Below are 57,671 nucleotides of genomic sequence, written 5' to 3'. Positions count from 1 at the left end.
TTTGATGATCAGATATTGGCCCGCAAGACCAACCAGCGTCATACCAATTGCTATCGTCCATTGAAACAAATCCAACTCCTGCCAGAACACGAACACCAAGGGCGTCGCTACAATGAGAGCCGAAAAATGCGTCTGAAAGGTCAGAGCAATCGGCGGTACGCGGCGCACCCCGCTTGAGCCCTTCTTGATGGCGATAACATATCCAGCCATCGCCGCACCCGAGACGAGAGCCAGCAGGCTACCCATTTCCAGTGCATGATGCGTTGGCCGAATAATGATCAAAGTGGCTGCAAAACCGATTAGCAGTGCAATCCATCGGGTAAAGCGCATCATTTCCTTCAGAAGCAGGCGCGAAAACAAGGTCACAAATAGCGGTTGAACAAAGCTAATCGCCACCGCATCCGCGATTGAGAGAAATTTCAGGGAACTAAAGAAGCAGACACCAGCAAGAATGCTGAAGAAGCCCAATGCGAAAGCATTCCGCCAGCCCTGCGGTGGCGGAAACACCGGCTGACGGTCAATGATCATAAAAGGCATCAGAAACAATGTTCCAAGCAGCATGCGTAGGAAAACGACCTGCATGGCCGGTATCTGGTCGCTCACCAGATATTTTGCCTGAACATCAATCAACGGAACAAGCGTCATCGCCAGCACCATCATTACAATGCCGGTTCCATTTGTATCGTTATGACGTGCCATCATCACATCTGACGACATGATATTCTATGCCCCTCGCGCATATTCTGGACGAGCCGGTTTTATTTGGCTCTCGGGAATACCCCGCCTCGTCTCGCGCTTTCATTTTGCCCGGTAAAGAAGATTGCCGCTCATCACTCGAACCAGCGTGCTGCCCTGTCCTGGAAGCGATACCACGTCCCCACCACCGGCAAGAACCAGGGGTTTCCGTTATAGAAATAGAGACGCGGGAAATGGCTTCCGATTGTGCCGCGATCCGAATTTGGAGCTCCCAACATATATTCGGCCATCCGGTGACCCAAATAGGTCTGGTTGGAAATTCCACCACCATTACAGCAAGACAAATAGTAGATACCGTCTTCCATCCGTCCGCCGTGTGAGCAGAAGTCATAAGCAAAGCAGACATTACCGAGCCAACCATGGCTCAATTTCACGCCGCGCGTTTCTGGGAAAGTATGTTCCATGAAAGCACGCAATCCCGCGGCACCTTGTTCTTCGGTGGAATTACGGAACCGCGCTCTGCCCCCGAATAAGATACGCTTGCCGTCTGGAGAGCGACGGAAATAATAGAGAATATGCTTGGTATCACCCACCGCCCGGTTGTTGGGGATCAGGCGTTCCAATAGGTCGAAGGACATTTCCTCGGTAGCGATCATATAGCTCTGGACTGGAATGGTTCGCTGGCGAAGCCACTTCACTTCCGGCCCGACATAGCCGTTCAAACCCAACAGGATCTTCTCCGCCTGGATTTCCACAGGGGACTTGTTCTGGACATTATCCAGAAACGCAACATGTCCCTCGGCACTTTTGCGGGCACCCTTATAGCGCCAGCCGGTAAAAATGCGCACGCCCAGCGCCCGGGCGCGATTAGCCAAAGCGCGCACATATTTGGCCGGATGGATCGTTCCCTGATCGTGGCGAACCATCGCGCCGCGGTAAATATCCGTCTTGAGCACACTATGAATCTGCGTCTCATCAAGGATTTCGTATTTTTCTCGATCTTGCGAGGAGAGACCATCACGAAACGCGCGCAGCTTTGCCAGATCCTTGCGTGAATGGGCAGCAGCAACGCTCCCCACAAGGTTCAGGTCAATGGGCTCCGGGAGAGACCGCGCACGCTGGATCATGAACTTCATGGACGAGCCATAATCATCCATGATTTCCCGAGCGCGTTTCTCCCCAAAACGCGCAGTTGCCTGAGCAAGCGTGAACTTCGGTGCATTGCCGATCTGTCCGCCGTTGCGTGAACTGGCGCCCTCCCCGATGCGCATGGCATCGACAACCATAATATTGGTCTGCCCGGCTTCGGCCAGCGTAATGGCCGCCGAAAGGCCCGTATAACCGGAGCCAATGATCAGAACACTGCATGATGTCTTGTCGAACACCCGTTCGCCATGTTGCGGTTCGGCCGCTTCCCACCAGAAAGGCGTGGTTTTCATAATATCCCCTCCGTCATAACCGGACATTCACTGAGGCAGCTAAGAGCGCTCAAACGCGGCTGTCCAAAGCTGATCCGTCATTGGTTTGTTGTGAAATAGATTTTCTTTACTGCGCTGGTGGTCTTCCAGCTGCCGGTAAATCCCGGTTCAAGCACCACCAGATCACCCGGGCCGAAATGCCTTGGCTGATCCACGCCATCCTCAAAAAGCGTGATCTCTCCTTCGAGAATATAGAAGGTTTCAAGTGTGCTTGCGTCGCGCACGACGCGATGATGCCCTATCGTCGCCGACCAGACCCCGCTTGCTATTCGTCCGTCGAGCAGCGGCCAGGATTGAAACTCTGGTGCTCCGTCAAGTACAAGGGCGGGATTGGGATAGCTGGCTTCACCGAACCCGAGATTGCCAGTTGTTGCTGATTTGAGTTTATTCACGAGTTCATTCCCTGTTTAATTGAGCAAGATGCAGTCTTTGGCATCGAAAGCGATCTGTACGGGCGCGTTCGTCAAAAGCGCTCCGTCACGTGCGCTGCCGTAAGTTGTAATTGCCCGGCCGTTCGGCAGTGACACTGTGTAAAGCACCCGGTCACCGGAATAGGTTGATGTGGCCACAACGCCGGAAAGCACAATGTCACCGACGGTGTTTACAGTGCCGGATGATGCGCCAAGCCGGATATCTTCGGGGCGCACGACCAGTTCCGCCTTACCAATTCGATCCGTTGCCGAGTTTAGTTCTGTACCGCCAAGTTTGAATTCAGCCGTGGCGAACTGCGGTCCAGAGGCCGTATGACTGAGTGCGCCTTCAAATATGTTCGACTTCCCGATGAAGTCGGCAACGAAGCGCGATCCTGGCCTACGATAGAGTTGATGTCCGGTATCGTATTGTTCGATACGGCCATGGTTCATGACAGCAATGCCATCGGACATATGCATGGCTTCCTCCTGATCATGCGTGACATTGATGAAGGTGGTTCCAAGCCGATGGTGGATGTCTCGTAATTGATCCTGCAAGTCGATGCGCAGCTTCTTATCGAGCGCCGACATGGGCTCATCGAGCAACAGAAGATCGGGTTCGAACACCAGTGCTCGCGCAAGCGCCACGCGCTGCTGCTGACCGCCCGACAGTTCGTGGGGTTTGCGCCGGGCGAACTTCGTGAGCTGAACCAGCTCAAGCATGGCATTGACCTGACTGGAAATCTGATCACGGCTCTTGCGGCGAACTTTTAGCGGATAGGCAATGTTGTCAAAGACGCTCATATGCGGGAACAGCGCATAGCCCTGGAAGACGAGGCCAAAATTGCGCTTTTCCGGTTTGAGCGCGGTGATATCTCGTCCTTCGAGCCGAATATCGCCGCTCGACACATCTTCGAACCCGGCCAGAATTTTCAACAATGTGGTTTTCCCAGAGCCGGACGGCCCGAGCAAGGTCACAAAACTGCCTTTCGCGATGCTCAATGAGATATCGTGCAGGGCCTGCATAGTTCCGTAAAACTTGTTGATATTGCGGATGTCGATAAAAGCCATGGTAGTGCTCCGTTTTATCGGAATTTCAGTGTTTGGCCGGTTTGCCGAGTTGCTGTAACCAGTGCATCGCAGCGAGCAATGCAAAGCTGATGAGCGATAGCAGCAGCGCCACCACAACCAGCGTTGGCTGCAAGCGATCCCGCAGGCCCGAAAACAGCATGACCGGCAAGGTTGTTGATTCCGGCGAGGCCAGAAAAAGCGCCGCAACTACTTCATCAAAGGACGTCGTGAAGGCAAAAAGAGCACCAGCCATAAAGCCAGGTGCGGCAAGCGGCAGGGTAACGGTCATGAAGCGATGACGACGCGATGCCCCCAGCGAAGCCGCAGCCCGGTCAAGATCCGGATCGAGCCCGCGCAATGATGTCATCACCGAAAGAAATACCAACGGTGCGGCAAGAATGGAGTGGGCAAGCACCAACCCCATATAGCTGCCGGATAGTCCCATGCGACCGAAGGAATAGGCGAAGGCCACACCAATGACGATACTGGGAACAACCATCGGCGACACAAACAGCGCCGTTAGAACGGTTTGCAGCCAGCGGTTAAGGAGCATGACGCCGGTGGCCGCCAAACCGCCCACCAAAAGCGCAACCACCGTCGTACCGATTGCCACTTTCAAACTATTGACGAATGAGCGTACCCATTGCTCCTGCGCAAAAACTTCATGGAACCATTTCAGCGAGAAGCCTTCCATCGGATAGGTCAGGAAAGAGCTCTCATTGAAAGCCAATGGCATGATCAGCACCAGTGGAACGATCAGAAAAGCCAGTGCAAACAAAGTCGAAGTCCAGAAGATGATACGGGACATCACGCGATCCCTCCCCTGCGATTTGCAAGCCAGCGAAGCGCGCCAAAAAGCGAGACCAGCATCACGACGATAGAGAGAAGCAGCACCGAAAGCGCCGAGGCCATACCCCAGTTGAGAGCGCGTTTGACAAAGTCTGCTATGTAGAAGGATAGCATCTGGTCTTTTGGGCCGCCCGTAAGTGCCGGTGTGATATAGAAACCAAGTGCAAGGATGAACACCGTTCCCGCCGCAACGCCGACACCGCGCAAGCTCTGCGGAAAATAAACGCGCAAGAAAGATTCCACCGGACCTGCACCGAGACTGCGGGAAGCATCAACCTGCGATTTGGGGATTGTCCGCATCACATTCATCATCGGAATGATGGCAAATGGCAGCAGCACATGCGTCATGGCAACGATGACGCCGAAACGGTTGAAGATCAGCTGCAGCGGTTCCTTTATCAAACCGGTCCAGAGCAGAAATGTATTCAGAACACCCGAAGTTTGGAGCAAAATCACCCATGCGGTTGTGCGCACGAGGATAGAAGTCCAGAAACTCATCAGCACGGCGACCAGAATAAATGCCGCCATTTTGCGCGGGGCGTGCAAGGCCGCATAAGCCAGAGGATAGCTGATCAACAAGGTGACAAGAGTGACCTGAATCGCGATGGTCAGCGTTCGCCACATGATCTGAAGATATATGTCGTCGCCGCCAGTCTCGAGTCTGCCTTCCTCATTCACTTTGAGGCCGGTGGCTCGTTCGAAATGACGAAAGCTTATCCTCTCGGAATTCTGCGCTATGACCGTCCAGTATTTTTCTTCGTTCCAGCGTGGATCAAAACCTGTAAGTCCAGCGAGTTCGGGCTCTATCGTATCCGCCGCGCGGGCCGTCTTGAGGAACAGCGTTCGAAAGCCGCTTAGTTCCTGATTGAGTTCGCGAGCAACGGCCGCCTGCCGACTACCATCCATCGCCCGCATATCGGCCACAAGAGCCGCAGCCTGGGCATTTCGATCTTGACTGTCCGCGCTGCTGAAATTCACCAGACTGCTAGACAGTTCCCGATTGTCGAGACTGATCGAAATGACCGAACCTATCGGCACCAGATAGAGAAATATGTAAATGACAAGCGGCACAGCCAGGCAGACAAGTGCTGCCAGTCCGCTGCCGCCCGGCTTGCGGGACGCTGCAATCATTCTGCTTACCTTTTGGGGGCTTCTGCTCCGGCAGATTAACCGCCGGAGGCACTCAACAAGGAGTTTTTGGCAGCCGAAACTTTACTGGGTTGCCCAACGGTTCCAGCGCTCGGTCAAGTCATCCAAATGTTCCACCCAGAAAGAGTCGGAATAAAAGGCTGCATCCTTGATATTATCGGCTGCTGGCAGTTCCTTAAGCATTTCCGGCGTCAGGGATTCCGCCGCCTTGGTGTTGGATGGGCCATAGGGCATGAGAGAAGAAAACTTGGCCTGGTTCTGCGGATCATTGACGATCTTGAACAGATCGTTGATCCTATCCTTGTAAGGCGAGCCCTTGACCATCGCCCAGCCATCCATGTTCACGAGGTGGTTTTTCCAGACAAATTCGATAGGTTTGCCTTCCCGCTTGGCCATGACTGCGCGACCATTATAGCCAGTGGACATGGCGACATTGTTGGAGGCGAGCCATTCGATAGGCTGGGCGCCGGATTCCCAAAATTGCAGCAGATCCTTGATCTTGTCGAATTGCGCAAAGGCGCGATCCACGCCTTCGGGCGTTGCCAGCACTTCATAGACCTTATCCGGGGCCACACCATCGGCCATGAGTGCATATTCGAGATTCATGCTCGGACTATTACGAATGCCGCGCTTGCCGGGAAATTTTTCGCGATCGAAAAAGTCCTTCCAGTCCTGTGGGGGCTGCGGAAAGGTTTTGGAATTATAGGCATAGCCATTGCCTATCACCACATTGCCGACACCGCATTCGGTCGCAGCGCCCGGCAATAGATTGTCCTCGCCAATTGCCTTCCAGTCGAGCTGTTCCAGCAGACCCTCATCGCAGGCAAGCTGAAGTTCCGAACCGCCCATGATCAGAAAATCCCACGTGACATTGCCGGTATCGACCATGGCCTTGATTTCAGCCAGACCGCCCAGATAAGTCGTCTCGACAATGTTGACACCCAATTTTTCGGCGATGGATTTGAAATAGGCTTCACGCTGGGCGTCCTGATAATTGCCGCCCCATCCTGCAACGGTGAAATCTCTGGCCATTGCAACGGCGGAAACGGACGTCATAACAGCACAGATGGCTGCAATTTTCATAGCTCTCATGATGATTCCTCCCAAAATCCCGAGACATTGTTCCCCACGCTTGATCGGTACTGATAGGCCTATTCTTTCTTGCGATCTGTACGTGTTTTGCCAAAATTATGATCATATTAAATTTTTTGTCAAATATTTTTAATGCTATTAAATTACAGAGCATAGTTTATAATCGCTCAAGTTGAGTCTCTGCGAGGGTGGGAAATGTCGACGGAACTGAATGTCCTTGATCCGCAAAGTGATGCTGTTCAGGTTGGCGAGACATTGCGCCTCCGTCGACAGATGCGAGGCATGTCGCTGAAACAGGTGGCGGAACCAGCCGGGATATCCGTCGGCATGTTGAGCCAGGTAGAGCGAGGATTGGCAGCTCCCTCAATCAAGACCCTGAGAGCCATTTGTTCGGCAATGGATATGCCGGTCAACTGGCTGTTTCATCGTGACAGCGACTCTGAAAATCAGGCCAACGGATATATCGTGCAGCGTAATAGCAGGCGCTTCCTTACCTATAATGACGGCGCGCTGATCAAGGAATTGCTGACACCTGACACTCAACCGCAAATTCAGATGCTTCGCTTTCTGATGGAACCTGGCGCAGATTCAGGTGAGCCCTATTCCAACACGGACGGGGGCAAATGCGGACTGGTTCTACAGGGAACGCTCGGACTTGAACTCGACTCACGCCAGTTTGTCATCAATACCGGCGACAGTTTCGCGTTTCCCGCACGGGCCATGGTTCGGTTCTGGACGATAGGTGACAGTACCTGCGAGGTGATATGGGTGGTTTCGCCTGCAACGGTTTGACATAGACAAAACAGATAAAATCAAAGCGCGGTGCGTTCGCGTTGAGCGACAGGCCCGTTGTTTAAACCACCGTAGAGTTGAATGTGGGCCACCGTGGAAAACTAAATAAGGAGAAGTTCCGTCAAGGTAGGAAGCCTTGATGTTAGACGCAGTCAGTCCTCCCCAGCAGATCTCGCCGAATTGGCTCAGGGCTTCGGTCTCATGAGTCCCCTATTTATGCCGACCGCACAATGATGCTGTCGATCATGTGGCACTTCGATCCCGCTCCACCAGTTCGGCCAGAGTCTTAAAGCATTGCCTCGAAAACGTCGGTCTTGCCCCAGCGTCGCCTTGAATCAAAAAGCGATTCCGCATTCAACATTTGCCCACGAGCGCTAGATAAGCCAGAAGATGACTACGACTACCAGCGTTGGCGGTATAGCTGCGACCAGCAGGCCGAGCGGGTTGACTGTCTCGTCCTCAAAATGACCCCTGAGGATTGAAAGGCCTGCCGGATTGGGTGCATTGGCGATCACGGTTAGGCCACCGCCGGTGACGGCTCCTGCAACAAGAGCATATTTGAACTCGTCCGTCAGACCTTCGACCAATGAGCCCAGATAGGTAAGCGCCGCATTGTCGGTAACAGCTGTCAGCACCGTCGCGCCAAAATAGATAGCGTCGGAATTCATGCTCATCAACAGCGGCTGCAGCCACCATTGCTGCTGTCCACCGAGCACCACGAGACCTCCGAGGAAGAAGGCGACCAGCAATCCCTCACGCAGCATCAATCGATCCACGCCCGGCGTCAAGCTCATCTCGCGTGCTTCCTACGAGTTCCAGTCTGCAGCGGTCGGAAGCCCCTTCGACTATCCTTTGTCGAGCCGACTGGACGAAAACGATTCCATCCTCGTTTTCGACAAGGCTTTCGTACCTTGGGAAAACGTTCTCGCTTATGGCGATGTCGAACGCAGCAGCACCTTTCTTGTCCGCTCCGGCTTCATTCCGCGTTTCACGCTGCACGGCATGACCCGTCTCGCTGTGAAACTCGATTTCATCGCCGGGATGGTGCTGAAGGCGGTCGAAGCAACCGGCGTCAAGGATTTCCGTGGGGTGCAGGCACAAGTCGGCGAAATCATTGCCTGGCGACATCTGTTCTGGTCTTTGACCGAAGCGATGATCGCCAACCCTACATCGTGGGCGGGTGACACCATGCAGCCGAACACCGAAGCAGGACTTGCCTATCGTGTCCTGGCACCTCTTGCCTACCAGCGCATCAAGGAGATCATCGAAAACAATGTCGCAAGCGGTCTGATCTACGTAAACTCAAGCGCGGCTGATTGGAAAAGCGGCGAAATCCGCCCTTATCTGGATCGCTACCTGCGCGGCTCCCACGGCATTGAGGCTATCGACCGCGTCAAGCTGATGAAGCTCCTATGGGATGCTATCGGCAGCGAGTTCGGCGGGCGTCACGAGCTATACGAGCGCAACTATGCGGGTAATCATGAGGATACTCGCATCCAAACGCTCATGCATGCGCAAGCCACCGGTCTAGCCGGCAATTGGCGCGGATTCGTTGAACAATGCATGAGTGAATATGACGTGAATGGGTGGACGACCCCCGACTTCATTAACCCCGACGACATTAGCCTAATCGGTCGCGGTTAAAACACTTGTCTGGCACAAACATACAGCTGTGCCAGACATCTTGGAGGTTGTCATGACTGATGTCTCACCTGAAGCAATGCGCAAGACGCTCGGCCGGTTCTGTACTGTTGTCACCGTGATCGCGACACAATATGAAGATGGAATCCATGCCATGACGGCGAATGCCTTCATGTCTGTCTCTCTGGATCCGCCTCTCGTTCTTGTATCCATTGATAAGCGCGCCAGAATGCGAAAACATCTCGACCGGCCAGACTGCGTCTTCAGCATCTCGGTATTGGACTCAACACAGGAATCCATTGCTTGGCATTTTGCCGGCCGTCCGTTCATCGATGGTGAAAAAGCACTTGAAATCGGCGAGAATGGCTTCCCGTTCGTTGTTGGCGCCATCGCCCATGTAGGGTGCAGCCTTGAACAGGCACATGACGCTGGCGACCATATACTCTATATCGGGCGCGCCAGGTTGTGCGTTTGCTCACTAGGGGGCTGGATGGCTTTGTTGCTGAGGATGCTGCCGTTCTGCATGCTGGCCTGGTGTCGGAAGCCTATGTAACGGTCGATGACACCGGGGCCCGTCATGCGCGTGATAACTTCTATACCACCCATATTGGCGGCGAGCATTTTACCGTCTTTCGCACCACGAAAACAAAATCCCGCCTGAACTTCCTGTCGCTCTTGCGCGGCAATTACCAGGATTATGTGCTTAACGATGCTGCTTCTGATTATCTGAAGACGCGACATGGCGTGGATCCGACAGTCATCGCCAGGCTGCAAACACGCACACCTCAACGCTTTTGCAACCAGGTCCCCTTTCTGGAACACCTGGCGCAAAAAGGTGTCGACATCTTCGATAAGGACATGGTTCGGGCCGTCGCGGAAGCGGGCATCTGGGGTTCTGTTCGCCACCACGGCCTGCTGGGCAATGCCGTCATTATCTCCGACGATGCCGGCCAGTTCCGGGTTGGCAATCATGCGCTGTGCTGGGTGCATGCGGAGCGACTGCTGCAAAAGCTGATGCCGGCGACGCCACAGCACGTCCGGTGGGTGGAAAATATACGCGATCTCATTTGGAGCTTCTACAAGGCGCTCAAGGCATTCAGGCAGAAGAGCCCCTCACCAGGATCAATCAGCGCTTTCCGGCAACGGTTTGACCGCATCTTCTCTATCCGGACGGGTTGTGTGGAGCTGGACAAGCTGTTGGCACGCCTGCTACGCCGCAAGGAAGAACTGCTCAAGGTTCTCGAACGCCCGGAAATTCCGTTGCACACCAACGCGTCCGAGAGCGATCTGCGCAGCTGCGTCACCAAACGCAAGATCTCGGGTGGCACAATGAGCAAAGAGGGGCGCATTGCCCGCGATACCATGCTGGGCCTTATGAAGACCTGCAAAAAGCTTCGGCTTTCCTTCTGGCATTATCTCGGCGACCGGCTTGGTATATCCAGTCAACAAACAGCCATTCCGGAGCTTGCAGGCCTCATTATCGCCAAGGCCTGATCCCACTTACTTACGACGGCCAGGCTTTGAGAAAGGCACCACCCGACCTGCTCTTGCTGGTGCTTCATCCATAATATGACCACCTGTCACGCTCAGTAATGATGGTGAAACATTCCACTGTTTGTCGTCATCCGTGTGCACCGTCACCGTCTTGCGATTGCGACGAATAACAAAGCCTCGAACCATCGTACCATCTGGCCCTTCAAACATCACGCCACTGCCGATCTTGATCTCCTGCAGCACAGCGGCTGTCTTTTGTTGATGGAGAAACTGCAATCGTTCAACGATGTGCCGGTTCAATTCCATCAGCGTGGCTTCATCAAGACTATCAATATCGAGCTCGGTAATCGGCGTCTTCTTCATCGTGCAATCTATACGACCTTCTTGGGCAAAAGGAATTATGGTAGATTGCAACTCACCGTGCAACTGCACAACAAAATGGCACCGCCAACGGATATGCCCCGCTTACCTCCGCTTAGTAAGCGGGGCAGGTATGGTGGCAGTGCCATTTTACCGGGCAATTGCACGCAGTATCGCAATCTATCATAATCCGGTCTTTGACAGAAGATTGCTTACAATTGCATTTTGAAGAAGGCGCGGATGATAGAGCTCGATATTGATAGTTTGGATGAAGACATGTTGACGGCACTGAACCGTCGCATCGTTGAGCGATTGCAGTTTCTCCATCAACAAAAGACAGCCGCTGTGCTGCAGGAGATCAAGCTCGGCAGTGGCGTGATGTTTGAAGGGCCAGATGGTACGATGGTTCGAGGCTTTGTTATTCGTCGCAATCGCAAGACAGTGACGGTGCACACGGATGACGACAAACAGTGGAATGTTTCACCGTCGTTACTGAGCTTAACGGGCGGTCATATTATGGTAAAGCACCAACAAGAGCAGGGCAGGTGGTCCCATTCTCAAAGCCTGGCCGTCGTAAGTAAGTAGGATCAGGCTTTTGCGATAATGAGAGCTGCAAGCTCCGGGGTCGTTGGCCGTTGAGTGGGCACGCCAAGCCGGTCGCCGAGGTAGTGCCAGAAGGAAAGCCCGAGTTTCTTGCAGGTCTTCATAAGACCCAGCATGGTATCGCGGGCGATACGTCCATCCCGGCTCATGGTGCCGCCGGAGATTTTTCGTTTAGTGACGCAGCTGCGCAGATCATTCTCGGAAGCATTGGTGTGCAACGGGATTTCTGGTCGTTCGAGAACTTTCAGCAATTCCTGTTTACGACGCAGTAAGCGTGCCAGAAGCTTATCCAGATCAGTATATCCGGTGCGGATGGAAAAGATCCGATCGAACCTGACTTCAAGGGCCTGAGCTGCACGTCGGCTGGGACTTCGGGCAAAGTCTTTCAAAAGCTTGTAAAAGAGCCAGATGAGTTTGCGCAGCATTTCGACATGTTCCATCTGCTGTGGTTTTGCTGGCATCAGCTTGTGCAACAAGCGTTCAGCATGCACCCAGCACAGGGCATGGTCTCCCACCCGGAACTGCCCCGCATCGTCAGAGACAATCACCGTATTGCCCATAAGCCCGTGATATCGGATAGCTCCCCATAGACCAGCTTCGCTGACAATTCGAAGTACATCTTTGTCGAAGATATCAACGCCGTTGCTGAGCAGATGCTCAAGAAACGGCACCTGATTGGGAAAGTGCTGTGGTTTGCGGGTTCGCAAGAGCGCTATGATTGCAGGATCGGTGTTACGGGCCAGCAAATAATCAAAAGCCGCATCGTTGAGAACATAATCCCGGTAATTACCGCGTAGCAGAGCGAGAAAGTTCAGCCGTGATTTCGTCTTTGTGGTTCGAAAGACGCTAAAATGCGCGTTGCCGATATGAGTAGTATAGAAGCTATCGCGGGCATGTCGGGCACCGGTGTCGTCGACCGTCACATAGGCGGCTGACACCAGACCAGCATATAGAACTGCCGCATCTTCAGCCACAAACCCATCCATCTTCTTTGTCAGCAGACGAACAACCTGTCGTTTCGAGATGTCCACGCCGATATCGTTCAACAGCGTCGATAGTCGTTCCATCGTCACCTGGCCCTGTGCGTGCAGCATGAAACAGAGCCGCCGCAGATTAGGTCCGTAACCTCCGACGATTCCTGTAGGCAGCGGCGCAAGAATTGTTTTACCGTCCGGTGTCACCCAACATTCGCGCCGGTAATGAATAATCTCAGCGCGCAAAACCACATCCCGAACGTAACAGCTTTTGTAACCTTTAAAGCGTGATCCAGCCGGAGCATTGGCATGAAGAACAACATCACGGTCAACGCGTTCGACATCCCGTTTTGGTCCACGTGGTTTCTTTTTGCTTGGCTGTTTATCCTGCGCCTTCGCGTCTGTGGCCTTGTCCATGCCTGACGGTTTGAACGGTGGTCGTGGTGGCAGGTTTTTCAGCCGCGCAATTTCATCGCGAAGCAGTTGATTCTCGACTTTAAGCTGGGTGTTTTCCAGACGAAGCTCGGCATTCTCCTTACGGAGTGCTGCATTCTCAGCTTCCAGTCTCTCAAGCCGAGCCTCTGCATGTTCTGCTTTCTCAACCAGACCTGTGACCAGACTGCGCAACGCATTCAGTGAAAGCGTATCAGCATGCTTGGGCGAGGGAAGCGTTCTCTTCGGCATCTCAACAGAGAATCATGATTTGCCAAAATCAGGAATCCCATAGGCATGAAATATCGATGCGAAACTCGCGATATGCACAGTGTTTGATATTTCTGACTTCGACTCAAAATCAAAAGAACTGCCAACAAATATGCCCCGGTTACCTCCGCTTACCCCTAGGAGGCGAGAAAATGTCTCCGGGCATCCTATTGAAAAATATAGCCATCTAAAATCACGCTAAAGCAAAATGACAATTAGCTTTCGCTAGTCTGACGGTCTGAATCGGCTCTTTAGGAAGATTATTTTGGTGCTGCAACGGCCTGCAGGCGACGAAATAGGCAAGCACTTTTGACAATCTGGATGCTACCCTGATTTGGTTAAGAAATCTATCCCGCACCAAGTGGAAAACCACATTAGAGCGCATCCCGAAAAGTGTGAAACGGTTTTCGGAAAAGATGCGCGTAAAAACAAATGATTAGAGCGCCGATCTGATTCAATCAGATCGAAACGCGCTCTAACAGCGACAAAAATCAAATGTGTTATTGCAGACTGGCTTTCAGTCCTGAAATCCAGTCTCTCATCTCGAACCTTGAACCGCCGGCCGGATAAGATCGCTATCGCCTCCCGAAGTCTGTTCCCCTTCCTGATACACAAGCTCAAGGCCGGCGCGTTCATTTGGGGCTTGGGCCCGCCATAGCGTAATTTCATGTCGCACACTGCCGCCTTGAACGATCTAAGAAAGCTCGACATGGCTGAACACCGTTACGGAGCTTCGGGACAAGACTTCCATAAGTACAATGGTCGCCCTCCCCCGCAAGCAATGCAGCCCCCCACCATTCATGCTTCGAGACACAGGTACAGCGGATGGCCAAAAACAACCAAGTAAACCATCACCCGCAATCGCCCTAAAAATCAAAGAGACGCAGGGTCGAGATAACGAGCTATCATATGCCCGAAACCAGTCTAAGTCATTCGCGCCAGCGCATTTCCGATTGCGACACTCTGGAAAGCCGCGCATGGTTCAATTTCCCCGACCAGCAACAGAACTAAAATCGACCCCGTTCGGCTCCGATCTTATCGACCCGACATCGGAATATTGCCATCGAGGTTCGCGCCACGCAGAATCGGTTGAATTCTCTGACCGGCTGGAGAAACCGCCCTATTCCCGTGTGGAAATAGACTCTTCTCGATTGAAATTTCGCAGCCGATGATATCCTTGAATTATAGACGGCCGACTAAAACGTATAAAACATCATAAAAACAATAAGATAGAGCCATGCCGGTAGAATCGATAAAATTTTGCTTAGTTTTAATGTCCGCGCTAACTCTTTGTTAATGCGACTGCCTCTTGCGATAGAATAAGAATCGGACATAATGACGGTATTTAGGCGGTAACAGTTCCAATGCCGTCACTAGGGATCCCAAGTAATGAATATCGCAAATCCAGCAGCGGCTTTGTCGTTTGACGACATGATACTATCGCAAGGGCGCGAGATTTCTCGCAAGCTCAATCTGCTGCGTCACGAAAACTTTCCGCCGGATGCGCGCAAAAGCATGCTGCGCCAGTTTTCGATGGCCGAGGCTGCTTATTTCCTTGGTGTCTCTCCGAGCAATCTCAAGAAACTACACCTGGAAGGCAAAGGTGTCGAGCCAACCATTCTGACAGGTGGCCGCCGTGCCTATAGCGTCGAACAGATTCAAGAACTGCGCCAATGGCTTGACCAGAACGGGCGCGCCGAGGTGAAGCGCTACGTTCCGCATCGCCGCGGTAATGAAAAACTTCAGGTCATCGGCGTCGTCAACTTCAAGGGTGGTTCCGGCAAAACCACCACAGCTGCGCATCTGGCGCAACATATGGCTCTGACCGGTCATCGCGTGCTTGCAATCGATCTCGATCCGCAGGCTTCGCTTTCGGCCCTGCACGGCATCCAGCCGGAGCTGGATGAATTTCCGTCACTCTATGAGGCTATTCGTTACGACTCCGAAAAAAAGTCCATTCGCGAGGTTATTCGCCGGACGAATTTCCCCGGTCTCGATATCATTCCGGCCATGCTGGAGCTTCAGGAATATGAATATGATACGCCACTCGCCATGCAGAATGGCGGTGAGGGCAAAACGTTCTGGAACCGTATCGCGCAGGCTCTCTCCGATGTGGATAGTGACTATGATGTGGTCGTCATCGATTGCCCTCCTCAGCTTGGCTATCTGACACTAACGGCACTCTCTGCTGCAACTTCCGTCCTGATTACTGTTCACCCGCAGATGCTCGACCTCATGTCGATGTCGCAGTTCCTCCTGATGCTTGGCGACATTCTGAAGACCGTTCGTCAGGCAGGTGGCGCGGTGCAGCTCGACTGGTTCCGCTATCTGATCACCCGTTACGAGCCGACCGACGTTCCCCAGGCACAGATGGTCGGTTTCATGCAGAGCATGCTCGCCTCACATATGCTGAAGCATCAGATGCTGAAATCAACCGCGATTTCGGATGCTGGCCTGACCAAGCAGACGCTTTACGAGGTTGAGCGTTCATCGATGAATCGCGGCACCTATGATCGCGCCATGGAAGCCATGGAAGCGGTCAACGCCGAAATTCGCGGCCTCATTCACGAGGCATGGGGGCGTTAGACTGCCGTCTAAAGCGGCGAATATTGAATAAAATCAGGTCTCTGACCGGTTTGAGGACATGAGAATGGCAAGAAAGAACATATTTGAAAGCGTTATGCGGGACGAACCGGCTGCCGAACAGGCTTCGCAACCGGTTGAAAACGTATCGCGCCGGTTCGGTGCCGCCAAGTCTCTGTCCGCTTCGATAGACGAACTCGCGAAACAGGCTGCCCAAAACCTCGACGGGGAAGCCATCGTCGAGCTTGATCCCGCCAATCTGGACGTTTCCTTCGTAGCGGACCGCCTGCCTGAAACGAATGACGAAGAATACCAGGAACTTCTGGAAGCCATCCGCGAGCGCGGACAGGACAGCCCTATTCTCGTGCGTCCGCATCCCGAGACCAGCGGCCGCTATATGATCGTTTTCGGTCATCGCCGCGCGCGAGTGGCCGGGGAACTGGGTATCAAGGTTAGGGCGGTCATCAAGCCCCTCGCCGATCTGGAACATATATTGAGCCAGGGTCAGGAAAACTCCGCCCGAGCTAATCTGAGCTTCATTGAACGTGTTTTCTTTGCGGCGCGCCTCGAAACGCTCGGCTTTGAACGTGAGGCCATTCAGGCAGCACTGACGGTCGATTATCAAACCCTGTCGAAGATGCTGACCATTCCGAAGGCCATACCGGAGCATATTCTTCTCGCCATCGGCGCAGCGAAGGGCATTGGGCGTGACCGTTGGCTGGAACTGCGCAAGCTGATCGAAATCCCCGGTAAAAAGGATGCCGCAGAAGAGTTGCTGGCAACATCGGCATTCGAAAATGCATCATCCGTTGATCGCTTTGAGCAGCTTTACGGCTATCTGAAGGGCAGCAAGCAGAAGAAGCCCGTCACCAAGGCGGCTCAGCGGCCCGGAAACAGCTGGACGGCTTCAGACAAGTCGGTCAGTGCCATTATCAAACAGAATGGCAAATCGGCTACATTGGCGCTTAGTGCTGCCAACGGGCCTCGTTTTGCCGATTGGCTTTCTCGCAACCTGGATGAGCTCTATGCGTCATTCCAAAGTGAGGAGAAGTAAGTAAGCGTAACGAACGATGGCAGTTGCCGTGGTTCGATTGTGTAGCGTTCAATAGTAAGTGTGTTTGCGTCGAAACTGTTCAGGAAGAGGAACGAGACAGCAAAAGAAAAAGGCCCCCAAACGTCGCCGTGTGGAAGCCCTTCTCATTGGTTTAGCAGCTAGAGAATCGCAAATCCACGAATCACTGTCAAGTGTAATTAGCGTCATTTCGGCGGGTGGATTTCTTTTGCCTTGTGGAAGGTGAAAGAAAATGGAGATTCAATTGGCCTCGACGCCGTTTGGCAGTCGAAGGATGACGCTTGCCTTGTTGGCAAGTCAACAGAACACACAGCAGATCGCACCGGGAACGGTTGCCGATAAATGGCAACTGCATCGCTGGCTGTGTGAAGCAAAGACGCATTTCAATCTGAATGATCGTTCTCTGGCGGTTCTTTCGGCGCTTTTATCATTCTATCCGGAAGCGGAACTGAATGCGCAGAGCAGCCTGATTGTGTTCCCGTCCAATAAGCAACTGGCATTACGTGCCCATGGCATGGCAGACGCAACCTTGCGCCGTCATCTGGCAGCGCTGGTCGATGCCGGTTTCATCCTTCGACAGGACAGCCCGAATGGCAAGCGCTATGCGCGTCGTGCCAAGGGTGGAGACGTGCAGATTGCATTCGGCTTTTCACTGACACCGCTCTTGGCCCGTGCCTGTGAACTGGAAACAGCTGCAGAGCAGGTGAGGGCCCAAAAGACAGCGTTACGTGAAATGCGCGAACGCCTGACCTTGCTGCGCCGTGATATCACCAAGCTTGTTGAATTCGCCGCTCAGGAGAATCTTGCCGGTAACTGGCAGGACATCCATCATCGTTTCCGCCTGATCGTTGACAGCATTCCGCGTCGTGCAGAGCATCGAGAACTGGTAGCGCTGGTCGAATCCTTGCTGCGCATTCGTGCGGAAATCGATAACGCATTGAAACTTCATGAAAATGTTAAAAAATTGCACGCCAATGAATCTCAAAATGAGCGGCAGCAAATTGAATCGAATCCAGATTCCCATTTTGAAATGGCAACGCCTGATTTTATCGACCAGCGCCTAAAAGACATCACCAGCGCTCCAGTTGAGCCAACGGTTTCGCTCGACATGGTGCTTCGTTCCTGTCCAGAGATCACGGCCTATGCCCTTTCATCCATCCGACATTGGCACGATTTGGCCAATACGGCAGAGAAAGTACGCTCCTTCCTCGGGATCGATGGAAAGCTCTATGATCTCGCAAAGAAAACGCTGGGAACACATAATGCATCCATCGTGATCGCTTATATCCTGCAGCGCTATGAGCAGATTCAGTCCGCTGGTGGCTATTTGCGAATTCTGACGGAAAAGGCTGCCAATGGCTCATTCTCGATCAGACCAATGCTTATGGCAGCGCTGAATGGGCAAAATCGTTAACCATAAAGCTCAATCAGACTGACAAAACCAAAGAGCCATTTAGATTTCGTATCGTTCATGAAGCCCAAGGAGATCAACTGATCCTGCATCAACAGCAAAATGAACAGGGAAGCCAGAGAAGTAAGCGGGGCAGGTATGGTGGCAGTGCCATTTTACCGGGCAATTGCACGCAGTATCGCAATCTATCATAATCCGGTCTTTGACAGAAGATTGCTTACAATTGCATTTTGAAGAAGGCGCGGATGATAGAGCTCGATATTGATAGTTTGGATGAAGACATGTTGACGGCACTGAACCGTCGCATCGTTGAGCGATTGCAGTTTCTCCATCAACAAAAGACAGCCGCTGTGCTGCAGGAGATCAAGCTCGGCAGTGGCGTGATGTTTGAAGGGCCAGATGGTACGATGGTTCGAGGCTTTGTTATTCGTCGCAATCGCAAGACAGTGACGGTGCACACGGATGACGACAAACAGTGGAATGTTTCACCGTCGTTACTGAGCTTAACGGGCGGTCATATTATGGTAAAGCACCAACAAGAGCAGGGCAGGTGGTCCCATTCTCAAAGCCTGGCCGTCGTAAGTAAGTAGGATCAGGCTTTTGCGATAATGAGAGCTGCAAGCTCCGGGGTCGTTGGCCGTTGAGTGGGCACGCCAAGCCGGTCGCCGAGGTAGTGCCAGAAGGAAAGCCCGAGTTTCTTGCAGGTCTTCATAAGACCCAGCATGGTATCGCGGGCGATACGTCCATCCCGGCTCATGGTGCCGCCGGAGATTTTTCGTTTAGTGACGCAGCTGCGCAGATCATTCTCGGAAGCATTGGTGTGCAACGGGATTTCTGGTCGTTCGAGAACTTTCAGCAATTCCTGTTTACGACGCAGTAAGCGTGCCAGAAGCTTATCCAGATCAGTATATCCGGTGCGGATGGAAAAGATCCGATCGAACCTGACTTCAAGGGCCTGAGCTGCACGTCGGCTGGGACTTCGGGCAAAGTCTTTCAAAAGCTTGTAAAAGAGCCAGATGAGTTTGCGCAGCATTTCGACATGTTCCATCTGCTGTGGTTTTGCTGGCATCAGCTTGTGCAACAAGCGTTCAGCATGCACCCAGCACAGGGCATGGTCTCCCACCCGGAACTGCCCCGCATCGTCAGAGACAATCACCGTATTGCCCATAAGCCCGTGATATCGGATAGCTCCCCATAGACCAGCTTCGCTGACAATTCGAAGTACATCTTTGTCGAAGATATCAACGCCGTTGCTGAGCAGATGCTCAAGAAACGGCACCTGATTGGGAAAGTGCTGTGGTTTGCGGGTTCGCAAGAGCGCTATGATTGCAGGATCGGTGTTACGGGCCAGCAAATAATCAAAAGCCGCATCGTTGAGAACATAATCCCGGTAATTACCGCGTAGCAGAGCGAGAAAGTTCAGCCGTGATTTCGTCTTTGTGGTTCGAAAGACGCTAAAATGCGCGTTGCCGATATGAGTAGTATAGAAGCTATCGCGGGCATGTCGGGCACCGGTGTCGTCGACCGTCACATAGGCGGCTGACACCAGACCAGCATATAGAACTGCCGCATCTTCAGCCACAAACCCATCCATCTTCTTTGTCAGCAGACGAACAACCTGTCGTTTCGAGATGTCCACGCCGATATCGTTCAACAGCGTCGATAGTCGTTCCATCGTCACCTGGCCCTGTGCGTGCAGCATGAAACAGAGCCGCCGCAGATTAGGTCCGTAACCTCCGACGATTCCTGTAGGCAGCGGCGCAAGAATTGTTTTACCGTCCGGTGTCACCCAACATTCGCGCCGGTAATGAATAATCTCAGCGCGCAAAACCACATCCCGAACGTAACAGCTTTTGTAACCTTTAAAGCGTGATCCAGCCGGAGCATTGGCATGAAGAACAACATCACGGTCAACGCGTTCGACATCCCGTTTTGGTCCACGTGGTTTCTTTTTGCTTGGCTGTTTATCCTGCGCCTTCGCGTCTGTGGCCTTGTCCATGCCTGACGGTTTGAACGGTGGTCGTGGTGGCAGGTTTTTCAGCCGCGCAATTTCATCGCGAAGCAGTTGATTCTCGACTTTAAGCTGGGTGTTTTCCAGACGAAGCTCGGCATTCTCCTTACGGAGTGCTGCATTCTCAGCTTCCAGTCTCTCAAGCCGAGCCTCTGCATGTTCTGCTTTCTCAACCAGACCTGTGACCAGACTGCGCAACGCATTCAGTGAAAGCGTATCAGCATGCTTGGGCGAGGGAAGCGTTCTCTTCGGCATCTCAACAGAGAATCATGATTTGCCAAAATCAGGAATCCCATAGGCATGAAATATCGATGCGAAACTCGCGATATGCACAGTGTTTGATATTTCTGACTTCGACTCAAAATCAAAAGAACTGCCAACAAATATGCCCCGGTTACCCAGAGAACTGTGGCCTAAGCGGATTGTTTGGCAGCGTCTTTCAGCGGTGTGATCGATTAAATAATCACTGAACTTGGCGCTTCATAACGGCAATTGACGCCAGGGCTATAAGGCGAATGCCGGAACAGCTTACGAAGGATTGACGCTTTTAAGCTTGATGTAGTCAGCAGGCTTAAAATCAGTCCGGTGTCTGAAAGCGACGGCGACGTGAACGGCGGCGAGGGCGCAATGCAGTCAGGTCTTGTGTTTGATCGACCTTATGACGCGGGGGAGGCGAAAGAAGGCGCATGATAAAAAGGATGCAGCACCCGATGGTGAATATCCAGAATATCTCATCGGTGAGATCGTTAATCATGTCCCAATCCAGAGCAAACCGCTTGTCCGTTTCCGTGACGCGCGAAACAATATTCGCAGATAGATACCGTCTTGTGAAACCGTGGCCAAGTCACGAAGGCGTGCTTTATAGCCGCGCCGGTCCCATTCCAACATCCCAGTCCTATGGGCAGTCTTGTGGATGGCTGGAAGGCGCTGGTCGCGAACTCCGCAGCGATCTGCGATAGGTTGGTCATGCTGCCTTTTACGATCCATTGTTCCGGCCCGGTGCTCGCGGCTGAATTTCCAGACCGGCAAAACATTCTGAACTGGTCACTGACACGTCCGGGTTTCGTCTCGGCGCAGTCCGTCGCCTGGCTGGAAGTGCGCAATGACGATCTGACGCTGGATGTCGATCCGGCAGTCTTATTGCAGGAAAGACTGGCACAGGCCGGTTATGGCGAAGCGGTGCAGATGATGACCTCGCGTAGCGTGCAAAAGCATCATGTCGCAACGCGGCGCTCCGGCGAAGCACATGCCGCCTGCCTAGCCACTGTCGGCCTGTCGAATGCGGGGAGGGTTGGTGAACTCTCGCAGTTGAAGATGCCAGCCGGAACCATCAATCTTCTGGTTCACATCAACAGGCCCTTGTCGGTCGCCGCCCATATAGAGGCGATGTCGATTGCAGCCGAAGCCCGCACCGCTGCCATTATCGAACTTGGCCTCACTGTCGGCGGCAGAGCTGCAACGGGCACCGGAACGGATTGCATCGCCGTTTCAACTCCACATGGGCAGACTGGAGAGGCGCCATCATATGCTGGCTTGCATACGGATATCGGGGCCGCCCTCGGTGGTGCGGTTTATGACGCAGTGTCCGAAGGCGGCAGGCTCTGGATGAAAGAGCAGGGCTTCTGATCTTTCAGATTTCTGCGGCCGCCCCTTTCGGCTTCAGACGCAGGATAAGCGGCACCAGAACAAGGGCGACAATCGGGAAGACCAGCCAGTTGATGGTTTCCCAGCCTGAAGAATGCAGCAGCGAGCCTGCAAAGAACGAAGCGCAGGCCACGGTGCCGAACATGATGAAATCATTGGCGCCCTGTGCCTTGCCGCGTTCCGCCGGTGTGTGGCAGTCGGTCACCATGGCGGTCGCGCCGATAAAGCCGAAATTCCAGCCGATGCCGAGGAAGATCAGCGCACCCCAGAAATGGCCGACATCAAAGCCGCCCAATGCAATGATGGCGGAGAATGCGATCAAAACCAGACCGAGCGCGGTTATCTTTTCCTTGCCGAAACGGGTGATGAGCTTTCCGGTGAAGAAGCTTGGCGCGAACATGGCGAGCACATGCCACTGGATGCCAAGGGCTGCATGATCAACGGAATGGCCATGGCCGACCATGGCGATGGGCGCAGCCGTCATCACGAAAGTCATCAGCGCATAGGAACAGACACCGGCAGCCACCGAAAGAATGAAGCGCGGCGAACGGAGAATTTCGCCAAGCGGGCGGCCTGTATCATGGATAGCGTTCGGATCTTTCCGGATTTTCGGTGCGCGCAGCATGAAAAGGACGGGGAGGGCGAGGAGCCCCAGAACCGCCTGGCTGAGGAAACTGCCTGCAAACATCGCACCCGGAATGGTATCGCGTGTCCAGATGACGAGCTGAGGCCCGACGATTGCCGCAACGAGCCCACCCACCATGACCCATGAGATGGCGCGCGCCTTCATGTCGCCGGTTGCCGCATCGGTGGCCGCAAAACGATAGCTCTGAACATAGGCGGCGTAGAAACCGGCTGTCAGCGTGCCCAGACAGAAGATGACGAAGGAGGAGGCAAAAATACCTGCGGCTGCGATCACACCTGCCGAGGCGCCGACAAGCGCGCCCAGCATATAGGCATTGCGGCGTCCGAATTGGCGCATGAAGAAAGCGGCAGGCAGCGTGCCGAGCGCAAGGCCGAGATTGAACAGGCTGACGGGAAGCGTAACGAGCGCCGGATCGGAAGACAGTTTCTGGCCCACCAGACCACCAAGCGAAATCACGATGGGCGGGCTGGAAGCACCCAATGCCTGTGCAATCGTCAAGATAATAATATTGCGCCGTGCGGCCGTCATGTCGGTCATCGCCAACCCCTCAATGGAAGAAACCGGGGTGGTTTTATCGGAAAGCGCATTTGCCAGCAAAATTATTCTATGGACCGGGTAAAAAATTCCCGGCAGGTTTCCGCAGTGGCTAGACCTAATGCAAGTGTAGTGACAATGTCGTCCGGCTGTCATCAAGTGCTTCTAATTTGCAACTCCACTGTTCGATAGGAGCCAGCAATGTCAGAGAATCTTTCCCAGCAAAGTCTGTTTAAGACCAGCCAGTTGGAAGAAGCAGATGCCGACCCGCGCAATCCGTCCGATAACCCAACCATGGGCGAAATAATCAGCCGCCGCTTTTCCCGCCGTGGCTTTCTGCGCGGATCCCTCGCTGTCTCGGCTATTGCGGCAACGGTCAGCCCGCTCGCCCTCATGAGTGCCGGTGATGCGCGCGCCGCATCCGGTTCGGCCTTTTCCTTCAAGGAGGTCGAGGCCGGTGTGGATGCCCATCATCATGTCGCGGAAGGCTATGATGCTGATGTGCTTTTGCGCTGGGGCGACAGGCTTTTCGCCGATGCGCCGGAATTCGATCCGACCAAACAGTCAGCCGAGGCGCAGGCGCGCCAGTTCGGCTACAACAACGATTATGTCGGCTATATCGCCATTGAGGGTTCGCCCGAACATGGCTTCCTTGTGGTCAATCACGAATATACCAATCCGCACCTGATGTTCCCTGGCCTCGTCAAGATCGTCGACGGCAAGGTGGAGCAGGCTCCGCTCTCGAAGGAACAGGTGGATATCGAAATGGCTGCCCATGGCGGCACGATTGTCGAAATCCGCAAGCAGGGCGGCAAGTGGCAGCCGGTGCTCGACGGTGCAAACAACCGCCGCATCACCTCCAATACCGAGATGGCGCTGAGCGGTCCCGTGGCCGGTCATGATCGCGTCAAGACCAATGCCGATCCATCCGGCACCAAGGTTTTCGGCACTGTCAACAATTGCGCAGGCGGCGTCACGCCGTGGGGCACCTACATCATGGCCGAGGAAAACATCCATGGCTATTTCATCGGCGAATTGCCGGAAGGTCATGCGGAGACAGCCAATTACAAACGCATGGGCATTCCGGAAGGCGCTTATGAATGGGGACGTTTCTACGACCGTTTCGACGTTTCCAAGGAACCGAATGAACCGAACCGCTTCGGCTGGATTGTCGAGGTCGATGTGTCCGATCCGAACTCCGTGCCGAAGAAGCGAACCGCGCTTGGCCGTTTCAAGCATGAAGGGGCGGAATCCATCGTCAACAAGGATGGGCGTGTGGTCTTCTATCTGGGTGACGACGAACGCTTCGACTATGTCTACAAGTTCGTGACGGCGGGCAAATTCAACCCGGATGATCGCGCTGCCAATATGAACCTGCTGGATGAAGGCACGCTTCACGTGGCCAAATTCCATGAGGATGGCAAGGTGGAGTGGATGCCGCTGGTGTTTGGCCAAGGGCCGCTGACCGAGCAGAACGGCTTCAAAAGTCAGGCCGACGTGCTGATCGAAACCCGCCGCGCGGGCGATCTTCTCGGCGCCACCAAGATGGACCGCCCGGAAGACGTGCAGCCGAGCCCGGTCAATGGCCGTGTTTATGTCATGCTCACCAACAACACGAAGCGCAAGGACGATCAGGTGGATGCCGCCAATCCGCGCGCCAAGAACGCCTTCGGCCATATCATCGAGATCGAGGAAGACGGGCAGGATTTTGCCGCCACGACGGGCAAGTGGGAAGTGCTGCTGAAATGCGGCGATCCAAGCGTGGCCGAAGTTGGTGCCAGCTTCTCCACCGATACGACGCGCAATGGCTGGTTCGGCATGCCGGACAACGCTGCCGTCGACAGCGCTGGTCGGCTTTGGGTCGCAACCGATGGCAACAGCAACAAGGATACAGGCCGCACCGACGGGCTTTGGGCAGTTGACACCGAGGGCGATGCGCGCGCGACCTCGAAACTGTTCTACCGCGTGCCAGTGGGGGCAGAGATGTGCGGTCCGCTGTTTGCACCCGATGATGAGACGGCTTTTGTTGCCGTACAGCATCCGGGCGACGGCGGCGAGGATTGGGACGGTCATGGCCGTCCGTCCTATTACGAGGACCTATCCACCCGCTGGCCGGACTTCAAGGACGATATGCCGGTGCGGCCTGCCGTGGTGGCAATCACGAAACAGGGCGGCGGCAAGATCGCTGTCTGACACAGCATGTCTCCCGAAGTTGGAAACCGGTTTCGGGTAAAGACATGCGTAAGACAAATAAATTGCGTACGGCCCCCAGTGAAAGCTGGGGACCTTCGTCAAAGCTTCATGGAAGCGTCAAGCCAGCGATACAAAGCCAGCCTAATTCCGTTCCTGTATTTGAATTCCAACGGGGACTTATCATGATATCGCGTCTCGTCGCCTCGACCATGCTTGCCGGTGCCGTCGCATTGGCGTTTCCAGCCTCCGCTGAAGAAAAAGCTTTTCCGGCCACGCTGAAGGCTCATGCCATCCTGCCTAGCAACACGATCATCGCTGCGCCGGATGATGCGGCTGAACATCTGAAGACATCGGGCAAGTTTACCACCGCCGACCGCAAGCGCGCTGAAGGCATAGGCACTGTTGAAGGCAAGGACGGCGTGCGCAAGAGCGGCCTTTCAGTGCCGTTCGACGGCCAGCCGGTACAGGGCTTTTCCGGCATCAAGACCATGGAAGACGGCAGCTTCTGGTCGCTGTCCGACAATGGTTTCGGCTCCAAGCTCAATTCGCCGGATGCCATGCTGATGCTGCACAATGTCAAGTTCGACTGGGAAAAGGGAACGGTAGAGCGCGTCAAGACCGTCTTCCTCAGCGATCCGGACAGGAAGGCTCCGTTCCCCATCGTCATGGAAGGCGCGGAAAAGCGCTATCTGACCGGCGCCGACTTCGACGTGGAATCCATCCAGCCGGTGGCGGACGGCTTCTGGGTTGGGGAGGAATTCGGCCCCTTCCTGCTGAAATTCGACACGGACGGCAAGCTGACCGACGTCATCCCGACTTTCGTCGGCGAGACGGAAGTGGTGTCACCGGACAATCCGAAACTTGCTTTGCCTGCCAATCCGAGCCTCAAACTGCCGTCTTACAATCTGAAGCGCTCCGGCGGCTTCGAGGGGCTTGCCATGTCTAAGGACGGCTCGAAGCTTTATGGTCTTCTGGAAGGTCCGCTTTTCGTCGATGGTGCGCCAGAAAAGACCGAAAGCGGCAAGACGGGCTTGCGCGTCATCGAGTTCAATGTCGCCGACAAGAAGTGGACGGGCCGCTCCTGGCTCTATCCGCTGGCCGAGGGTGGTGAAGCCATCGGCGACTTCAATATGCTGGATGAAACCACGGCGCTGGTCATCGAGCGCGACAATGGCGTCGGCACGGCGGACAAGGCTTGCGCCGATCCGAAGAAGCCGCAGGCCGATTGTTTCGATGTGCCGTCGAAGGTGAAGCGCATCTACAAGATCGCTTTCGACGATAGCAATGTCGGCAAGGAAGTGCGCAAGATCGGCTATATCGATCTGCTCGCTATCGCCGACCCGGAAAACAAGCGCCGTCAGGGCGGAAGAGAAGGCATTTACGACATGCCGTTTCTGACCATCGAGAATGTGGATCGGGTGGACGACACGCATATCGTGGTCGGCAATGACAACAATCTGCCGTTCTCGGCTGGCCGTTTCCTCGACAAGGTCGATGACAATGAATTCGTCCTGCTGGAAGTGGGGGAGTTCCTGAAGGCTGAATGATCCTTCTGAATGGGTCCTATGATGAAGCCGCGGAGAAATCCGCGGCTTTTTTCTCTCTGTGCATGGGGAGAAGCCCGGCGTGGAAGTTTTGTTTCGGCGCGGCTATTGTGCGGCGACAAAACGATGGAGAAAACCGTTGAAGATTTTTATTTTCGGCAGTGTGAATGTGGATGTCAGCGCCCGGATGGCCGCGCTGCCGCGTCCGGGGCAGACCGTGAATGCATCGGGCTATGGTATTGGCCTGGGTGGCAAGGGTGCCAATCAGGCGGTTGCGGTCGCCAAGCTTGGCGGCGACATTCGCTTCGTCGGCGCTGTCGGCAACGATGCTTTCGGCGAACTGGCCGTAAAGCAGATGCAGGAATTTGGCCTCAACACCGGAAGCGTGCGCGTGATTGACGGCGTCGATACGGGCATCGCGATCATTCAGGTTGAGGAAGCCGGACAGAACACGATTGCTGTTTGCGCTGGTGCCAATGCGCGCTGGTCGGCTGCCGACATTGATGCCTATGCCGCCGACATTGCCAAGGCGAAGATTACGCTGTTGCAGCGCGAAGTTCCCCATGAAGCCAATCTGGCCGTGGCAAAGGCGGCGCGTGCGGCAGGCGGCAGTGTTTTGCTTGATCCGGCGCCCGTCGGCGACGCAAGCCGCATGGCGGACCTGATTGCGCTCAGCGACATTATCTCTCCCAACGAGACTGAGGCTGCTGAAATTACCGGTATCGAACCGACCGATCTTGCTTCGGCGGAAGCTGCCGCGCGCAATCTTCTGGAGCGCGGGCCGAAGACAGTCATCGTCAAGCTCGGAAGCCGTGGTGCATTGCTGGTGACGGCGGATGAGGTGAAGCACTTCGCGCCGTTCAAGGTTCAGGTGGTGGATACGGTTGCTGCCGGTGACAGTTTCAACGGTGGTTTCGCGGTCGCCTTCTCGCAGGGCCAGTCCTTGCATGATTGCGTACGGTATGGTTCGGCAGCGGGTGCAATTGCGGTCACGAGACCGGGTGCTGGCGCGGCTGCACCGACTGCGGCTGAAGTGGCGACACTTTTGCAAAGCCAGAATTGATCCCGGCTTTGCAAATTGTGACGAAGTGAAGATCGGGGGCATTTTGCGCCAGTTTCGCTCATTTTGAGCAGAAAACTGCGCAAAAACCTCTTGTCAAACATGGCGACGAAGCCGCGATAATAAGACGCTCGCGGCTTTTTTATGGCTATTTTGTGATTTAGAGCGTTGCGAGACGTTCGGTCAGCAGGCTGAAGAAGCCGTCTGCATCCACATCCTTGATGAAAAGCGCGTTCTTCGGGCGGTCAGTTACTTCCCACCAGTCGACGACTGTTTCGCCGATGGTCAGCTCCGAGTTGATCTCGATTTCCACATTGCATTCCCGTCCGGAATAGAGTTCCGGCTTGATGAGATAGGCGATGACGTTCGGGTCGTGCAGCGGGCCGCCATCGGTGCCGTACTTGGCTTCGTCATAACGCTCGAAGAATTCGAGCCATGCCGCGACGACTTCGCCAACATGGGTGCCGATACCGCGAATGGCGGCGATGCGCTTTTCGGTGGTCAGAACTTTGTGCGTGACATCAAGCGGCATCATGGTGATCTTGATGCCGGATTTGAACACGACCGCAGCGGCGTGCGGATCAACATAGATGTTGAATTCCGCCGATGGCGTGATGTTGCCGCCCTCGAAATAGCCGCCACCCATCAGCACGATTTCCTTGACGCGCACAGCAATCTTCGGCTCGCGGATCAGGGCGGATGCGATGTTGGTCAGCGGTCCGAGCGGGCAGAGCGTGACGGTGCCGGACTCTTCCTTCATCAGCGTTTCGATAATGAAATCGACGCCATGCTGCGCCTGAAGCGGCATGGTCGGGGCGGGTAGGTCGTAACCGTCGAGACCGGTCTTGCCATGGACGTTTTCAGCCGTCACGAGCGGGCGCACCAGAGGGCGGATGGAGCCTGCGAAAACCTTGGTTTCGGGCTTCTTCGCTACTTCGCAGATCGTGCGGGCATTGATTTCCGTGCGTGCCAGCGGGCCGTTGCCTGCAACGGCGGTGATGCCGAGAATGTCGAGTTCCGGGCTTGCGAGCGCCAGAAGAATGGCGACGGCATCGTCCTGACCGGGATCGGTATCGATAATGATTTTACGGGCCATGATGAGGGGCTTTCTGCGTTAAAGCTTTTCCAGCAAAAGTGTGAAGCGGTTTTGCGTTCGGAAAAAGCGTGACAAAGATTTAAACTGCGTTGCGCGCTGCACTGACCGTCTGGTCGACAAGCGCGTCGAAGGAGATTTTCGCCGGGCGGCGCATATAGGTGACGATGTCGTCGGCCAGAAGCGGCTTCGACCACTGTTCAGCGATGATGCCGGAGCCGCGCTGGATGGCGATGACGCAAAGGATCTGCGCGGCATTGCAATCAACGTCGTGGCCGATCCCGCAGACAATTTCCAGCGTTCGATCGAAATCGCCTTCGCCGAACCACAGGGCAATCACTTGCGCCGCTGCATTCGGATAGACGTGAATCCAGTTATATTCGGCATATTCCGCGTCGCATTTCGCCCATGCGTCCTGCCAGTTGTCGGCAGAACGGCAGGCATCGAGTGTGAAAGCCAGAACCGCACCATATTCGGTTTCGGTCGGGAAAAGCGCTGCCGTCGAGACCAGCAATTCGCGCGTGTCGCTGACAGCAAAGGCGCGCGCTGCCATGACGGCGTTGAAAACTTCGCCCAGAATACCGTTTCCGGCATGGGAGATTTCCGCGTCCATATAGGCGAGGCGGGCGGCTTCGCGGGCGCGACCTGGCACGACCATGCCGCAGATGACGCCGCGCATCTGTGCACCGATCCATTCATCGAACGGATTGTCGCAAGTGCCGGTTTCAGGCGCGGTGAGGCCGCGCCGCATGTTGGAAAGTGCGATTGCCTCTGCCGACCAGCCAAGCGGGATCAGCGAGGTCCAGCGCTCGGCAATGTCGGCGCTGGTCACAGCAGAACCCTTGTCGCCGAAGGCCTCCAGAAAGGCGATCTCGAAGGTGATGTCGTCATTATAGGTGTTGGGCTCGCGCACATAATCGCGGATCGGTCCGAAAACCTCCATGATATTTTCCGCCGTATAGCCTTCGAGCGCCGTACCGGCCGCAGCTCCGACAAGCTGTGCCATCCAGGCGGCTGCGGTGCGGTCACGGAAATCATCGGACTGGACGGCATAGAGCACATCGTCAGGCCATTGAACTGTAGCGTCGAATTCGTCCCACGACCCGTAACGCACCGTCTTTTGTGACGGATGATCCGGATCAGGCCGTGCGGCGCGCATCAGGACACGCAGGCGCATGTCGATGCGATAGAGCGTCTCAAAGTCACCGCGTTCAAGTGCCGTCAGCCCATCGCGAAGAAGTTCCTCATAAGGGGCAAGAACAAAGCCCTTGTTTTCCAGCGATTGCAGAGCACCGGCCATCAGGCATTCAGGCGCTGCCGATCCCGGCACATTGCTTTCCCAGAACATCGCCATGAGGTCGTCCTGCGCCTTCATAACGGCACTTGCATCCCAAGTCTGTTCTTCTGCCGTGCGCACCACCGGTTTCGTATCGCGCAGCAGATCACGGGTCAGTTCCCAAGCCTTCATTTCACTCTCATTTCAGTATTCTGGTCAGTATTCTGATCATGCATTTCAGGAGTTTTTCAGTTGCTTTGCGCGCCGCTGACGGCGCGCTGCGTGGATCGTCAGCACGACGACCGGGACGAGATAAGGGATCATCTGCATCAGTTCGAACGGCAGTCCGAGGCTTTGAAGCGTGATGGCGAAAGATTCCGCCGCCGCAAGAACCAGGCTCGCCACAAGCGTGCCCCATGCTGTGCCCTGTCCCATGACTTCCGCCGCAATGGCGATGAAACCGCGACCGGCGGTCATGTTCTGGGCAAACCAGGTGACATAGCCGAGCGACAGATAGGCACCGGCTGCGCCGCCGAAGAGGCCGGACAGGACAAGCGCCATCATCTGCACCCGGCCCGTATGGATACCGGCAGCGCGTGCCGATTTCGGATCGACGCCGGTGGCGCGCAGATGCAGGCCGAAGCGCGTGCGCATCATCAGAAGGCTGACCGCGGGGACGGCGAGAAGGGCTGCGAAGGTCAATATATGAATATTGCCGATGAAGGGCACCGGCAGGCTGGGCAGCGCGCCGCTTTTGAGGGCACCGGACATGCCCTTGTCGCCCGTTGCAAGAAAAAGCCCGAGCGTTGTTGCTGCCGCAGCGGCAATGTTGAGCGCGATGCCGGTCATGATAAGATCGGTACCGAGCCGGTTGACCGAAAGCGACATCAGCCAGCCGAGAGCTGCACCTGTGATGAGCGCGGCCAGCAGGCCGACAGCCGGGCTTCCGGTGGCCGCACTGGCCAGAACGGCAATGAGCGCCGCCGACAGCATCATGCCTTCCATGCCGATATTGAGGACGCCTGCGCGGTCGGAAATCATCACGCCGAGTGCTGCCAGCAGCAAAGGTGTTGCCACGCGCAGGATGGTGCCGATGAAGGATGGATCGAGAGTTTGTGCGAGAACCATGCTCATGGTTGTACTCCGGCCTGCACTACCGCTTGTTCTCCTTCGCGATTGCGAAGGTTGCGGATCAGCCGCAATACGGTCGGATGATTGTGAATGACGCTTGCCGTCGCGCCTACCATGATGGCGGCGGTTACAAGCCCCACCACTTCGGTCGGGATGTTCATGTTGCGCGCCAGTAGATCGCCACCGATCTGCACGAAGCCGAGGAAGAGAGCCGAGGGAATAAGCAGGAACGGATTTTCGCGCGCGAGGATGGCGACGACGAGGCCGGTCCATCCATAGCCGGGCAGATCGAGCCAGGCAAAGCGGGCATGAAGGCCGAGCACTTCCAGCGCGCCGGCCATGCCTGCCACCAGTCCGCCGACAATCTGGGCACGCATGATGATGCGTTTCAGCGGCAGGCCGAGATGATTGGCAAAGCCCGGACTGGAACCTGCGATACGGATATTGAGACCTGAGCGCGTCCAGTAAAGCCAGATGCCGCCAGCGATACAGGCCAGAATGGCGATGATCGAACCGCTATTGAGACGCGTACCGGCAAGCAGACGGTCAAGCTTTGCATCCGGCGGAATCTTGAGCGACATCATCCCGCCCGCAGCCGGATCGCGAATGACATAGTTGAGGACGAACAGGCCGAGAAACAGGAAGGCATAGTTCAAAACGAGCGATGTCACCATTTCCGATGCGCCGAAACGCAGCCGCAACGCCGCCGGGATCGTGCAGGCGAAACTGCCAGCAACCGCGCCGCACAGAATGGCAACCGGAAGCGAGAACCAGCCGAGCGACGGAAGCAGAACGGCACCCGCCACCGCGCCGAGCGCGCCGAGGAAGAAGCCACTTTCCGCACCCAGATTGAACAGGCCGGAGCGGAAAAGAATAGTGATCGCAAGGCCGGTCAGCATGATGGGCGTCGCCGCTTCCACCACATTGCCCATATGGCGAATGCTGCCGAATGGTCCGAGGAAAAACGTCTTGAGAACGCCTGCCGGATTATCCTGCATCAGCGCCAGTGGCACCAGAAGCACGGCCATGATGACGGCGATGACCAGAACGGTCAGGAAGAATGGAATGAGATAGGAAATCAGTCTGCGCATTACGCTGCAACTCTCTGCTTGAGCATGATCTCATCCAAAAAACGCGTTACACTTTTTGGGATCATGCTCGTGTCCCCAGCATATAAGGTCCAAGCACAGCCGGTGTTATGTCTGGTCCGTTTTCCAGAACGGCAACGATGCGTCCGTTGAAGAGAACGACGATGCGGTCGCTCAGGCGCAGCAATTCATCAAGATCGGCGCTGACGAGCAGCACGGCGCAGCCACCCTGCGCCACTTCGTCGATGCGGCGGTGCAGGAAGGCTGCCGCCGAGACGTCGATGCCGCGTGTTGGCTGGTCGGCGATCAGGAATTTCGGATTGGTGGCAAGTTCGCGCGCCGCGATTAGCTTTTGCGCATTGCCGCCGGAAAGGGAATCGAGCCTTTCGGTAATTGCGCCTGCGCGCACCGAATATTGCTTTATCATTCCGTTGACACGGGCCTTGATCGCGCTCCAGCGCAGGAATGGTCCCCAGAAAATCTGCTTGTCGGCGGTAATCGATCCCGTTCCGGCTATCGCGTTTTCGGCAAGAGACAGGCCGGGTGCGCCGCCTTGCGAAAAGCGGTCGGCTGGCAGATAGCCAAGACCTTGTCTGCGCCAGCTTGCCGTGTCAGCGCGCAGCATATCCTCACCGTTGAGGCTGATCGTGCCGCTGGCCGCTTCAGCAAGACCGGAAAGCACCGATACGAGGCCGCGCTGGCCGCTGCCATCGACACCGGCGACACCGACGATTTCGCCTGCGCCGACGGTCAGGTCCACATTCTTGATGCGGTCTGCCGGATCGGCTGCTTTCGTCGTGACACCCTTCATGTCGAGAACGGTTTTCATCGCGCCATGCTTGTGGGCGCGTTGCGGAATGTCGACCGCATGGCCCATGACCATCTGCATGATGGCGTCATCCGGCACGTCGGCAAGCTTTTCCGTGCCTGCAACAGCACCGGCGCGCAATACGGTCACGCTTTCGGCCAGTTCACGCACTTCGTTCAGCTTGTGGGAAATGAAGAGGATGGTAATGCCTTCATCGCGCAGCGACTTCAGCTTGCGCATGAGTTCCTCGATCTCCGGCGGAGAGAGAACGGCGGTCGGCTCGTCGAGGATCAGGAGCCTCGTGCGGCGCGCCAGCGCTTTCAGGATTTCGACCTTCTGCTGGGCGGCGACGGAAAGCGCGCCCGTGATCGCTTCGGGATCGGCGTGCAGATCATATTGCTGCATCAGCGCTTCAACCATTTTGCGCGCCCCCGCGCGGTCGATCAGCCCGGCTTTCACCGGCTCATGGCCGAGAATGATATTTTCGGTGACCGTCAGCGTCGGCACGAGCGAGAAATGCTGGTGCACCATGCCGATGCCTTGTGCTGCGGCATCTTCCGGCGACCAGGACGCAATGTGCTGTCCATCGACGATGATTTCGCCTGCCGTGGCATTTTCGATACCGAACAGGATTTTCATGAGCGTGGATTTGCCCGCACCGTTCTCGCCGCAAATGGCGTGGATGGAGCCTGCGCGGATCGAGAACGATACGTCGCGAAGCGCCTGCGTGCCGTTCGGATAGACCTTGCTCACATCGCGGAAGGCGACGATTGGGCGGAAGGCGACGATAGCATCGCCGCCTTCAATATTTTCAGCTGGATTTTCCACGATCAGGGACGAACCTTGTTGCGGATCGCGTTGAGATCCTCGGTGCTCATGCCGAATGCGGTCGGAACCGTGATCTTGCCTTCGGAAATCTCGTCGGAAGCCTTCTTGATGGCGTCCTTCATTTCCTGCGTGGCCATGGAAGCCATGTTGCCGTCCTGCACGATGCCGACAGCGCCTTCCTTGAGGCCGAGTGCTTCAGCCTTGCCGAATGGCAGGTCTCCAGCCTTGAAGCGTTCATAGGCCTGCAGGAGGCTGACATCGACATTCTTCAGAACGGAGCTGACGACCTGCTTGGCAATCGCCGGATCGCTGTCCTTGAAGATCGCTTCCTGATCGGAATCGACGCCGAGCACATATTTGCCGGTTTCCTTGGCAGCCGAAAGCTGACCGAGGCCGGTCTGCGAAGCGACGACGAAGCCGAGCGACACGTCGGAACGATACTGCGCGAGACCGAGTTCCTTGCCCTTTGCGGCATCCATGAAGGAACCGGCATAGGAAATGGCGATCTTGGCATCAGGCATCACGGACTGCGCACCGGCAATGTAGCCGACGAGGAAGTCATTGATGACCGGAATGTCCATGCCGCCGAGAAAGCCGAGATTCTTGCCGGTATCGCCGAGCTTGCCTTCCTTCAGGAGCGAAGCCGCCAGCATGCCGCCGAGATAGGAACCTTCGTTCTGCTTGTACTGGATGGAATAGACATTGTCGTAGCCGCCTTCTTCATAAGGCACGCTCGCATCATAGAGGATGTATTTCTTGTCCGGATATTGCTGGGCAACCGAACCGACGGTTTCCGACATCTGGTAGGTGCCGCCGATGATGAGGTCCCAGTCCTGTTCCGACGCATCGAGGAACACCGGTTCCCATTTGGTCGGATCGTCGCCGATTTCGAGAATCTTGGTCTCGACGTCGTCGCCATACTTGTCCTTGATCATCTTCATGCCCTTGGCGGCGCTGTCGAAGAACGACTTGTCGCCAAGCGCGCCATTGATGATGAGCAGGATCTTGTCCTGGGCCTGTGCCGCCGTGGTGGCGAACGTGCCCATCGCCGTCGATGCGGCAAGGGCAAAGGCAAGGTGGATTATTCCCCGTCTGGTGGATTTGATCACAACAGAACTCCAATACTGTAGCGTTATAGAGATGGATTTTCTGCTTTGGATAATTTGCCTCCGCCCACAGAACCCCCATACTGACGGCGATCAAACGCTGACGGCGTGTGTGAGTCAATCGCCAAACTTTTTACCCGCTGTGGACAAAGCAAGTCTGTTGCGCCGAATGGAGCTAAAGCTTTCGTTTATTTCAACAAAGCCTGATTGGGGTGCCGCAGCGTCGGATCGAACGGATTGAGCTTTTGCGAGATGATCGCCGCTTCCTTGCGCAGAAGTTCTGTCACCGTCTCCTGACGCTTTTCGGTGAGGCGCGCGGCAAGCGTGCCGATGCTGAGTGCCGCCACAGCTTCACCGTCGCGGTTGAGGACAGGCACGCCGAGACCCGCCATGCCATCGATCATGTTGAAGTTGAAGGTCGCGGCACCTGTGTTTCGCACTTCCTCGATCATGATACGCAGATCGACCTCGTCGATGGTGGCCTTGTCCAGAATGCGGGGCATGTTGAAGCGGATGATTGCCTCGCGCTCCTCTTCCGGCAGGAATGAAAGGATTGCGAGGCTGCCCTGACCAATGCCAAGTGGGACCTTGCCGCCGATATCGCCGGTATAAGAGCGGATCGGAAACGGCCCTTCCACCCGGTCGAGGCAGACTGCATCGAAATTGCTGCGCACCAGCAGGAAAACCGTATCGTTGAACGTGGTCGAAAGCCGCAGCAGTGACGGGCGGGCAATGCTCAATATGCCGTCGCGCTGGCGTGCCTGTGCAGCCATTGCAAAAAACTCCAGCGACAGACGATAGGCTTTCTTGTCGGGAAGCTGCTCAACGAGGTTTTCCGCAATCAGCGTCTTCAGCAGGCGATGCGCCGACGGCTGGCTGAGTTCGAGGTCCCGTGCCAGATCGATCAGTCGCACACCGTCATCCGTGCTGGCGGCCAGACCTTTCAAAATATGGATGGCCTTCACCAGACTTGAGTTAAGCGCGGCGCCGGATTTCGGATTCTCAGATATATCATCCATAAAATTGCTTCCAAATTCTGCATTATGAAAGAAATATATAATTTCTTCCGGATTTGAAAATTATAATTTGCATTCATACGGATTTTTCCGCCATCTAAAACCGTCGCCAATGGGAAGGTCCGGCAAGGCATTGGAAAAGTGCCCGCACGCGGATCGGCGGTTTTGCTTGTAATCAAAGGGAACGCTGCGGCTGCGTAAGCGGCTGGACAGTCATGCGTTCAAACGGACAAGTCGGATCAGCGCTTCAATGCGCGATCAAGCCGCTCCCGCCAGCCAGCCCTATCGAAGAGGCGACGCGAGACAACATCACGGCGCTTCCGCTCCCCCGCACAATTCTGCGGAAGTCATGCCGAGAGGGAGATGCAATGAGCTTTTTGACCCTTTCCGGAATTTCCCGCCACTACGGCAAGTTCGCGGCTGTCGACAATTTCAATCTGACGATTGAAAAGGGCGAGTTCATTTCGCTTCTCGGCCCTTCTGGATGTGGCAAGACCACAACCTTGCAGATGATCGCCGGTCTGGTGCCGCCAACGGCAGGCACGATCACGCTTGATGGCCGCGAAATTACGCGCCTTGCACCAGCCAAGCGCGAATTGGGCGTCGTTTTCCAGAGCTATGCACTCTTCCCGCATATGACGGTTGCGCAGAATGTGAGCTTCGGCCTCGAAATGCGTAATGTGCCGAAGGCTGAGCGCGAAAAGCGTGTGCGCGACGTGTTGGAACTGGTGCATTTGGGCGCACTTGCGGATCGTTATCCGCGCGAGATGTCGGGCGGTCAGCGCCAGCGCGTGGCGATTGCCCGTGCGCTGGTTATCAATCCGCCGGTTCTGCTGCTCGATGAGCCGCTCTCCAATCTCGATGCGCAGCTGCGTGAAGAAATGCAATTCGAGCTGCGCCGCATCCAGCGCACCGTCGGTATCACCACCATCATGGTGACGCATGACCAGGCCGAAGCGCTTTCGATCAGCGACCGCATCGTGGTCATGGAAAAGGGTGTCATCACGCAGGTCGATGCGCCCTACAAGCTCTATGAGCATCCGCATAACCACTTCATTTCCAACTTTGTCGGCAAGTCGAACTTCCTGAAGGCGCGCGCCGAAGGCGATATGATCGCGCTGGCTGAAACGGCGATCCGCTTTCCCGCAAATGGCAAAAAGGTTTCCGGCGAGCTTTCCGTCTTTATCCGTCCTGAAAAGGTACAGCTCGTTGCAGCGAGCGAGGGGCATATCGCCGGTGAAGTGACGACGCGTTATTTCATGGGCGCGCAGTGGTTGCTCGGCGTGACGACACCAGCAGGTCAGCTTTCGGTGGCACTCCCCAATCTCGGCAACCCGCCGCCATCGGAAGGCACATCGGTTGGCCTTAGCTGGAACCATGAAGATTGCCGCATCCTCACCGCAGGGGTGAACTGAGCATGTCGGCCGTCACCTCACAGGATACATCCGCCGCGCCCAAGTGGCAGCGCGATCTGACCCCGCTTTTTCTGGTTGGGCCGTCGACGCTTCTGTTCTTTGCGCTGGTGCTGCTGCCACTCGGCCTTACTGTGCTGCTCTCATTCAACAGCTACAGCTATGACAAGGGCATCGAGAACGTCTACTCGCTTGCCAATTATATCCAGGTTCTGAAAGACCCCTATTACCTCTCGATCTTTTGGCGCACGCTGAAGCTGGCACTGATCACAACCGTCATCACGGTGCTGGTCGGAGTACCGGAAGCCTATATTCTGTCCAATATGCGCAAGCCATGGCGCTCGATCTTCCTGCTGGTCATCATCGGGCCGCTTCTGGTTTCGGTCGTGGTCCGTACATTCGGCTGGAGCATGTTGCTGGGTCGCAATGGCCTTGTGAACAGTGCGCTCGACATGGTCGGCCTGCCGACGACGCAAATCCTTTACAGCGAAACGGCCATCGTCATCGGTCTGGTGCATATCATGCTGCCATTCATGGTGATCCCGGTCTGGACTGTGCTGCAGAAACTCGATCCGTCGGTCGAAGCCGCAGCACTGACGCTCGGTGCTTCACGCCTGACGGCGCTTCGCCGCGTGGTATTTCCGCAGGCAGTCCTTGGCATCCTGTCGGGCAGCCTCATCGTGTTTGCGCTTTCGGCCAGCTCCTTTGCCATTCCGGGCCTGCTTGGTGGACGTCGTCTCAAGATGGCGGCAACCGTGGTCTATGACGAATTCCTGATCGAGCTGAACTGGCCGCTGGGTGCTGCCATCGCCATCATCGTTCTGGTCGCCAATCTCGTCATCATGATTGCCTATAATCGTCTGCTCGAAGGGCAGGCCAAGAAGAAGCTGGGATAAAGCCATGGTCAAGAACGGTCCTTTTGCCCTTTTTTTCCACACGCTGATCGTCATCTTCATGCTGGCGCCGATGGTTGTGGTGTGTCTGGTGGCTTTCACGCCGGAAAACACCTTGACCATGCCGTGGAGCGGCCCAAATGCGGGTCTGTCGCTGCGCTGGTTCACCGCCGTGTTCGCCCACAACGATTTCATGACCTCGTTCTATAACAGCGTGCAGCTTGCCTTCTTCTCGGCAACGATTTCGACGCTTCTGGCCGTGCCGTCGGGGCTGGCGATTGCGCAGTATAATTTCCGTGGTCGCGATGCGCTGAACGCGCTTTTCCTGTCGCCGCTCATCATTCCGCATCTGGTTCTGGGTGTGGCGTTCCTGCGCCTGTTCTCGCTGATGGGCTTTACCGGCTCCTTCGTCTGGCTGGTGGCTGCACATTCGATTGTCGTCACGCCCTATGCGCTGCGCCTCATCCTCGCTTCGCTTGGCAGCATGGATCGCAATGCGGAAAACGCGGCGCGCACGCTCGGTGCGGGTGAATGGACCGTGTTCCGCCGCATCACCCTGCCATTGCTTTTGCCGGGTCTGTCGGGCGGCTGGCTGCTTGCCTTCATCAATTCGTTCGACGAACTCACCATGTCGATCTTCGTCACCTCGCCATCCACGGTCACGCTTCCGGTCCGCATGTATATGTATGCCAGCGAATCCATCGATCCGATGATGGCGGCGGTTTCGGCCCTGATGATCCTCGTCGCCACCGTGACCATGATTATCATTGATCGCATGTTCGGCCTCGACCGGCTGCTGGTGGGCAAGGGCTGAACGGGCAGACCATGACGATTCCGATTTTTCCTTCGGCGGCGCAGTTCCGCAGACGGTATCGGCTGACCGAACAGCCGATCAGCTTCTCGCTTGATGGCGTTTCTTTTGAGGGACGCCGTGGCGACACCGTGCTGACCGCCATTCTCTCCGTGCAGGGAAAGCTGCGTCATACCGAATTTACCGGGGAACCGCGTGCGGGCTTCTGCCTGATCGGCGCGTGTCAGGATTGTCATGTGATGACGGTTGAAGGCCACAAGCTTCGCGCCTGCACCACGCTTCTGGAAGACGGCATGGCGTTTGTGACGGAGCCTGCAATATGAATGCGGCGCTCAATCCGGTTATTGTCGGCGCTGGTCCTGCGGGCGTTCGCGCCGCCGAAACGCTGGTCAAGGCCGGTCTCAAGCCGATCATTCTCGATGAAGGTTTTCGTTCCGGCGGCCAGATTTATCGCCGCCCGCCGCTCGATGACGGACGCAGCTATCGCAGCCGTTATGGGTCGGAAGCGCACAAGGCCGAAGCGCTGCACAAGACTTTCGACACGTTGCGCGGCGCAATTGATTATCGCCCGGAAACGCTCGTCTGGAATATTACGCGGAGTGACGGTGATCGTCTCGATCTCCTGACCAAGGGCGTGCATAGCCAGTTGCCCTATAGCCATCTCATTCTGGCGACCGGCGCGACCGACCGGGTTCTGCCGTTCAAAGGCTGGACGAAGCCCGGTGTCTATACGCTTGGTGCGTCGCAGACGGCGCTCAAGGCACAAGGCTGCACGGTTGGCGAACGCGTGGTGTTCATGGGGTCGGGGCCGCTGCTCTATCTGGTGGCCTGGCAATATCATCATGCCGGCGCCAAGGTTGCGGCGGTGCTGGATACGGCGCCTTTCGCTTCAAAATTCCATCTGGCGCATCTGGCGCTTTATGCGCCGCGCATTGTGGCGCTCGGCGCTTATTATGGCCTGCGTCTCAAGCTTGGTGGCGTGCCGATCCATTATAATGTGCGTCCGGATGAGGTTTTGGGCGAGGGCCATGTCGAAGCCATTCGCTATCGCACTGGCAAGCGTGTTCGCGAGGCTCGGTGCGATGCGCTGGCCTATGGTTTTGCGCTGCGCCCTGAAACCCAGCTTGCCGATCTCGCCGGTTGCGAATTCCGCTTTGAAGAACGTGACCGTGCATGGCTTCCTGCGGCAGACAGGCTTGGCCGTTCAAGCCGCGAAGGTGTTTATGTGGCGGGTGACGGTGCAGGCATTGCCGGTGCGGATGCTGCGGAAATTCGAGGGTCATTGGCCGCGATTGCCTTGCTGCGCGATAGAGGCCTGCCGTTTGACGAAGGCACGGAACGCGGGCTTCTCGCAAAGCTCGATCATATTTATCGCGAGCGGCTTATCGTCGAAAAAGCCTTCCCGTTCCCGCGTGACTGGTTCGACACCATCGCTGGCGATGTACCGCTTTGTCGCTGTGAAGAAATTGCGGTGGATGATGCGAAGGCAGTCATCGGCCAAGCTGATACGCGTGAGATCAACCGGCTCAAGGCGTTGACCCGCGTAGGTATGGGGCGTTGCCAGGGGCGCATGTGTACCGCTGCCGCCGCAGAACTTCTGGCCTCGATGCAGGACAAGACGCCCGCCGAAGCAGGGCGCATCCGCGCTCAGGCACCGGTCAAGCCGATCCCGCTCGGCTTTGGCGCTCCGTCCAAGGAAGGCGCTTCGTCATGACAAGACATCTTCAGGCGGATGCGGTGATTATTGGCGGCGGGATTGTTGGCGGATCGGCTGCGCTTTTCATGCGTCAGGCCGGATTGTCGGTCATCCTGCTCGACAAGGGCTTTTGCGGAGCACAGGCAAGCGGCGTCAATTATGGCGGCGTTCGCAGGCAGGGTCGCGCGCCAGAACAGCTTCCACTTGCGCAGCGTTCGCATGAATTATGGGCGCGTCTGCCGGAACTGATCGGCATCGATGGAGAATATATCCGCAGTGGACATTTGAAACTTGCCCGCACGGAAGCGCATTTCGCCAAGCTTGAAGCCTATGCTGCCCTGGTGCAGCCGCTCGGGCTCGATGTCGAGCTGATCGGCGGCAACGCGGTGCGGGAACGTTTCCCATGGCTTCCGGGCGATGTCGCGGGTGCCTCGCTTTGTGCGGAAGATGGCAATGCCAATCCGCGTCTGGTTTCGCCTGCTTTTGCCCGCGCCGCACTGGCTGCGGGTGCCACCGTACTGGAAAACACGCCGGTCATCGAAGCGCGTGAAACCGGCGACGGTTTTGCCATTCTGGCCGGTGATGGCGTCGAAATCCGTTCGCGTCTGCTGTTCAATTGCGCCGGTGCCTGGTCGGATCAGTTCGCGGCCTCGTTCGGCGAGCCGGTGCCGCTCCAGCGCATCTATCCGTCGATGGTTGTGACCGAGCCGATGCCGTTCCGCCTGCCCATGAGCCTTGGCGAAGAAGGCGGCGGTTTCTATGGCCGCCAGGTCACGCGCGGCAATTATGTGATGGGTGGCGGGCGCGGCACGCCGCTTGAAAACCCGGATTTTTCGCGGCCTTCGGTCAATGCGGCTTCCTCGGTGATGCTGCGTGCAATCGAACTGTTTCCGCATCTCCAACATGCACAGGTGATCCGCTTCTGGTCAGGAACAGAAGCTGAAATGCCGGATGATAATCCGGTAATCGGGCCAAGCCACCGTGTCAAAAATCTTTATCACGCCTTCGGATTCTGCGGTGCCGGTTTTCAGACCGGTCCGGCTGTCGGCGCCATTCTTTGCGATCTTGCCGTGCGTGGCGAGACGGAAACGCCGATCGATGCCTTCCGCATCGACCGGTTCGATATGAACTCAAACCACAAAGGGGAGTAGCATGAAATACATCACCAAAACCGCTCTATTGGCGCTCGGTCTGTCGGCAGCTTTTGCTTCCGCCGCATCGGCTGAAACCAAGACGCTCTATATCGGCATGAATGGCGGCAACATGGAGAAGGCCTATACCGAGCACGTCCTGCCGGAATTCGAAAAGGCCAACGACGTCAAGGTCGTTGTCGTGCCGGGCACCTCGGCAGATATTCTGGCCAAGGCAACCGCGCAGAAAGACAATCCGCAGATGCATGTCATGCTGCTCGACGACGGTGTCATGGTGCGCGCGATCAATGGCGGCCTGTGCCAGAAAATCTCTGACGATCCGGTTCTGGCCGACATTCAGCCGGCCGCACGTCTCAAGGATGACATGGCCATCGGCGTCGATATGGGCATGACCGGTATTGCCTATAACAAGAAGCTTTTCGACGAAAAGGGTTGGGCTGCTCCGACCTCGTGGATGGACTTTGCCGACGAAAAATATGCGAACGCCGTTGTGTTCCAGTCGGCTTCCGCCTCGACTTTCGGCCTCCATGCCTTCCTGATGTTCAACCGCATTCAAGGTGGTGACGACAAGAACCTTGAGCCGGGCTTCGAGAAGTTCCCCGACATGATCGGCAAGAACGTTCTGGAGTTCATCCCGTCTTCGGCCAAGATTTCGGAAATGGTCCAGACCGGCGAAGCAGCAATCTTCCCACTGACCCCAACCGGTGTAAACAACCTGAAGGACAAGGGCATTCCGGTGGAATATGCGCAGCCGAAGGAAGGTTCCGTCGTTCTCGCCGTGACCGAATGCGTGCTGGCAGGCAACAGCGAACCGGAACTGAGCCAGAAGCTCGCTCACTATCTGCTGTCCGCCGATGCGCAGAGCAAGGCGCTCGACCATGGCAACGTTATCCCGTCGAACCAGAAGGCAAAGGCCGGTTCGCCGGATGCGCAGGCCAAGCTCGACGCTTTCAACGGTTACATGAAGACCGCCAACACGCTCGACTGGGATGCAGTCAATGAAGGCCGCCAGCAGCTCAACAGCCGCTGGAACCGCACCATCGAAAAGTAAGATCGGCGACCCGTTCTGAAAAAGCCCGCCTTGGGAAACCGGGGCGGGCTTTTTGCTGCAAGACCGCTTACGCATCGTCCGCTGATATTGTAGCTTGCCCGCAAATCATCCGGGCAAATCGATGGATCGGGGCAAGCGTGAAAAAAGCGGCAGCATTCGCATTCCTTGGAATTCTGGTGGCGGCACCTGCACTTGCAGAAGACAACTGGAAACCCGTCGAGGAAATAAAGACCTACGCAATTGCCGGGAAAACCGGTCCCGAACTTTATGAATCCATCGGTGAGCGTGGCCCGAAGATCGGCGGTGGCAAAACCCGCGTCATCGCCCATACCAGCTATGTTTTAACCTGGGACCGGCAGTTCGACCGTTCCAACAATGCCTGCACGATCCTGTCGGCCACGCCGAAGCTGAAGATCACCTATACGCTGCCGAAGCCCTCGCAGAAACTTGCCTCCCCGGTGAAGGAACATTGGGAGACTTTCTTCGAAGGCATCCGCAAGCACGAGCTTGTGCATGGCGACCATGCCAAGGACATGACACGCGAGATCGTGCGCCGGACTGTTGGCCTGTCGGTTCCAAACGACCCGAAATGCCAGAAAATCCGCAAGGTGCTGATCAAGGAAATCACCGATATGGTGGACGTCCAGCGTGCTCAGGGCCGCGCCTTCGACAGGATAGAGATGGGCAATGGCGGCAATGTCCAGCAGCTCATTCTGGCGCTGGTGAACGGCGGCTGATTTTCTCCAATAGCCTGCGCTCAGTACAGAAATCTGCTATTTTGAACCAGATGGAACATTCCAGAAATTCATGGAATGAAAGCCTATCATGCGCCTGTTTGAACAGAAGCGATTGACTTCCTAACCAGTTAGTACATTTTAGAGGAATGGCGCAGCCGACCGATGCGATTCAGTTCTGAAGTGGGATGGACTGAGGAGGATTGGATTGCAGCTCGCGATGAGGCACAGCGGGGAGCCGGAATGGTTTTCTGACGCGCCTTTCATTGCGATGGTCGGCCCGGAATCGGTCAAGGACTGTGGGGAAAGCGAAGTTTCACCTCGGATGCACGGCGCATCCTGCCGGTGATGCCGCGTCGCTTTCACCCGAAACCGGAAAAGGGGCAGCAGTCTGCAAGCGATGCGTCTGGAGGAGGCTGGGAGGAGGCCTGGAGGAGGAACGTGAAAGCTTTAGTCGATTTTTATTTTACGGCGGCACGGTTCGCCATTGCCTGCCTTCTTGGCTGCATGGTCGTGCTTGTGTTCGGCAATGTGGTACTGCGCTACGCCTTCAATCAGGGCATAACTGTTTCAGAAGAACTGTCGCGCATCTTCTTTATCTGGCTCACCTTTCTTGGCGCGGTGGTCGCCATGCGCGACCATGCGCATCTGGGCGTGGATTCGCTGGTGCGCCGCCTGTCACCTGCGGGCGCGCGCATTGCGCTGGTTGCCGGTCATATCATGATGTTTGGCGCGACATGGCTCGTCCTTTCGGGAAGCTGGACGCAGACGCTTATCAATATTCCGACGCTGGCCCCGGCGACGGGCATGTCGATGGGCTGGTTTTACGGCGCAGGACTGGCCTTTGCCGTCCCTGCACTCCTGATCATTGCGTGGAACGGCTTCGGCATCGCAACCGGGCGGATCGACGTTGCCAAAACGCATTTCGTGACGGACAGCGAGGAGCATGTCACGCCCGTCCCGACCGATGAAGATCGTAAATAGGGCGCACCGATCATGACTTTGCTCATTTTTCTTGCCGCTCTTCTGGTTCCAATGGCGCTTGGCGTCCCGGTTGCCTTTGCGCTCATCATCAGCGGTACGGCGCTGATGATGTATATGGATTTGTTCGACGCCCAGATCGTGGCGCAGAACGTGCTGAACGGCGCCGACAGTTTTCCGCTGATGGCCGTTCCCTTTTTCCTGCTTGCCGGGGAGATCATGAATGCGGGCGGCCTGTCGCGTCGCATCGTCAATCTGGCGCTGGTCATGGTGGGGCATGTGCGCGGCGGTCTCGGTTTCGTCGCGATCTTTGCGGCCTGTGTGATTGCAAGCCTTTCGGGTTCGGCGGTCGCCGATGCGGCGGCGCTCGGCGCATTGCTGTTTCCGATGATGCGCAATGCCGGACACGAACCGGGCCGCGCTGCCGGGCTGATCGCCTCGGCATCGATCATCGCGCCTGTCATCCCACCATCCATCGGTTTCATCCTGTTTGGTGTTGTCGGCGGCGTTTCGATCACCAAGCTGTTCCTGGCGGGGATTTTCCCCGGCCTGATGATCGCCGTCGCGCTGTGCGTGACATGGTTCATCCTTGCGCGTCGCGAACAGTTTGAACTGCCGAAGAAGGCCGAACCCGGTGCACGGATGCGGGCTTTCCTCGACAGTATCTGGGCCTTGATGCTGCCGGTCATCATCATTGTCGGCCTTCGTTTCGGTGTGTTCACGCCAACGGAAGCGGGCGTGGTTGCCGCTGTCTATTCGCTGTTCGTCGCAACCGTGATCTATCGGGAATTGCCGCTTTCACGGCTCTATCCGGCCATGGTGGATGCGGCGAAGACAACCGCCGTGGTGATGTTCCTCGTTGCCAGCGCCAGCGTTTCGGCCTGGATGATTACGGTCGCCGATGTGCCGGGTGAGCTGGCTGAACTAGTGCGTCCTTTGATGGATAACCAGACGCTGCTGCTGCTTGCCATCATGCTTATGGTTGTGCTCGTCGGCATGGCAATGGACATGACCCCGACAATCCTGATCCTGACACCGGTGTTGATGCCGATCATCAAGGAGGCGGGAATCGATCCGGTCTATTTCGGCGTGCTGTTCATCATCAACAATTCCATCGGCCTCATCACCCCGCCTGTCGGCACTGTGCTGAATGTGGTGTGCGGCGTCGCGCGCCTGCCGTTCGAAAAGGTGATGACAGGTGTGCTGCCGTTCCTGATCGCGCAGTTGGTGGTGCTTTTCCTGATGGTGCTGTTCCCGCAACTGGTGACGGTGCCAATGGGTTGGTTCCATTAAGTCAAAGGCGGGCGCAGCGTGAAGCGGCCCTGAAAACATTGAACTTTTGAGTGGGAGGAAGACATGAAGAAACTATTGAAGACGATGGCACTGGGAATGGTGCTGCCCCTGGCCCTGATGACCACCACGGCCATGGCTGAAATCCGTTCGCAGACGATCAAGTTTGCTGCCGCCAACAGCAAGGGCCACCCGCAGGTCACGGGCATGGAGAAATTTGCCGAGCTCGTGAAGGAAAAGAGCGGCGGGCAGATCAATGTGAAACTGTTTCCCGGTGGTGTTCTGGGTAGTGATCCGCAGACGCTTTCCGGCTTGCAGGGCGGCGTCGTGGAAATGACAGTGATGAATGCGGGCATCCTGTCCAGCACCGTCAAGGCATTCGAAGCGGTCGATCTGCCGTTCCTGTTTAACAGCGGCGAGGAAGCCGACAAGGTCATGGATGGCCCTTTCGGCACCAATCTGATGAAACGCCTGCCCGATACGGGGCTGGTGGGGCTTGCCTATTGGGAGCTCGGTTTCCGCAACCTGACCAATAATCGTCATCCGGTCGCAAAACTGGAGGATATTGCCGGGCTGAAGATCCGCACCCTGCAATCGCCGGTTCCGGTTGCCCTGTTCAATGCGCTCGGCGCCAATGCCGTGCCGCTGCCCTATACCGAGCTTTATACAGCGCTTGAAACCGGTACGGTGGATGGGCAGGAAAATCCCAACGCCAACATTATCAATGCCAAATTCTATGAGGTGCAGAAATATCTGACGCTGACCCGCCACCAGTACAATCCGCAGATCGTCATGATCAGCAAGAAGTTCTGGGACCGCCTCAACGACGAGGAAAAGGCAGTGATCGAACAGGCAGCCGTCGAGGCGCGCGACTATCAGCGCAAGGTTTCGCGTGAGCAGGACGCGACGGCGCTAGACGAGATCAAGAAGACCGGAATGCAGGTTACTGAACTGACGCCGGAAGAAACCGCGCGCCTGCGCGATGCGGTCAAGCCGATCATCGAAAAGTTTACTGCCGAAATCGGTGCGGAAACGGTCGATGAACTCTTTGCCGAATTGAAGAAGGTGCGCGGCGGGAATTAAGCCGGTATGGCTCTATATCCGGGCCGATACGAAACAAGATGGTTCCGGGCAGGTCTGCCCGGTTCTGAGCGGAAAACTCCGGTCTGGCCGGAGACAGGAGCGTGACATGAAGACTTCGATAGCAACCGTCTCCATCAGCGGCGATCTCCAGCAGAAACTGGGGGCCATCGCCAAAGCCGGTTTCGACGGGGTGGAGATTTTCGAGAACGATTTTCTCACCTTTGACGAAAGCCCGCGTCAGGTGGGCCAGATGGCGCGCGACCTCGGTCTGGAGATCACGCTTTTCCAGCCATTCCGTGACTTTGAAGGCATGCCGGAACCGTTGCGCAGCCGCACTTTCGACCGCGCGGAGCGCAAGTTCGACCTGATGCAGGAGCTGGGCACCGATCTCGTTCTGGTCTGTTCCAACGTGTCGCCAGCCGCCATTGGCGGCATCGACCGCGCCGCGGACGATTTTCGCGAGCTTGGCGAAAGGGCGGCGCGGCGCAATCTGCGTATCGGTTATGAGGCGCTCGCCTGGGGTCGCCATATCAGCGATCATCGCGACGCATGGGAGATCGTGCGCCGCGCCGATCATCCCAATGTGGGCCTTATCCTCGACAGTTTTCATACTCTGGCGCGCAAGATTGAGGTGAACTCGATCCGCTCCATTCCGAAGGACAAGCTTTTCATCATCCAGATGGCCGATGCGCCGCTGATCGATATGGATCTGCTTTACTGGAGCCGCCATTATCGCAACATGCCGGGCGAGGGCGACCTGCCGGTGCTGGATTTCATGCGCGCGGTGGCTGCGACCGGCTATGACGGCTATTTCTCGCTTGAAATCTTCAACGACCAGTTCCGTGGCGGATCGCCGGCCACCATCGCCGCCGACGGACGCCGTTCGCTGGTCTATCTTGGCGATCAGGTTCGCCGGGTCGAGCCGGACAACAAGCTGACGGTTGCCGCCATGCCGCCCCGCGCAAAGGTGCATCGCGTCGGCTTTGTCGAGTTTGCTACCCATGCCGATGATGCCGAAAGGCTGGTTTCCGCCGTTGGTGCACTGGGTTTCCGGCTGGCCGGAAAGCATCGCTCGAAAGAGGTCGCGCTCTACCGGCAGGGCGACATCAACCTCATCATCAATACGGATACGCGCGGCTTTGCCAGCTCGGCCTATGCCGTTCATGGCACTGCTGCCTATGCCATGGGGCTTGTCGTTGACGATGCGGCTGAAGCCCATGTCCGCGCGCTTGCCATGGGCGCGGAAAGTTTTGAGCAACCGCTCGATCCGGGCGAAATCGCCATGCCTGCCATTCGTGGCGTTGGCGGCGGGCTGGTCTATTTCCTCGATGAGAAGACCGATCTCGGCCGTATCTTCGATATCGAGTTCGAGCCGGTTGCAGGCAATGATACCGGGACCGGCGTCGGCCTCACCCATATTGATCATGTTGCCCAGACGATGAAGTTCGATGAGCTTCTGACCTGGCTGCTCTTTTATACCTCGCTCACGGAATCGCGGAAGTCGCCCATGGTCGATATCGTCGATCCGGGCGGTGTCGTGCGAAGTCAGGTGGTGGAAAACGACGAGGGAACGCTGCGCATCACGCTCAACGGCGCGGAAAACCGCCGCACGCTGGCTGGTCGCTTCATTGCTGAAACCTTCGGGTCGGGCATCCAGCATCTGGCCTTTGCGACGAACGATATCTTTGCGACGGCTGCTGCCTTGCGGGACAACGGCTTCCATACGCTGGAAATCTCTCCGAATTATTATGACGATCTGGAAGCGCGTCTCGGTCTCGATCCCGAATTCACTGACCGGCTCAAGGCTGCGAACGTGCTTTATGATCGCGACGAGAGCGGGGAATATTTCCAGCTTTATAGCCCCACCGACGATCAGGGCTTCTTTTTCGAAGTCGTGCAAAGGCGAGGCTACAAGGGATACGGGGCAGCCAATGCGATCTTCCGCATTGCGGCGCTACGGCGCTACATGCGTCCGGCGGGCATGCCGAAAAGTGCTGCTGCACTCTGAACGCTGAAGGGGAGGACTATGGCAAAGGCACTCGCCAAGGCGCAGCCGCGCAAGAACGATCCCGACGCAACACGCGAGAACATTCTCGACGTTGCGGCGCGGGAGTTCGTGGCATCGGGATTTTCCGGCGCGCGCGTGGATGAAATCGCGGCGCAGACCCGCACGTCCAAGCGCATGATCTACTATTATTTCGGTAGCAAGGACGGGCTGTATCTCGCCGTGCTGGAACGGGCCTACGGCAAGATACGCACACTTGAAAGCTCGCTGTCTCTTGACGATCAGGATCCGGAATCCGCCATGCGCAGCCTGGTGGAAAGCACTTTCGACCATGACGATGCCAATCCGGATTTCGTGCGGCTCGTTGCGGTGGAAAATATTCACCGTGCCGAACATATGGAGCGCTCCGATGTTCTGTCGCGCCAGAATGTAACCATTCTGGAAACGATCGAGAAAATCCTTGAGCGCGGTCGTGAACAGGGCGTCTTTCAACGGCGCATTTCTGCGCTGGACCTCCATATGCTGATTAGCGCGCAGTGCTTTTTTCGTGTGTCCAACAGACATACGTTCGGCGCGATCTTCGGCACCGACCTGATGGCGTCCGACGTGAAGGCGCGGCATCGCCGCCTGATCAGCGACACGATCATCGCCCTTTTGAAAAGCCCTGAATAACGAGGGTCGGCGTGGTCCGATCCTGCGGAGAATAAGAGTTGAGAAGTGAAGTGACCAAGCGTCGTGTGCATGTGGGTCTGATCGGCGCAAATATTCAGCGTTCGCTCTCGCCTGCTATGCATATGCGGGAAGGCGAAGCCGCAGGGCTGGCCTATCGCTACGATATTATCGACATCGCCGAAAACGGACGTTCGGCACGTGATCTGCCGGTACTTGTCGAGGATGCCGAAGCTGCGGGATTTGCGGGGCTCAATATCACGCATCCCTGCAAGCAGGCTGCGGTGGCACTGGTCGATGAACTTTCGCCCCATGCCTTGGCCCTGCAATCGATCAACACGGTGGTGTTTTCCGATGGCAGGCGCATCGGTCACAACACCGACTGGTGGGGCTATGCGGAAGGGTTTCGCCGAGGTCTGCCGGGCGCATCATTGGAACGTGTCGTGCTGCTCGGGGCAGGCGGGGCAGGTGTCGCCGTTGCCTATGCGCTGGCGGAAATGGGCGCGCGCGAGGTCCATATCTTCGACCTCGATGCCGCAAAGGTCGATGCCATAATCGGCAAGCTTGTTTCTGTGCAGCCGCAATGCAGTTTCATTGCCGGGGCTGATCTGGCGGAAACACTGGCAGGCGCGTCCGGGCTGGTCCACGCAACGCCGACGGGAATGGATGCGCATCCGGGTCTGCCGCTTGAGCCTGAACTGGTGCAGCCGCACCTCTGGGTTTCCGACATTGTTTATTTCCCTCTGCAGACAGCGCTCGTGCAGCTTGCCAGGGAGCGCGGATGCCGCGTGCTCGACGGGGGTGGTATGGCCGTGTTTCAGGCGGTCGGCGCTTTTGAGCTTTTCAGTGGCATCAAGGCTGCCCCCGACCGGATGCTTGCCCATTTTGCGCAATTGCAGGCAAGGGTTTAAACCGGTTTTCAGCCTGTCATTTCAAAAGGTGCGTCGGTCTCCGGCGCACCTTTTTCTATTCCGAAGCTTCGGGAATTGATGACGCGTCGCTTTCAGATCGTTTATTAAAAATATTCGGATTGTTGACAATATATCGGTTGCGTGTTTAGCTTAATATATTCTTTCCCCGCCAAATGAGGGAAAGATAAAGCTAAGTAAGGGGAACTAAAATGATCAATAGACGCGCAGTTGTTAAGACTGCGGCGCTAGGCGCCGTTTCTATATTTGCGCTCATGTCCGCATCGGCCTCCCAGGCTGCGGACAAGGAGCTGAAGATCGGTTTCGTCGGTGTCACCAGCGGTCCTGCGGCGGCCTGGGGCACATCCAATGTCCGTTCGATGCAGGTTCGTGCCGATTGGCTCAACGAGCAGGGCGGCGTGAAGATCGGCGACGATACCTACAAGATCAAAGTCGTCACCTTCGATGACCAGAAAGACCCGAAACGCGCCATCGCCGGTATGGAAAAGATGGCGCAGGAAGGCGTCCATTATGTGGTTGGCCCGAATGTCGATGACGGTGCCGCCGCTGTTCGCCCTGTCGCGGAAGCCAAGGGCATCATCTATTTTCCTTATTCCTTCCCGAAGGAACTTTATACGCCGCCAGCATCCAACGCCGTTCTTGGCATGATCGCCAATTACCAGTCCGGCCCGGCGATTTATAAGTATCTGAAGGAAAACAAGGGCATCAAGACGGTTGCCTTCGTGGCTGCCAATGAATCCGATCCCCTGAGCCAGCGCGATAGCGGTATTGAAGCCGCCAAGGCGCTCGGTCTCGAAGTCGTCTCGACCAATGATGCCTATCAGAACGATACGCGCGACTTCACGCCGGTCCTGACGCCGATCGTCATGCAGAAGCCGGACCTGCTGGTTCTCTCGGGCGTTGCGCCTGGTAATGCGCCGCTGCTCATCCGCGCTGCGCGTGAGCTTGGCTATCAGGGTTTCATTTCCACCGAAACCGCACAGGATGCCAAGGTTCTGGAAGAAGGCGCGGGCGAACTCGCCAATGGCTTCATCTCGGTCGGCGGCGCTTCCACGCCGGAAATCGCATCCGACGCGATGAAGGAATTCGTCGACCGCTATACCAAGGCTTACGGCGAGTATAATGACGAGTCCAACACCAAGGTCTATGCGCTTGAATATATCGTGGAAACGCTGAAGGCCAATCCGGCGGCGGTCGATAATGTCGAGGAATTCAAGAAGACCATGGACACGTTCTCCGCGCCCAATCCTTTCGTCAAGGGTGATGGCGACGGTTCCAAGCTGACTTACGTTGGCACCTCGTCTTTCACGCAGAAACGGCAGATCGGCATTCCGATGGTCGTGACGGAATACAAGGACGGCAAGTTCGAAACGCTTTTCGTCGGTCAGGTCGATTAACAAATCGACCTGAACAACCCGAAGCAGAAGAGGGGTACTTCTGCTTCGGGCCTCCCAATCGTCATGAACTGTCACGGAGTTTTGGGCCTGTTGAAAGCAGGTCCGATGCTTCGCACGAGGGAGTCTGCCTTCATGGAACAAGTGATAGCCAATGGGCTATATCTGGGTGCGCAATATGCATTGATCGCGTTGGGTCTGACGCTGATCTTCGCACTCATGAACGTCCTCAATTTCGCCCACGGCCAGATGTATGTGCTGGGCGGTTTCGTCACCTATACGGTTTACGGGCAACTCGGCCTGCCGTTTGTTGTCGCTCTTCTGGCCTCCGCCATCACATTGATGATCGTCGGCGCGCTGATCGAAAAATTTCTTTTCCGGCCGGTCATCAAGCGCAGTCTGCGTGATGAAAGCACGATGCTGCTTGCTGCCGCAGTCGCCTTTTTCCTCGACGCGGTGATCCTGCTTCTGTTCGGTGAAAAGCAGCGCGGCGTGCCGAAGATCGTCAATGGGGTCTTCGTGTCCGACTGGTTGATAATGCCATATGACCGTATCCTGATCGGTGTGCTCGCCGTGGTTTTCATCGCAGCTTTCGTTCTTTTCATGCAGTACACAAAACCAGGTCGTGCCATGCGCGCGCTCGCCCAGGACCGCGTGGCCGCACAGTTGATGGGCGTGAATGTCGACCGTTATTCCATGATAGGCTTCGCGCTGGGAGCAATGCTTGCGGGTCTGGTCGGTGGATTGCTGGTCGCCATTACCGGCGTCAATTCCGGCATTGGCGGCGCCATTTCCATCAAGGCTTTCATGATGGTGATGATCGGCGGTGCAGGCGTCGTCAGCGGCGCGATTGCCGGTGGCTTCATCCTCGGCATGATGGAATCCGTCGGTCTGACGGTGCTGCGCTCCTATGGCGATATCACCTATCTCGTCATCTTCGCGGCATTGATGGTGTTCCTGAGCATCCGTCCGAATGGGCTGATGGGCAAGCCTTGGGGTTGAGGGGGCAATCATGACAAAGACAACAAAGCTTATCGGCGTTGCTGCATTTCTGGCCCTGATCTTCATCGGTATTCCGGTCCTGATCGAGGCAACCGGACGACACGACCTCTACTACACGCTGACTTCTGTGGCGCTTCTCTCCATCGTCAGCGGCGGGGTATGGCTCACCTTCTATATCGGTCGCATCAATATCGGTCAGGGCGCCTATGCCCTCATGGGCGGGTATGTCTCAGCAATTCTGATGGTGAAATATGGCGTCTCCTTCTGGCTGACGCTGCCGCTTGCCGGGCTGTTCTGCGCTTTCGCCAGCATCCTGATAGGCCTGCCGATCCTGCGGCTTCGTGGCGTCTATTTCGCCATGGTCACGCTGGTTCTGACGGAAGTTGCCCGCCTTCTGGCAATGGCGCTGCCGATTACCAATGGTGCCAAGGGCATGGTCAGCATCCCGATGCCGGGCGGCATATCGCTGTTCGGCCTGACCATCCTGCCGGATTTCGCAACCTTGCAGAACCCACGCGCAGCCTTCTATTTCGTCTCCATCGTGCTGATGGTGCTGTGCTTTGCCGGACTTTATCGCCTCATCAATTCGCGCATCGGCGGTCTTTGCCAGTCGTTGCAACAGAATGAGGAGCTTGCTTCGTCGATTGGCGTCAACATCACCAATCTGCGTGTGCTGGCCTATGCGATCTCGTCGTTTCTCGGCGGACTTGGCGGCGCGATGTTCGTTGCGATCTCGCAGTCGATCTACCCGTCGAGCTTCACCGTCACGGACTCGGTCAATTTCATGCTCAACTGCTTCCTGGGCGGACTTGGCTATGTGTTCGGCCCCATCATCGGAACCTTCGTTCTCTATTTCGGCTGGGACTTCCTGTTCCAGACCGGCAAGTTCCAGCTGCTCATCTTCTCGAGTGTTCTCATCATCCTGATGCTGTTCCTGCCCAATGGCATTCTCAGCCTCAGACTGACCGGAAAGAAGGGAGTGGGATCATGAGCGATCTTCTGGAAGTCAAGAACCTGACCAAACGCTTCGGCGGTCTGGTGGCGGTCAACGATGTCTCCTTCTCGGTGGGTGAAAAGGAAATCCTGTCGGTCATCGGGCCGAACGGCGCGGGCAAGTCCACGCTGTTCAAGCTGATCGCCTCATTCCTCAATCCCACGACTGGCGAGGTCCGCTTCAAGGGCGAGCGCATATCGGGTCTGGCGCCGCATATCGTGGCACGAAAGGGCGTGGTGCGTACCTTTCAGGAAACCACGATCTTCAAGGGCATGACGGTGCGCGACAACGTGATCGTCGGTCACCATCTGCGCGCCAAGGCGAGTTTTCTCGGTTGTTATGTGGGTTCAAGCCTTGCCCGTCGGGATCAGGAAGAATTCGGGCGTTCCGCCGATGAAATCCTGCAGTTTCTGGGCCTGTGGAAGCAGCGGGATGAAGTTGCGCAGAATCTGCCACACGGCCATCTCCGGGCGCTTGGCATTGCCATTGGTCTGGCGACGGAACCGAAGATCCTGCTTCTGGACGAACCCTTTGCCGGGATGAACCACGACGAAACCGTCAAGGCGGTGGAAATGGTGCGCGCGGTCCGTGACCGGGGTGTCACGGTGCTGTTGGTGGAACACGACATGCCGGCAGTGATGAATATTTCCGACCGGATCGTTGTCATCAATTTCGGGCAGAAGATCGCGGAAGGAACGCCGAAGCAAATCCAGGAGAACGAGAAGGTGATCGAAGCCTATCTCGGCGCAGAAGACGAAACGATTGGATACTGACCATGGCAGAGCTTCTCAAAGTTTCCGATGCCGAACTCTATTACGATCACGTCTATGCGCTGAAAGGTGTTTCCCTGAGCGTTCAGGAAGGGGAGACGGTTGCGCTGATCGGTGCCAATGGTGCAGGAAAATCTTCGATCCTGCGGGCAATCACAGGACTGAAAAAGATCCGCAAGGGTGAGATCCACTATGAGGGTCGCAGGATCGATGGCACCCGGTCAGATGAGATCGTCAGGATGGGGATTGCCATGGTGCCGGAAGGCCGCCGTGTCTTTCCCTATATGAGCGTGCACGACAATCTCATGATGGGAGCGTTCACCCGCTCCAGCAAGGCGGAAATTGCCAACACGCTGGAGATGGTTCTGGGGCGGTTTCCGCGCCTGAAGGAGCGTTATTCGCAGGCCGCGGGCACGATGAGCGGCGGCGAGCAGCAGATGCTGGTCATCGGGCGCGCGCTCATGGCCAAGCCGAAGCTTCTGCTTCTGGACGAACCCTCTCTCGGGGTCGCGCCCAAGCTGGTGCAGGACATCGCCCGCTCTATCGTTGCCATCAATCGCGACGAAAAGGTCAGCGTTCTTCTGGTCGAGCAGAATTCGCGCATGGCGCTCCGCATCTCCCAGCGCGCCTATGCGCTGACGACCGGCAAGATCGTCCTGTCCGGCAATTCGGCAGAACTGGCGACAGACGATCGGGTCAAGAAACTCTATCTGGGCGGCGAGATTTGACGCCAGTGTCCGGTGAATGATTAGGCAGAGTGTCCGAAAGACGCTCTGGACCATCCAGAACGAAAACAAATATTTCGATGGTTCGAGGAAAATGGAAATACTTGTCATCAACCCCAATACAACTGCATCGATGACGCACAAGATCGGCGAGGCCGCGCGCAGCGTGGCAGGTGCCGGCACGACAATCATCGCAAGCAATCCCGCCGACGGTCCGCCGAGCATCGAAGGATATTTCGATGAGGTTTTTGCCATTCCCGGTATGATCGGGGAAATGCAGAAGCGCCCGACCGCCGACGCCTGCGTCATTGCCTGTTTCGACGATACCGGCCTTGACGCTGCACGCTGTGCCGGAACCATGCCGGTGATCGGTATCGGAGAGGCGGCCTTTCACATGGCAAGCCTGATTGCCGGAAAGTTCAGCGTTGTCACCACATTGTCGCGTTCGGTGCCGGCCATCGAGCATAACCTCTCCCGCTATGGCCTCATATCACGCTGCGCCCGTGTTAGGGCTAGCGACGTGGCCGTGTTGGACCTCGAAATTCCGGGATCGGACGCACGTAACAAGGTGTCGAACGAGATCGCGAAGGCGATCCGGGAAGACCATGCCGAAGCCATCGTGCTTGGTTGTGCGGGCATGGCCGACCTTGCCGCTTCCCTTTCAAGGGAGCACGGATTGCCGGTCATCGACGGCGTCACCTGTGCGGTGAAGCTGTGCGAAAGCCTTGTAGGGCTCGGCTTGCGGACGTCCAAACTGGGAGGTTATCAGCCACCGCGAATGAAGGGCTTTCAAGGTATTTTTGAACCCTTTTCGCCCCGAAACTGACTATTCACGCGAGTATTGGGCAGAAAAACTGATGTTCGGGTGATTTCAATCGGGTTTGTACATCAGAATTCGCGACATTGTTGACACTCGCGGGACCTGTGTTCGATATGTAAGAGAATAAATAGCGGATTTGCGGATGCTGTATCGCCTGATCGCATTCACCCTTTGAACAACTTATATTGGATGACGATGAACCTGGCTGCGACCAACACGACAGACCAAAACGGCGGCAATGCGCGCTGGCTTCCGGTCTATAACGGCTTGCGCGAAGCGGTTGTAAGCCATCGTCTGCTTCCGGGCACCAAGCTGCCGGAGGACGAGCTGGCGACGATCTATTCCGTCAGCCGCGCCTTCGTGCGCTCTGCCCTGCAGGCGCTGGCCCATGACAGGCTTGTGCGGTTGGAGCCCAATCGCGGTGCCTTCGTGGCCGAGCCGTCACGCGAGGAAGCGCGCGAAGTGTTCGAGGCGCGTTTGCTGATCGAGCCGCAGGTGGCGGCTCTTGCAGCGAAGGTCATCAAGCCCGAGCAGGTCAAGCAACTGCGCCAGCATCTCCACGACGAGCATGCGGCGCTTCATGCCGGGCGTGACAGCGAGGCGATCATGCTGTCGGCGCTTTTTCACACGCATCTGGCCGAGATTTCGGGGCACTCGATCCTGGCGGGTTTCGTCGGCGATCTGCTGCCGCGTTCCTCGCTCATCATTTCGCTCTATTGGGAACGGCGCGAGACGACCTGCCAGAGCGACGCGCATCATGCGCTGGTCGATGCCATCGAAGAGCACAGAGCCGACGACGCCGCAGCCTTGATGAAGACCCATATTCTCGATCTTCTGGCGGGGCTCAATCTTGAGCGCGTCGAAAAAGAACAGAAACGCCTCTCGGATATTCTGCGTTAGAGTGCA

Annotated in this window: 52 protein-coding genes and 3 pseudogenes (2 of these 55 only partly in view); 34 read left to right on the top strand and 21 right to left on the bottom strand. The window is 56.3% G+C overall.

What is annotated here, in order from left to right; all coding sequences use genetic code 11:
• The 7 genes from MKS82_RS24855 to MKS82_RS24825 all read right to left on the bottom strand — a co-directional run.
• Positions 1–717, bottom strand: the 5' portion of a protein-coding gene (locus MKS82_RS24855; protein ID WP_109989736.1) for a DMT family transporter. It extends 168 nt beyond the left edge of the window; only the first 717 of its 885 coding nucleotides appear in the window; it begins with the start codon at positions 715–717; its stop codon lies off the left edge, out of view.
• A gap of 113 nt (positions 718–830) precedes the next feature.
• Positions 831–2,135 (bottom strand): NAD(P)/FAD-dependent oxidoreductase, encoded by a 1,305-nt coding sequence (locus MKS82_RS24850; RefSeq protein ID WP_181394348.1) that lies wholly within the window; start codon positions 2,133–2,135, stop codon positions 831–833.
• Positions 2,136–2,212: 77 nt separating this feature from the next.
• Positions 2,213–2,566, bottom strand: coding sequence for a cupin domain-containing protein (locus MKS82_RS24845; RefSeq protein ID WP_109989738.1), 354 nt, complete (start codon positions 2,564–2,566; stop codon positions 2,213–2,215).
• A 15-nt stretch (positions 2,567–2,581) separates the two neighbouring features.
• Positions 2,582–3,655, bottom strand: coding sequence for an ABC transporter ATP-binding protein (locus MKS82_RS24840; protein WP_109989739.1), 1,074 nt, complete (start codon positions 3,653–3,655; stop codon positions 2,582–2,584).
• Between the two features lie 25 nt (positions 3,656–3,680).
• On the bottom strand, positions 3,681–4,463 hold the full coding sequence (locus MKS82_RS24835; RefSeq protein ID WP_109989740.1) for an ABC transporter permease: 783 nt from the start codon (positions 4,461–4,463) through the stop codon (positions 3,681–3,683).
• Positions 4,463–5,635: an ABC transporter permease gene (locus tag MKS82_RS24830; protein WP_109989741.1), complete on the bottom strand. Its 1,173-nt coding sequence runs from the start codon at positions 5,633–5,635 to the stop codon at positions 4,463–4,465. Before MKS82_RS24830 ends, MKS82_RS24835 begins: the two co-directional genes overlap by 1 nt.
• Before the next feature lie 81 nt (positions 5,636–5,716).
• Positions 5,717–6,745, bottom strand: a complete 1,029-nt coding sequence (locus MKS82_RS24825; protein ID WP_109989742.1) for an ABC transporter substrate-binding protein — start codon at positions 6,743–6,745, stop codon at positions 5,717–5,719.
• A gap of 195 nt (positions 6,746–6,940) precedes the next feature.
• Between MKS82_RS24825 and MKS82_RS24820 the strand changes: the two genes are divergently transcribed.
• On the top strand, positions 6,941–7,537 hold the full coding sequence (locus MKS82_RS24820) for a helix-turn-helix domain-containing protein (RefSeq protein ID WP_109989743.1): 597 nt from the start codon (positions 6,941–6,943) through the stop codon (positions 7,535–7,537).
• A 374-nt stretch (positions 7,538–7,911) separates the two neighbouring features.
• Here MKS82_RS24820 and MKS82_RS24815 read toward each other — a convergent pair whose 3' ends face one another.
• On the bottom strand, positions 7,912–8,331 hold the full coding sequence (locus MKS82_RS24815) for a putative Na+/H+ antiporter (protein WP_240579452.1): 420 nt from the start codon (positions 8,329–8,331) through the stop codon (positions 7,912–7,914).
• Here MKS82_RS24815 and MKS82_RS24810 point away from each other — a divergent pair.
• From MKS82_RS24810 to MKS82_RS24800, 3 genes and pseudogenes are all read left to right on the top strand, one after another.
• Positions 8,300–9,181 carry a 4-hydroxyphenylacetate 3-hydroxylase C-terminal domain-containing protein gene (locus tag MKS82_RS24810; protein WP_210205222.1) on the top strand — a complete coding sequence of 294 codons (882 nt, stop codon included), beginning with the start codon at positions 8,300–8,302 and terminating at the stop codon, positions 9,179–9,181. The two genes, MKS82_RS24815 and MKS82_RS24810, sit on opposite strands and share 32 nt — an antisense overlap.
• Positions 9,182–9,233: 52 nt before the next feature.
• A complete protein-coding gene (locus MKS82_RS24805; RefSeq protein WP_240579451.1) occupies positions 9,234–9,731 on the top strand; it encodes a flavin reductase family protein in 498 nt (165 codons plus the stop codon).
• Positions 9,635–10,672 (top strand): annotated as a pseudogene (locus MKS82_RS24800) (IS66 family transposase); the annotation flags it as partial. The gene MKS82_RS24805 and the pseudogene MKS82_RS24800, both read left to right, overlap by 97 nt.
• Before the next feature lie 6 nt (positions 10,673–10,678).
• On the opposite strand, the gene MKS82_RS24795 reads toward MKS82_RS24800, so the two are convergent.
• On the bottom strand, positions 10,679–11,035 hold the full coding sequence (locus tag MKS82_RS24795) for a hypothetical protein (protein WP_094574737.1): 357 nt from the start codon (positions 11,033–11,035) through the stop codon (positions 10,679–10,681).
• A 237-nt stretch (positions 11,036–11,272) separates the two neighbouring features.
• Here MKS82_RS24795 and MKS82_RS24790 point away from each other — a divergent pair.
• Positions 11,273–11,613 (top strand): annotated as a pseudogene (locus MKS82_RS24790) (hypothetical protein).
• Between the two features lie 6 nt (positions 11,614–11,619).
• On the opposite strand, the gene MKS82_RS24785 reads toward MKS82_RS24790, so the two are convergent.
• On the bottom strand, positions 11,620–13,293 hold the full coding sequence (locus MKS82_RS24785) for an IS66 family transposase (protein WP_240578209.1): 1,674 nt from the start codon (positions 13,291–13,293) through the stop codon (positions 11,620–11,622).
• A gap of 1,407 nt (positions 13,294–14,700) precedes the next feature.
• Between MKS82_RS24785 and repA the strand changes: the two genes are divergently transcribed.
• From repA to MKS82_RS24765, 4 genes and pseudogenes are all read left to right on the top strand, one after another.
• On the top strand, positions 14,701–15,897 hold the full coding sequence (gene repA, locus MKS82_RS24780) for a plasmid partitioning protein RepA (RefSeq protein ID WP_109989903.1): 1,197 nt from the start codon (positions 14,701–14,703) through the stop codon (positions 15,895–15,897).
• Between the two features lie 64 nt (positions 15,898–15,961).
• Complete coding sequence (gene repB, locus MKS82_RS24775; RefSeq protein ID WP_109989904.1) at positions 15,962–16,948, top strand: plasmid partitioning protein RepB; 987 nt, start codon at positions 15,962–15,964, stop codon at positions 16,946–16,948.
• A gap of 250 nt (positions 16,949–17,198) precedes the next feature.
• Positions 17,199–18,380 carry a plasmid replication protein RepC gene (repC, locus tag MKS82_RS24770; protein WP_109989905.1) on the top strand — a complete coding sequence of 394 codons (1,182 nt, stop codon included), beginning with the start codon at positions 17,199–17,201 and terminating at the stop codon, positions 18,378–18,380.
• A 242-nt stretch (positions 18,381–18,622) separates the two neighbouring features.
• A pseudogene (locus MKS82_RS24765) lies at positions 18,623–18,963 on the top strand (hypothetical protein).
• 6 nt (positions 18,964–18,969) lie between these two features.
• Here MKS82_RS24765 and MKS82_RS24760 read toward each other — a convergent pair.
• Both MKS82_RS24760 and MKS82_RS24755 read right to left on the bottom strand, forming a co-directional pair.
• Positions 18,970–20,643 (bottom strand): IS66 family transposase, encoded by a 1,674-nt coding sequence (locus tag MKS82_RS24760; protein ID WP_240578209.1) that lies wholly within the window; start codon positions 20,641–20,643, stop codon positions 18,970–18,972.
• A gap of 322 nt (positions 20,644–20,965) precedes the next feature.
• A complete protein-coding gene (locus tag MKS82_RS24755; RefSeq protein WP_176038438.1) occupies positions 20,966–21,142 on the bottom strand; it encodes a hypothetical protein in 177 nt (58 codons plus the stop codon).
• Between the two features lie 143 nt (positions 21,143–21,285).
• On the opposite strand from MKS82_RS24755, the gene MKS82_RS24750 reads away from it, so the two are divergent.
• A complete protein-coding gene (locus MKS82_RS24750) occupies positions 21,286–22,014 on the top strand; it encodes an adenosylcobinamide amidohydrolase (protein ID WP_240579449.1) in 729 nt (242 codons plus the stop codon).
• Positions 22,015–22,018: 4 nt separating this feature from the next.
• On the opposite strand, the gene MKS82_RS24745 is transcribed toward MKS82_RS24750, so the two are convergent.
• On the bottom strand, positions 22,019–23,215 hold the full coding sequence (locus MKS82_RS24745) for an MFS transporter (RefSeq protein WP_109988324.1): 1,197 nt from the start codon (positions 23,213–23,215) through the stop codon (positions 22,019–22,021).
• 198 nt (positions 23,216–23,413) lie between these two features.
• Between MKS82_RS24745 and MKS82_RS24740 the strand changes: the two genes are divergently transcribed.
• The 3 genes from MKS82_RS24740 (at position 23,414) to rbsK (ending at position 28,012) form a co-directional block, all read left to right on the top strand.
• A complete protein-coding gene (locus MKS82_RS24740; RefSeq protein ID WP_240579448.1) occupies positions 23,414–25,405 on the top strand; it encodes a PhoX family protein in 1,992 nt (663 codons plus the stop codon).
• A 182-nt stretch (positions 25,406–25,587) separates the two neighbouring features.
• Positions 25,588–26,952 (top strand): esterase-like activity of phytase family protein, encoded by a 1,365-nt coding sequence (locus tag MKS82_RS24735; RefSeq protein WP_181394298.1) that lies wholly within the window; start codon positions 25,588–25,590, stop codon positions 26,950–26,952.
• 184 nt (positions 26,953–27,136) lie between these two features.
• Positions 27,137–28,012, top strand: coding sequence for a ribokinase (rbsK, locus tag MKS82_RS24730; RefSeq protein WP_240579508.1), 876 nt, complete (start codon positions 27,137–27,139; stop codon positions 28,010–28,012).
• A 157-nt stretch (positions 28,013–28,169) separates the two neighbouring features.
• Here the strand turns inward: rbsK and MKS82_RS24725 are convergent, their stop codons facing one another.
• The 7 genes from MKS82_RS24725 to MKS82_RS24695 form a co-directional block, all read right to left on the bottom strand.
• Positions 28,170–29,105 carry a nucleoside hydrolase gene (locus MKS82_RS24725; protein ID WP_109988229.1) on the bottom strand — a complete coding sequence of 312 codons (936 nt, stop codon included), beginning with the start codon at positions 29,103–29,105 and terminating at the stop codon, positions 28,170–28,172.
• Between the two features lie 79 nt (positions 29,106–29,184).
• On the bottom strand, positions 29,185–30,570 hold the full coding sequence (locus MKS82_RS24720) for an ADP-ribosylglycohydrolase family protein (RefSeq protein WP_240579447.1): 1,386 nt from the start codon (positions 30,568–30,570) through the stop codon (positions 29,185–29,187).
• Between the two features lie 45 nt (positions 30,571–30,615).
• The gene (locus MKS82_RS24715) at positions 30,616–31,512 is read right to left on the bottom strand and encodes an ABC transporter permease (RefSeq protein WP_240579446.1); all 897 of its coding nucleotides are present in this window, start codon (positions 31,510–31,512) and stop codon (positions 30,616–30,618) included.
• Positions 31,509–32,600, bottom strand: coding sequence for an ABC transporter permease (locus tag MKS82_RS24710; RefSeq protein WP_109988231.1), 1,092 nt, complete (start codon positions 32,598–32,600; stop codon positions 31,509–31,511). The genes MKS82_RS24715 and MKS82_RS24710 overlap by 4 nt, the downstream gene beginning before the upstream one ends.
• 61 nt (positions 32,601–32,661) lie before the next feature.
• The gene (locus tag MKS82_RS24705; RefSeq protein WP_109988232.1) at positions 32,662–34,233 is read right to left on the bottom strand and encodes an ABC transporter ATP-binding protein; all 1,572 of its coding nucleotides are present in this window, start codon (positions 34,231–34,233) and stop codon (positions 32,662–32,664) included.
• Positions 34,234–34,235: 2 nt separating this feature from the next.
• Positions 34,236–35,342: a BMP family ABC transporter substrate-binding protein gene (locus MKS82_RS24700; protein ID WP_010660552.1), complete on the bottom strand. Its 1,107-nt coding sequence runs from the start codon at positions 35,340–35,342 to the stop codon at positions 34,236–34,238.
• 185 nt (positions 35,343–35,527) lie between these two features.
• Positions 35,528–36,358 (bottom strand): IclR family transcriptional regulator, encoded by an 831-nt coding sequence (locus tag MKS82_RS24695; RefSeq protein ID WP_109988233.1) that lies wholly within the window; start codon positions 36,356–36,358, stop codon positions 35,528–35,530.
• Between the two features lie 365 nt (positions 36,359–36,723).
• Here MKS82_RS24695 and MKS82_RS24690 point away from each other — a divergent pair, with 365 nt between their 5' ends.
• From MKS82_RS24690 to MKS82_RS24590, 21 genes are all read left to right on the top strand, one after another.
• Positions 36,724–37,770, top strand: a complete 1,047-nt coding sequence (locus tag MKS82_RS24690; protein WP_109988234.1) for an ABC transporter ATP-binding protein — start codon at positions 36,724–36,726, stop codon at positions 37,768–37,770.
• 2 nt (positions 37,771–37,772) lie between these two features.
• Complete coding sequence (locus MKS82_RS24685) at positions 37,773–38,663, top strand: ABC transporter permease (RefSeq protein ID WP_109988235.1); 891 nt, start codon at positions 37,773–37,775, stop codon at positions 38,661–38,663.
• A gap of 4 nt (positions 38,664–38,667) precedes the next feature.
• Positions 38,668–39,474, top strand: coding sequence for an ABC transporter permease (locus MKS82_RS24680; protein ID WP_109988236.1), 807 nt, complete (start codon positions 38,668–38,670; stop codon positions 39,472–39,474).
• An 11-nt stretch (positions 39,475–39,485) separates the two neighbouring features.
• Positions 39,486–39,794 carry a (2Fe-2S)-binding protein gene (locus MKS82_RS24675; RefSeq protein WP_240579445.1) on the top strand — a complete coding sequence of 103 codons (309 nt, stop codon included), beginning with the start codon at positions 39,486–39,488 and terminating at the stop codon, positions 39,792–39,794.
• Entirely contained in the window at positions 39,791–41,185 is a 1,395-nt protein-coding gene (locus MKS82_RS24670) for an FAD/NAD(P)-dependent oxidoreductase (protein ID WP_109988238.1), read from the top strand. Before MKS82_RS24675 ends, MKS82_RS24670 begins: the two co-directional genes overlap by 4 nt.
• A complete protein-coding gene (locus MKS82_RS24665) occupies positions 41,182–42,318 on the top strand; it encodes an NAD(P)/FAD-dependent oxidoreductase (protein WP_109988239.1) in 1,137 nt (378 codons plus the stop codon). Before MKS82_RS24670 ends, MKS82_RS24665 begins: the two co-directional genes overlap by 4 nt.
• A gap of 1 nt (position 42,319) precedes the next feature.
• Complete coding sequence (locus tag MKS82_RS24660) at positions 42,320–43,369, top strand: ABC transporter substrate-binding protein (RefSeq protein WP_109988240.1); 1,050 nt, start codon at positions 42,320–42,322, stop codon at positions 43,367–43,369.
• A 137-nt stretch (positions 43,370–43,506) separates the two neighbouring features.
• Positions 43,507–44,106 carry a DUF922 domain-containing Zn-dependent protease gene (locus MKS82_RS24655; RefSeq protein ID WP_109988241.1) on the top strand — a complete coding sequence of 200 codons (600 nt, stop codon included), beginning with the start codon at positions 43,507–43,509 and terminating at the stop codon, positions 44,104–44,106.
• A gap of 438 nt (positions 44,107–44,544) precedes the next feature.
• A complete protein-coding gene (locus MKS82_RS24650; protein ID WP_109988242.1) occupies positions 44,545–45,087 on the top strand; it encodes a TRAP transporter small permease in 543 nt (180 codons plus the stop codon).
• Positions 45,088–45,099: 12 nt separating this feature from the next.
• Positions 45,100–46,377, top strand: a complete 1,278-nt coding sequence (locus MKS82_RS24645) for a TRAP transporter large permease subunit (protein ID WP_109988243.1) — start codon at positions 45,100–45,102, stop codon at positions 46,375–46,377.
• Positions 46,378–46,440: 63 nt separating this feature from the next.
• Complete coding sequence (locus MKS82_RS24640; RefSeq protein ID WP_109988244.1) at positions 46,441–47,457, top strand: TRAP transporter substrate-binding protein; 1,017 nt, start codon at positions 46,441–46,443, stop codon at positions 47,455–47,457.
• Between the two features lie 106 nt (positions 47,458–47,563).
• Positions 47,564–49,465 (top strand): bifunctional sugar phosphate isomerase/epimerase/4-hydroxyphenylpyruvate dioxygenase family protein, encoded by a 1,902-nt coding sequence (locus MKS82_RS24635; protein ID WP_109988245.1) that lies wholly within the window; start codon positions 47,564–47,566, stop codon positions 49,463–49,465.
• Positions 49,466–49,483: 18 nt separating this feature from the next.
• Positions 49,484–50,134, top strand: a complete 651-nt coding sequence (locus MKS82_RS24630) for a TetR/AcrR family transcriptional regulator (RefSeq protein WP_109988246.1) — start codon at positions 49,484–49,486, stop codon at positions 50,132–50,134.
• Positions 50,135–50,184: 50 nt separating this feature from the next.
• Positions 50,185–51,042, top strand: coding sequence for a shikimate dehydrogenase (locus tag MKS82_RS24625; RefSeq protein ID WP_445558096.1), 858 nt, complete (start codon positions 50,185–50,187; stop codon positions 51,040–51,042).
• Positions 51,043–51,251: 209 nt separating this feature from the next.
• Entirely contained in the window at positions 51,252–52,457 is a 1,206-nt protein-coding gene (locus MKS82_RS24620) for an ABC transporter substrate-binding protein (protein ID WP_109988248.1), read from the top strand.
• A gap of 132 nt (positions 52,458–52,589) precedes the next feature.
• Positions 52,590–53,456: a branched-chain amino acid ABC transporter permease gene (locus tag MKS82_RS24615; protein WP_109988326.1), complete on the top strand. Its 867-nt coding sequence runs from the start codon at positions 52,590–52,592 to the stop codon at positions 53,454–53,456.
• Positions 53,457–53,466: 10 nt separating this feature from the next.
• Positions 53,467–54,447 carry a branched-chain amino acid ABC transporter permease gene (locus tag MKS82_RS24610; RefSeq protein ID WP_109988249.1) on the top strand — a complete coding sequence of 327 codons (981 nt, stop codon included), beginning with the start codon at positions 53,467–53,469 and terminating at the stop codon, positions 54,445–54,447.
• Positions 54,444–55,223 (top strand): ABC transporter ATP-binding protein, encoded by a 780-nt coding sequence (locus MKS82_RS24605; RefSeq protein WP_240579444.1) that lies wholly within the window; start codon positions 54,444–54,446, stop codon positions 55,221–55,223. Before MKS82_RS24610 ends, MKS82_RS24605 begins: the two co-directional genes overlap by 4 nt.
• Positions 55,224–55,225: 2 nt before the next feature.
• Positions 55,226–55,948, top strand: a complete 723-nt coding sequence (locus MKS82_RS24600) for an ABC transporter ATP-binding protein (protein ID WP_240579443.1) — start codon at positions 55,226–55,228, stop codon at positions 55,946–55,948.
• Positions 55,949–56,039: 91 nt separating this feature from the next.
• Positions 56,040–56,771 (top strand): aspartate/glutamate racemase family protein, encoded by a 732-nt coding sequence (locus MKS82_RS24595; protein ID WP_109988327.1) that lies wholly within the window; start codon positions 56,040–56,042, stop codon positions 56,769–56,771.
• Positions 56,772–56,960: 189 nt separating this feature from the next.
• A complete protein-coding gene (locus MKS82_RS24590) occupies positions 56,961–57,665 on the top strand; it encodes a GntR family transcriptional regulator (RefSeq protein WP_109988328.1) in 705 nt (234 codons plus the stop codon).
• Here the strand turns inward: MKS82_RS24590 and MKS82_RS24585 are convergent.
• Positions 57,662–57,671: the final stretch of a GFA family protein gene (locus tag MKS82_RS24585; protein ID WP_240579442.1), read on the bottom strand. 398 nt of this gene lie beyond the right edge of the window; only the last 10 of its 408 coding nucleotides appear in the window; the start codon falls outside the window, past its right edge; the stop codon is at positions 57,662–57,664. The two genes, MKS82_RS24590 and MKS82_RS24585, sit on opposite strands and share 4 nt — an antisense overlap.

It is taken from the genome of Ochrobactrum sp. A-1 (genome assembly GCF_022488005.1).
Lineage (GTDB): Bacteria > Pseudomonadota > Alphaproteobacteria > Rhizobiales > Rhizobiaceae > Brucella.
This window is presented reverse-complemented; position numbering and strand designations above follow the sequence as displayed.

Bases quoted from the DNA above. Each gene is read 5' to 3' on its own strand.
- MKS82_RS24760 (WP_240578209.1), bottom strand. From the start codon at position 20,643: ATGCCGAAGAGAACGCTTCCCTCGCCCAAGCATGCTGATACGCTTTCA.
- MKS82_RS24645 (WP_109988243.1), top strand. From the start codon at position 45,100: ATGACTTTGCTCATTTTTCTTGCCGCTCTTCTGGTTCCAATGGCGCTT.
- MKS82_RS24815 (WP_240579452.1), bottom strand. From the start codon at position 8,331: ATGAGCTTGACGCCGGGCGTGGATCGATTGATGCTGCGTGAGGGATTG.
- MKS82_RS24660 (WP_109988240.1), top strand. From the start codon at position 42,320: ATGAAATACATCACCAAAACCGCTCTATTGGCGCTCGGTCTGTCGGCA.
- MKS82_RS24820 (WP_109989743.1), top strand. From the start codon at position 6,941: ATGTCGACGGAACTGAATGTCCTTGATCCGCAAAGTGATGCTGTTCAG.
- MKS82_RS24840 (WP_109989739.1), bottom strand. From the start codon at position 3,655: ATGGCTTTTATCGACATCCGCAATATCAACAAGTTTTACGGAACTATG.
- MKS82_RS24670 (WP_109988238.1), top strand. From the start codon at position 39,791: ATGAATGCGGCGCTCAATCCGGTTATTGTCGGCGCTGGTCCTGCGGGC.
- MKS82_RS24825 (WP_109989742.1), bottom strand. From the start codon at position 6,745: ATGAGAGCTATGAAAATTGCAGCCATCTGTGCTGTTATGACGTCCGTT.
- MKS82_RS24740 (WP_240579448.1), top strand. From the start codon at position 23,414: ATGTCAGAGAATCTTTCCCAGCAAAGTCTGTTTAAGACCAGCCAGTTG.
- MKS82_RS24725 (WP_109988229.1), bottom strand. From the start codon at position 29,105: ATGGCCCGTAAAATCATTATCGATACCGATCCCGGTCAGGACGATGCC.
- MKS82_RS24680 (WP_109988236.1), top strand. From the start codon at position 38,668: ATGGTCAAGAACGGTCCTTTTGCCCTTTTTTTCCACACGCTGATCGTC.
- repC (WP_109989905.1), top strand. From the start codon at position 17,199: ATGGAGATTCAATTGGCCTCGACGCCGTTTGGCAGTCGAAGGATGACG.
- MKS82_RS24590 (WP_109988328.1), top strand. From the start codon at position 56,961: ATGAACCTGGCTGCGACCAACACGACAGACCAAAACGGCGGCAATGCG.
- MKS82_RS24690 (WP_109988234.1), top strand. From the start codon at position 36,724: ATGAGCTTTTTGACCCTTTCCGGAATTTCCCGCCACTACGGCAAGTTC.
- MKS82_RS24720 (WP_240579447.1), bottom strand. From the start codon at position 30,570: ATGAAGGCTTGGGAACTGACCCGTGATCTGCTGCGCGATACGAAACCG.
- repB (WP_109989904.1), top strand. From the start codon at position 15,962: ATGGCAAGAAAGAACATATTTGAAAGCGTTATGCGGGACGAACCGGCT.
- MKS82_RS24755 (WP_176038438.1), bottom strand. From the start codon at position 21,142: ATGATTAACGATCTCACCGATGAGATATTCTGGATATTCACCATCGGG.
- repA (WP_109989903.1), top strand. From the start codon at position 14,701: ATGAATATCGCAAATCCAGCAGCGGCTTTGTCGTTTGACGACATGATA.
- MKS82_RS24830 (WP_109989741.1), bottom strand. From the start codon at position 5,635: ATGATTGCAGCGTCCCGCAAGCCGGGCGGCAGCGGACTGGCAGCACTT.
- MKS82_RS24635 (WP_109988245.1), top strand. From the start codon at position 47,564: ATGAAGACTTCGATAGCAACCGTCTCCATCAGCGGCGATCTCCAGCAG.
- MKS82_RS24835 (WP_109989740.1), bottom strand. From the start codon at position 4,463: ATGTCCCGTATCATCTTCTGGACTTCGACTTTGTTTGCACTGGCTTTT.
- MKS82_RS24605 (WP_240579444.1), top strand. From the start codon at position 54,444: ATGAGCGATCTTCTGGAAGTCAAGAACCTGACCAAACGCTTCGGCGGT.
- MKS82_RS24805 (WP_240579451.1), top strand. From the start codon at position 9,234: ATGACTGATGTCTCACCTGAAGCAATGCGCAAGACGCTCGGCCGGTTC.
- MKS82_RS24750 (WP_240579449.1), top strand. From the start codon at position 21,286: ATGGGCAGTCTTGTGGATGGCTGGAAGGCGCTGGTCGCGAACTCCGCA.
- MKS82_RS24795 (WP_094574737.1), bottom strand. From the start codon at position 11,035: ATGAAGAAGACGCCGATTACCGAGCTCGATATTGATAGTCTTGATGAA.
- rbsK (WP_240579508.1), top strand. From the start codon at position 27,137: ATGGCCGCGCTGCCGCGTCCGGGGCAGACCGTGAATGCATCGGGCTAT.
- MKS82_RS24675 (WP_240579445.1), top strand. From the start codon at position 39,486: ATGACGATTCCGATTTTTCCTTCGGCGGCGCAGTTCCGCAGACGGTAT.
- MKS82_RS24630 (WP_109988246.1), top strand. From the start codon at position 49,484: ATGGCAAAGGCACTCGCCAAGGCGCAGCCGCGCAAGAACGATCCCGAC.
- MKS82_RS24595 (WP_109988327.1), top strand. From the start codon at position 56,040: ATGGAAATACTTGTCATCAACCCCAATACAACTGCATCGATGACGCAC.
- MKS82_RS24665 (WP_109988239.1), top strand. From the start codon at position 41,182: ATGACAAGACATCTTCAGGCGGATGCGGTGATTATTGGCGGCGGGATT.
- MKS82_RS24785 (WP_240578209.1), bottom strand. From the start codon at position 13,293: ATGCCGAAGAGAACGCTTCCCTCGCCCAAGCATGCTGATACGCTTTCA.
- MKS82_RS24600 (WP_240579443.1), top strand. From the start codon at position 55,226: ATGGCAGAGCTTCTCAAAGTTTCCGATGCCGAACTCTATTACGATCAC.
- MKS82_RS24710 (WP_109988231.1), bottom strand. From the start codon at position 32,600: ATGCGCAGACTGATTTCCTATCTCATTCCATTCTTCCTGACCGTTCTG.
- MKS82_RS24685 (WP_109988235.1), top strand. From the start codon at position 37,773: ATGTCGGCCGTCACCTCACAGGATACATCCGCCGCGCCCAAGTGGCAG.
- MKS82_RS24620 (WP_109988248.1), top strand. From the start codon at position 51,252: ATGATCAATAGACGCGCAGTTGTTAAGACTGCGGCGCTAGGCGCCGTT.
- MKS82_RS24615 (WP_109988326.1), top strand. From the start codon at position 52,590: ATGGAACAAGTGATAGCCAATGGGCTATATCTGGGTGCGCAATATGCA.
- MKS82_RS24695 (WP_109988233.1), bottom strand. From the start codon at position 36,358: ATGGATGATATATCTGAGAATCCGAAATCCGGCGCCGCGCTTAACTCA.
- MKS82_RS24735 (WP_181394298.1), top strand. From the start codon at position 25,588: ATGATATCGCGTCTCGTCGCCTCGACCATGCTTGCCGGTGCCGTCGCA.
- MKS82_RS24850 (WP_181394348.1), bottom strand. From the start codon at position 2,135: ATGAAAACCACGCCTTTCTGGTGGGAAGCGGCCGAACCGCAACATGGC.
- MKS82_RS24715 (WP_240579446.1), bottom strand. From the start codon at position 31,512: ATGAGCATGGTTCTCGCACAAACTCTCGATCCATCCTTCATCGGCACC.
- MKS82_RS24610 (WP_109988249.1), top strand. From the start codon at position 53,467: ATGACAAAGACAACAAAGCTTATCGGCGTTGCTGCATTTCTGGCCCTG.
- MKS82_RS24640 (WP_109988244.1), top strand. From the start codon at position 46,441: ATGAAGAAACTATTGAAGACGATGGCACTGGGAATGGTGCTGCCCCTG.
- MKS82_RS24745 (WP_109988324.1), bottom strand. From the start codon at position 23,215: ATGACCGACATGACGGCCGCACGGCGCAATATTATTATCTTGACGATT.